The organism is Streptomyces sp. NPDC028711 (genome assembly GCF_055565415.1).
This window is the reverse complement of record NZ_JBVHUJ010000001.1, coordinates 1022142-1079812: the sequence shown is the minus strand read 5'-3', so window position 1 is coordinate 1079812 and position 57671 is coordinate 1022142. Positions and strand designations below refer to the sequence as shown.

The following is a 57671-nucleotide window of genomic DNA, read 5'->3' as shown; positions in this document are numbered from 1 at the left end:
GGCGGCGAAGACCTACGCGTCTTCCTGCGTCTCGTCCGGGACCTCGCGCAGCGCGTCCTCGGAGAGCCCCTTGCGCCAGTAGCCGACGAACGTCACCCGGCGCCGGTCGAGTCCGCGCTCCCGCACGAAGTGCCGGCGCAGTGCCTTCACCGCACCGGACTCGCCCGCGATCCAGACGTACGGGGCCTCGCCGGGCAGCTCGGCGCCGCGCACCGCGTCGACGGCGGACGGCGCCCCCTCCTCCCGTACGAGCCAGGTGACCGTCGCGTCGGCCTGCGTCGCGAGCTCCATGCGGTCGCCCGCGTACGGCACTTCGAGGAACACCTGCGCGCGGGTCTCGGCCGGCAGCCACTCCAGGATCGCGGAGGCGGCCGGAAGGGCCGTCTCGTCCGCCCAGATGAGGACGGAGTCGGCGTCCTCGGGCAGCTGGAAGCGGACACCGGTGTTCTCGGCGACGGCGGGACCGAGCACGACCACCCGGTCACCGGGCTTGGCCTGGGCGGCCCAGCGGCAGGCCGGGCCGCCGTCCGCGTGGAGCGCGAAGTCGATGTCGACCTCGTTCACCGGCTCCGTGCGCTGCTCGCGGACCGTGTACGAGCGCATCACGGCCCGCTCGTCGTCGGGCATCGCGCGCCAGGCACCCAGGATGGCGTACATGTCCGGGTTGTCCAACGGCGGCAGGACGGGCGCCTCCTGGCCGGGGTGCGGCAGGAAGAGGGAGAGCGACTGGTCGCGGCCGCCGGCGGCGAAGTTCTTCAGGTCGTCCCCGGTGAAGGTGACCCGGACCAGGGACGGGCCGAGCCGCCGGGTCCGGTCGACCTGGAGGCGGAAGAACTGGAAGGGGGCGGTCTCGGCGTTCGTCATGAGAACGTAGGTTAGCCTAACCTCATCAAACTCTGTAGGGGTGGGGGAGCGTGACGGACCCCACCTGGACAGGCCTGACAGACCCCGCCTGAGCAGGCATGACAGACCCGCCTTGGCAGGCGCACGGATCCGCCTGGGCAGGCACACGGACCCCACCTGGGCAGGCGCGACGGAGCCCACCACCCCAGGGGCGGCGGGCTCCGCCGAGACGCGCGGACGGACTCAGGCCTGAAGGCCCAACTCCCGTGCGATCAGCATCCGCTGGACCTCGCTGGTGCCCTCGCCGATCTCCAGGATCTTCGAGTCGCGCCACATCCGGGCCACCGGGTACTCGTTCATGAAGCCGTAGCCGCCGTGGATCTGCGTGGCGTCACGGGCGTTGTCCACCGCCACGGTGGAGGAGTACAGCTTCGCGATCGCCGCCTCCTTCTTGAACGGCTCGCCGAGGACCAGCCGCGAGGCCGCGTCCCGCCAGCCGATCCGGGCCATGTGCGCCCGCGTCTCCATGTCGGCGATCTTGAACTGGATGGCCTGGTTGTCGCCGATCGGCCGGCCGAAGGCGTGACGTTCCTTCGCGTACTTCACCGACTCGTCCACACAGCCCTGCGCGAGCCCCGTCGCGAGCGCCGCGATCGCGACCCGGCCCTCGTCCAGGATCCGCAGGAACTGCGCGTACCCACGGCCCTCCTCGCCGAGGAGGTTCTCCACCGGGACCCGGACGTCGTCGAAGGACAGCTCACGGGTGTCCGAGGCGTTCCAGCCGACCTTCGAGTAGGGGGCGGCGACCGTGAAACCGGGAGTGCCGGAGGGGACGATGATCGAGGAGATCAGCGGACGGCCGTCCGGCTTGCGGCCGGTGACCGCCGTGACCGTCACCAGGCCCGTGATGTCCGTACCGGAGTTGGTGATGAAGCACTTCGAGCCGTTGATCACCCAGTGGTCGCCGTCGCGGACGGCCGTCGTGCGGGTGCCGCCGGCGTCCGAGCCGGCGCCCGGCTCCGTCAGGCCGAACGCGCCGAGCATCTCGCCCGCCGTCAGCCGCGGCAGCCACGCGCGCTTCTGCTCCTCCGTACCGAAGAGGAACACCGGCATCGCGCCGAGCGAGACACCCGCCTCCAGGGTGATCGCCACGGAGGAGTCGACCCGGGCCAGCTCCTCGAGGGCGATGCCGAGCGCCAGGTAGTCGCCGCCCATGCCGCCGTACTCCTCGGGGAACGGCAGCCCGAACAGGCCCATGCGGCCCATCTCGCGGACGATCTCGTACGGGAACTCGTGCCGCTCGTAGTAGTCGCCGATCTTCGGCGCCACGACGTCGTGGGCGAACGCCTCGACGGTACGGCGGAGTTCCTCGTGCTCTGCGGTGAGCCGGTGGTCGAGGGACATGGGAATCGTCACTCCTGGTGGGAGAGGGCACGGACGGTACGGGAAGGGCTGGGTCGGCCCAGTTGCTCGGCCATCCACACGCTCGTGGCGGTGAGGGCGGCCAGATCGACTCCGGTCTCGATGCCGAGACCGTCGAGCATCCACACGAGATCCTCGGTGGCGAGATTGCCGGTCGCGCTCTTCGCGTACGGGCAGCCGCCGAGGCCGCCGGCGGAGGCGTCGACGGTGGTCACCCCGTGGCGCAGGGCGGCCAGGGTGTTGGAGAGCGCCTGCCCGTACGTGTCGTGGAAGTGCACGGCGATACGGGAGGTGGGGACGCCGGCCTCGTTCAGCTCCCCGAGCAGCCGGGTGACGTGGCCGGGGGTCGCGACGCCGATGGTGTCCCCGAGGCTCAGCTCGTCGCAGCCCATCTCGGCGAGCGCCTTGGTGACGCGGACGACCTGCTCGACGGGGACGGCGCCCTCCCAGGGGTCGCCGAAGCACATCGAGAGGTAGCCGCGCACCCTGAGGCCGGCCTCTATGGCCCGCGTGACGGTCGGCGCGAACATCGCGAGCGCCTCGTCGACGGTCCGGTTCAGATTGGCCTTCGCGAAGGACTCGGTCGCCGAGGCGAACACGGCGACCTCGCGGGCGCCGAGCGCGAGGGCCCGGTCGAGACCGCGCTCGTTCGGCACGAGGACGGGCAGGCGGACGGGCAGGTCCCGCACGCGCGGGAAAAGCTCCTCGGCGTCGGCCAGTTGGGGCACCCACTTCGGGTGCACGAAGCTGGTCGCCTCGATCGTGCCGAGCCCGGCGGCGGCGAGCCGCCGCACGAACTCGGCCTTCACATCGGTCGGGACGGCCGTCTTCTCGTTCTGCAGCCCGTCCCGGGCGCCGACCTCGTGGATCCGGACCCGGGCGGGCAGCCCGGGATCCCTCACGGTCATGGGCAGGCCCGTGGTCATGACTCCTCCCGGGGTGCGACGACGGCCAGGATCTGGTCCATGGCGACGGTGCTGCCGGGCGTCACGTCCAGCTCGGTGACGGTGCCGGCGTGCGGGGCGGAGATGACGTGCTCCATCTTCATCGCCTCGACGACGAGCAGACTCTGCCCCGCCTCGACCTCGTCCCCGACGGCCACCTTGACGACGGTGACGGTGCCGGGCATCGGCGCGGCAAGCGTGTCGGCCCCGCCGTGCCTCGCCCCGCTGAGCGCGGCCTCGACCGGATCGTGGTCGAGCACGTGCCAGGAGTCGCCGTCCCTGCCGAGCCAGTTCCCGGCGCGGTGGAAGCGGTGGACGACGCCGTCCACGGTCACGGCCACCGAGTCGTCGGCGACCCGGGCACCGGCCGGCGCCTGCGCTGTCACGGGTTCATGTCCCGCCACACGTACGGGGAAGGGGAGCGGAGCCGGACGGCCGCCGAGACGCCAGCCGCTCGGCACCGAGAACGGGTCCGTCCAGCCGCCCCGGGGCGCCGGGGCGAGATCCGCGAACCGGACGGCCGCCGCCGCCGCGTACACCTCGTCCGGTACGCCCTCCGGGACGAGGCTCTCCGCGTCCCGCTCCACCAGACCCGTGTCCAGGGCGCCGGAGACGACGTCCGGGTGGGCGAGCAGCCTGCGCAGGAAACCCGCGTTCGTCGGGACGCCCAGGGTGACCGTGTCCGCCAGGGCCGCCCGCAGCTTGCGGAGGGCCGTGGGGCGGTCCTTCGCGTGGACGATGACCTTCGCGAGCATCGGGTCGTACAGGCTGCCGACCTCCGTGCCCTCGCTCAGACCCGAGTCCGTACGGACCCCGTCCCCCTGCGGCTCGTTCAGGGCGAGGACCGTACCGCCCGAGGGCAGGAACCCGCGCGAGGGATCCTCCGCGCACAACCGGGCCTCGATCGCCCAGCCGTCGAGCCGGATGTCCTCCTGCGCGAACGGCAGCGGCTCGCCCGCCGCCACCCGCAGCTGCCACTCCACCAGATCGACACCCGTGATCAGCTCGGTCACCGGGTGCTCGACCTGGAGCCGGGTGTTCATCTCCATGAAGTAGTACGAGGCCGGATCGCCGCCCGGCACGATGAACTCGACCGTGCCCGCGCCCACATACCCGCAGGACCGCGCAGCCTCGACCGCCGCCGCGCCCATCGCCGCCCGGATCTCCGGGGTCAGCAGGACGCTCGGCGCCTCCTCGATGATCTTCTGGTGGCGGCGCTGGAGCGAGCACTCGCGCTCGCCGAGGTGGACCACGTTCCCATGGGCGTCGGCGAGGACCTGGATCTCGATGTGCCGGGGCCGGTCGATCCACCGCTCCACGAGGAGGGTGTCGTCGCCGAACGAGGAGCGGGCCTCACGGCGCGCCGCCGCGATCTCGTCGTCCAGGACCGCCAGGTCCCGGACGAGCCGCATGCCCTTGCCGCCGCCGCCCGCGCTCGGCTTGAGCAGCACGGGCGCGCCGAGCGCGCGGGCCGCCTCGGCCAGTTCGGGATCGGCCGCGCCGGGGACGACCGGGACGCCCGCCGCCTTGACCGTCTCCTTCGCCCTGATCTTGTCGCCCATCAGGGAGATCGCGGAGGACGGCGGACCGATGAAGACGAGCCCCGCGTCCGCGCACGCCTGCGCGAAGCCGGCGTTCTCGGCGAGGAACCCGTAGCCCGGGTGGACGGCCTGCGCGCCGGTGCGGGCGGCGGCCTCGAGCAGCGCGGGGACGGACAGATACGACTCGGAGGCCGGCGGCGGACCGATCCGTACCGCCGTGTCCGCCTCCCGTACGTGCCGGGCGTCGGCGTCCGCGTCGCTGTACACGGCCACCGAGCGCACGCCGAGTGCCCGCAGCGTGCGGATGACCCGGACCGCGATCTCGCCGCGATTGGCGACGAGCACTGTGTCGAACATGGACTTCCTCACATCCGGAAGACGCCGAACTGGGGGTCACCCAGGGGCGCGTTGGCACAGGCGGTCAGGGCGAGGCCGAGGACCTGCCGGGTCTCCAGCGGGTCGATGACCCCGTCGTCCCAGAGCCGGGCCGTCGCGTAGTAGGCGTTGCCCTGGGACTCGTACTGCTCACGGATCGGGGCCTTGAAGGCCTCTTCCTCCTCCGCGCTCCAACCGTCGCCGAGCTGGTCGCGCTTGACGGTCGCGAGGACGGACGCGGCCTGCTCGCCGCCCATGACGGAGATCTTGGCGTTGGGCCACATCCACAGGAAGCGGGGGGAGTACGCCCGGCCGCACATCGAGTAGTTGCCCGCGCCGTACGAACCGCCGACGACGACCGTCAGCTTCGGCACCCGGGTGGTGGCCACGGCCGTGACCATCTTCGCGCCGTGCTTGGCGATGCCGCCGTGCTCGTACGCCTTGCCGACCATGAAACCGGTGATGTTCTGCAGGAAGACGAGCGGGATCCCGCGCTGGTCGCACAGCTCGATGAAGTGCGCGCCCTTCTGCGCGGACTCGGCGAACAGGATGCCGTTGTTGGCGACGATGCCGACCGGGTGGCCGTGGATCCGGGCGAAGCCGGTGACCAGCGTCTGCCCGTACTCGGACTTGAACTCCTGGAAACGCGAGCCGTCCACGACCCGGGCGATGACCTCGCGCACGTCGTAGGGAGTGCGGGAGTCCACGGGCACGGCCCCGTACAGCCCGTACGGGTCGACCTTCGGCTCCTCGACCGGCTCCACCGACCACGGCAGCGCACCGCGCTCCGGGAGCGTGGCCACGATGTTCCGCACGATCCGCAGCGCGTGGGCGTCGTCCTCGGCCAGATGGTCCGTGACGCCGGAGATCCGGGAGTGGACCTCACCGCCGCCCAGCTCCTCGGCGGTGACGACCTCGCCGGTGGCCGCCTTCACGAGCGGCGGACCGCCCAGGAAGATCGTCCCCTGGTTCCGTACGATCACGGCCTCGTCGCTCATCGCCGGGACGTACGCGCCGCCCGCCGTGCACGAGCCGAGGACCGCCGCGATCTGCGGGATGCCCGCGCCGGACATCCGGGCCTGGTTGTAGAAGATCCGGCCGAAGTGCTCCCGGTCGGGGAAGACCTCGTCCTGCATCGGCAGGAAGGCGCCGCCCGAGTCCACCAGGTAGAGGCAGGGGAGACGATTCTCCAGCGCCACCTCCTGCGCCCGCAGGTGCTTCTTCACCGTCATCGGGTAGTACGTGCCGCCCTTGACGGTCGCGTCGTTCGCCACGATCACGCACTCGCGGCCCGAGACCCGGCCGACACCGGCGATGACGCCGGCCGCCGGGGCCTGGTCGCCGTACATGCCGTGCGCCGCGAGCGGGGCCAGCTCCAGGAAGGGCGAACCCGGGTCGAGAAGGGTGTCCACCCGGTCCCTGGGCAGCAGCTTGCCGCGCGCGGTGTGCCGGGCCCGGGACTTCTCACCCCCGCCCAACGCGGCCGCCGCGAGCGTGGCGCGCAGGTTCGCGGCCAGCTCGTGGTGCGCCGCCTCGTTCGCCTGCCAGGCCGGCGATGCGGGATCCGCCGCACTCGTCAGCACAGGTGCCTGCTGCATCCCTCGAGCTCCCTTGCTCGGTTAATGAGCGTTAACGTATTGCGCTCAGGTTAACGACCGCTAACGGGGTTGTCTAGAATCGAATCCATGACCACGAGCCCGACCCGCACGGACGCCCCGACGCGACGCGAGCAGATCCTCAAAGAGGCCGCGCGCCTCTTCGCCGAGCGCGGCTTCCACGGCGTCGGCGTCGACGAGATAGGAGCCGCCGTCGGCATCAGCGGGCCCGGTCTCTACCGTCACTTCCCCGGAAAGGACGCGATGCTCGCCGAGCTCCTCGTGGGCATCAGCGAGCGGCTCCTCGACGGCGGGCGGGTGCGGGCCGGTGCGACCACCGGCGACCCCGAGGCCCTCCTCGGCTCCCTCATCGACGGGCACATCGACTTCGCCCTCGACGACCGGCCGCTCATCACCCTCCACGACCGGGAGCTCGACCGGCTCAAGGACGAGGACCGCAAGCGGGTACGGCAGCTCCAGCGGCAGTACGTCGAACTGTGGGTGGCGGTGGTGCGCGAGCTCCACCCGGAGGCGGCCGAGAGCGAGGTACGGACGGCGGTCCACGCCGTGTTCGGCCTCCTGAACTCGACCCCGCACCTGGCCACGGTCGGCCGCCGGTCCATGGAGGACCTGCTGCGCAGGCTGGCCCACGGGGCGTTCGGGGCGCTGGCCGGTCCGGGCCTCCCGTAAGGTCCACGGGGCGAAACGTGTGCCCAAGGCGTCCGCCGCTCGGCCAGAATGTGCTCCATGCCGATAATCAGCCGTGCCGCCCTCGTCGAGCACCTCGTCCGTACCCGGATCGCGGGAGACGTCGCCACCCCGCGCGACAACAACCTCTCCCACTACCGCAAGCTCGCCAACGGCGACCGGCACTACTGGCTCGGCCTCGAACTCGGCGACCGCTGGGCCGACGAGCAGGACGTGCTCGCCGTGATGGCCGAGCGCTGCGGAGTCATCGACGACCCGGCCCACCGCGCCGGCCAGGACACCATCGACCCCGAGCTCACCGTCGACGGCCTCGACCGGATGGCCGCCCGGCTTCGCAAGGCCGCCGCGGGTCGCGAGCGGGTCCTCTTCGCGACCGGCCACCCCGGCGCCCTGATCGACGTCCACAGCAGGGTCGCGGCCGCGCTGCGCGCCCAGGGCTGCGACATCGTCCGCATCCCAGGGGGGCTCGTCGCCGACGAGGGGTACGTCGTGCAGTTCGCCGACGTCGCCGTCTTCGAGCGTGGGGCGAGCCTCTGGCACACCCACTCGCCGGAGCCGATGAACGCGATCCTCGACGCGCTCGGGGAGGACGGGCGGCCGGACCTGGTGATCGCGGACCACGGGTGGGCGGGGCGGGCCGGACAGCGGGGGATCGACTCGGTCGGCTACGCGGACTCCAACGACCCGGCGCTGTTCATCGGCGAGGCGGAGGGCACGATGCAGGTCACGATCCCCCTGGACGACCACGTCCTGGACCCCCGCTTCTACGAGCCCCTGACGACGTACACCCTGAACGCGGCGGGCCTGACGAGCTGAGCGGGTCGCTGGGGGGGGCGATGCGCCGACTGGGCGGCGCCCCGCACCCGCTGAGCGGAGCCCCACCCAGGGGCTGCGCCCACGCGCGCCCGGGGGCGGCGCGCACCCGCCGCCCAACCCCACCCCCGTGTGGGCAATCGTCCCGCTGGGCGGGACGGGTGGGCACACGGGACGGCGCCCTTTGGCGGGCGCCTCCGCCCCTTGTGCCTGGACCCGCACCGATTGTGCGCCGTACATCGGGTGCGGGTTCGGGCGCGGAAGCCTGGGCCCGGCAAGGGGCGCCGTCCGGTCGTCAGCGCGGAACGCGAACGACACCCTCCTGGATGACGGTGATGGCCAGCTTCCCGTCCCGCGTCCAGATCCTGGCCTGGCCGAGCCCGCGCCCGGCGGAGGCGGACGGCGACTCCTGGTCGTACAGGAGCCATTCGTCGGCCCGGAACGGCCGGTGGAACCACATCGCGTGGTCGAGGGAGGCCCCGACCACGTCCCCGAGGGCCCAGCCGCCGCGCCCGTGCGCGAGCAGGACGGAGTCGAGCAGCGTCATGTCCGAGACGTACGTCGCCAGGCAGACGTGCAGCAGATGGTCGTCGGCCAGCTTGCCGTTCGTACGGAACCACACCTGCGAGCGCGGTTCGCGCGGCTCCCCGACGGAGCCCCAGGGCGGGGTGTCGGCGTACCGCAGGTCCACCGCGGCGCGCGCCTCGACGAGCCGGGTCGCGATCTCCTCCGGAAGGTGCCGGGGGAGCATCTCGGCGGCCGTCGGCAGCGACTCCGGGGCGGGCGCGGCCGGCATGCCGGCCTGGTGGTCGAGCCCCTCCTCGTACGCCTGGAAGGAGGCGGAGAGGTGGAATATCGGCTGCCCGTGCTGGACGGCGACGACCCGGCGGGTGGTGAAGGACCGGCCGTCGCGGATCCGGTCGACCGTGTAGACGATCGGCGCGCCGGGGTCCCCGGGGCGCAGGAAGTACGCGTGCAGGGAGTGCGCGAGGCGGTCTTCCGGCACGGTCCTGCCCGCCGCCACCAGCGCCTGGGCGGCCACCTGGCCGCCGAAGACGCGGGGGACGAGCGCGGAGCGGGACTCGCCCCGGAAGATGTCCCGCTCGATCCGCTCGAGGTCGAGCAGATCGAGCAGGCCATCCAGGGCGTTGTGTGTGTCGGGCACCAGGACTTACAGGCCCATCGACTTGGCGATGATCGACTTCATGATCTCGCTGGTGCCGCCGTAGATGCGGTTGACGCGGTTGTCGGCGTACAGGCGGGCGATCGGGTACTCGTTCATGTAGCCGTAGCCGCCGTGCAGCTGGAGGCAGCGGTCGATGACGCGGTGCGCGACCTCGGTGCAGAAGAGCTTGGCGCTGGCGGCCTCGGCCGGGGACAGCTCGCCCGCGTCGAGGGCCTCGAGGGCGCGGTCGGCGACCGCCTCGGCGGCGTCGACCTCGGCCTGGCAGGCGGCCAGCTCGAACTTGGTGTTCTGGAAGTGCGCGACCGGCTTGCCGAAGACGGTGCGGTCGGTCACGTACTCCTTGGCGAACCGGACGGCGGCCTTGGCCTGCGCGTACGCGCCGAAGGCGATGCCCCAGCGCTCGGAGGCCAGGTTGTGGCCGAGATAGGAGAAGCCCTTGCCCTCCTCGCCGAGGAGGTCCTCGACGGGCACCTTGACGTCGACGAACGCGAGCTCGGCGGTGTCGGAGGTGCGCAGGCCCAGCTTGTCCAGCTTGCGGCCGATGGAGTAGCCCTCGGACTTGGTGTCCACGGCGAAGAGGGAGATGCCGAAGCGGCGGTCCTCGGCCGTCGGGGCGGAGGTGCGGGCGCAGACGATCACGCGGTCGGCGTGGACGCCGCCCGTGATGAAGGTCTTGGAGCCGTTGAGGACGTAGTGGGTGCCGTCCTCGGAGAGCTTGGCGGTGGTCTTCATGCCCGCGACGTCGGAGCCGGTGCCCGGCTCGGTCATCGCGAGGGCCCACATCTCCTCGCCGGTGACGAACTTCGGCAGGTAGCGCTTCTTCTGGTCGCCGGTGGCGAGCATCTTGATGTACGGCAGGGCCAGCAGCACGTGGACGCCGGAGCCGCCGAACTGCACGCCGGCGCGCGAGGTCTCCTCGTAGAGGACGGCCTCGAACTTGTGGGTGTCCAGGCCCGCGCCGCCGAACTCCTCGGGCACGTTGATGCCGAAGATCCCCAGCTCCCCGAGCTTGGCGTAGAAGTCGCGGGGCGCCTGGCCCGCCGCGAACCACTCGTCGTAGACGGGAACGACCTCGGCCTCGATGAAGGCGCGGATGGTCTCCCGGAACGCCTCGTGGTCCTCGTTGAATACGGTACGGCGCACGAGCCGCCTCCTCGGAGTCCTGGGCGCCTGGCCCACTATGCCTAAGCGCTTGCTCAGTCAAGTTACCCATCAGTTCGCGCCGCTGTCCAGATCTGGGCGCCCATGGTTGTCCACGTCACGTCCCTCAGGACGCGGGCGCCGTCTCCCCGACCCAGCGGCGGCCCACCGTGTCGTACGCGAACGAGGGCCTGCCCGTGACCGAGGCGGTACGGAAGGGGCGGCCGCCGTCGGTGATCCGCACCGTCCCCGAACGGCCCTCGCTGCTCCACACCAGCTCCAGGTACCAGCGGCAGTCGCACCCCGCCGTCGCCGCCGAGACCAGCAGCTCCTCCGGCTCGGCGGCGCTGACCGCGTAGGGGAAGGAGACCGCCGGGAGCGTACGGCCTTCCTGCCCGGAGGCGTCGTACCCGTCCAGCGCCCGCGCCACCGGGCGCGGCCGGTCCAGGTCCACCTCGAAACGGCGCGGCGTCACCGCCCCGCCGCACCCGTCGTCCATCCGGTACGCCGCCCAGGGCAGCGGCGCGCCCCGCTCCACCACCCGCACGTGCAGCGCCTGGAGCACCACCGCCGCCGAGCTCTTCCCCTGCACCGACACCCGTACCAGCGTCTCCCCGCCGTCCACGGCCCCCTGCGCCGCCGCCCAGCTCCGCGCGTCGGCCGCCTCCGGCGGGGGAGGGGGTGTCCGCTCCACGAGATAGGTGTGCCCGCACCCGTTCTTCCAGATGTGCGAGGCGACCGTCCACGTCAGCGGCGCCGGTGGTTCGGCGGCCCGCTCCCGGGCCTTCCCGGGCAGGAGTACGGCTCCGAGCGTCACCGTCCCCACGACCGCCGGCGCTCCGACGACCACGCCCACCCACCCCCACCGGCGCCTCCGCCGCGCGGACGGGAGGCCCGGCACGCGCGCGTGCACGGGTTCCAGCTCGGGCTCCGGCTCCGGGCCGGGCTCCGGCTCCGGCTCCGGGCCGGGCTCGGGCTTCGGCTTCGGGCCGGGTTCCGGCTTCGGCTCCGGGCTGGGCTCGGGCGCCGGCTCCGCGCCGGGTCCCGGTGCCGGAGGGCGGCGGGCGCCGTCCGCGCGGGTCCAGGCCCCCTCCAGGGCCCGCCGCTCCTCCTCGTCCGCCCCGCACAGCAGGGCGAGGCGGTCGACTACGGCGAACTCCTCCGGGACGGTCGCGCCGGAGCAGTAGCGGTGGAGGGTGGACGCGCTGACGCTCAGGCGCCGGCCCAGCGCCTCGTAACTCCTCCCGTCCCGTGCCTTCAGCCCGCGCACGAGCCGCGCGAACTCCTCGACGGCGGCGTCCTTCGGCATTCCATCCCCCTCGACCCTGCGTCCCACCCTTCACGTCCTTGCACGTCAGCGGGGGTGGAATGGTTCCGGGACGGACGGTGGGCGCGTCACTGTTGCAGGCGGCGGGCGGCGGCCCGACGCTGGTCGAGCACTGACCGAACGACCCGACGGGGGATCCACCACCATGCACAAGCTCCGTACCGCACTCGCCACCGCCGCCGCTGCCGCCCTGGGCCTCGCGGCCCTCGCCACGGCCCCGGCGCAGGCCGCCGCCCAGCCCGCCTTCCTCGCCGCCTCCCAGATGCCGCCGTCGTCGACGCCGTGGACCGCCACCCAGGTCTTCACCGGCGTCCCGGAGAACGGCGGCGCCCTCTGCGCCCCGTACAAGATCCCTGCGCAGAACACCCGCTACCGCGAGTTCAGCACCGAGCTCGACACCAACGGCGTCCAGATCACCACCGTCGCCCGCACCGAGGCCGACGCCGTGAAGCTGGTCGACACCCTCCGCAAGGCCCTCGCCGGCTGCGGCCCCCTGCTTGAGCGGCAGAACCCGGGCCTGCGGGCCGTCAGCGCCTCCCACGGCAAGCTCGCCGTCGAGGAGGGCGCCTGGGTCTACAGCCTGGACACCGCCGACCCGCAGATCGGCATCACCGACATCCACCTCTTCTCCGTCGGCCGCGACGGCCGCACCGTCACCCTCGTCCGCTGGGGTCAGATGGGCGACTTCAAGGACGCCCCGCTGACCGCCTTCCGCACGACGACGAAGACCGCCGTCAACAAGCTCTGGCTCTGATGCGCCGTCAACTCGATGAATGCTGAACTACCCAGAGCGACAGTAACGTCGCAGAACAGCTCCATTCGGGTGATACTGGGACGTGAGCTTCCTGTGTCGGCACGCTCGTGCGTCGAGCAGAGCAGCCCATCCGTCGTGAGACCTGTACTGGTCGGGGGACCGTTTCGAACGTGATGCGAAAGGGTGCGTCATGGAACCCGTCATGGAACTCGAATCCCTCCCTGACGAGATCGTCGCGGAGATCGAAGTACGGGATCGCTGGAGGCGCGCGTCGGCCGGTGCCCTGGAGTTCCTCATCACCGACATCGGGAGGTGGCCACTGGGTTCGACGGTGCGGGTCGCGTTCCTCGACGGGAACGACCAGTTGCACGCGGACATCGCGGGAGCGACGAAGCAGATCACCGACGCCTGCAACCTGACACTCGACTTCGGGCAGAGCGGCGGGGGCGGAACGTTCCGGCGCTGGACCACGGCCGACACCGCCCTCGCCGCCGAGATCCGGGTCAGCTTCGACCTGCCGGGCTTCTTCTCCCTGGTGGGCACCGACAGCACGGACCCCACCATCGGTGCGGGAGGCGGTCAGGTCGGGGGCAACGCCGGCCAGCGCAGCCTGAACCTCGGGCGGTTCGCGGTGAACAGGCCCGCCCAGTGGGAGGGCACCGTGCGGCACGAGTTCCTGCACGCGCTGGGATTCCACCACTCCCACCAGAACATGCGCGGCACCTGCGAGGGCGAGTTCCGCTGGGAGGACGAAGTCGGGTACGTCCCCACGCAGGACCCGGGCGGTGTCTTCGTGGCGGACGCCCAGGGCCGGCGCCCCGGCATCTACACGTTCCTCGCGGGGAAGCCGAACCAGTGGCCGCGCGCGAAGGTGGATCACAACCTGCGCACCGCGGACGACCCGGATCTCGTCGCCGGACCCTTCGACCCGAAGTCCGTGATGCTGTACCGGTTCCCGGCGTTCTTCTACAAGTCCACCCCCAGCAGCTGCGCGCCGACCGGTAACGGGCAGAACCTGTCGGACGGCGACAAGCGGGGGCTCGAGCTGATGTATCCGCACACCACGGACGCGTTGGCGGACCGTCAGGCCCGTGCGGACGCGGTCCTGCAATCGCTCGGGGCCGGTCCGGAGGGACTTCCCGGTGCGGACGGCGGCGACCTGGCCGAGGCGTACCGCAGCCGGGTCGAGGAACTGGCCGTCGCCCAGGCGGCGGGCGTCCGCTGAGCCGATCCGAGCCGATCCGAGCCGATCCGGCGGTGCCGGAGCGGCTGACGCGCGGCGCAGAGCACGCGCGGTGAGAGGCCGGCCTCCCCTTTCAGAGGGACTTGAGCGCGAACCACAGCTCCATGCGGACGTCCGGATCGTCCAGGTCCCGTCCCAGGAGCCCGGCGCAGCGGGCGATCCGCTGGCGGACGGTGTTGCGGTGGAGGTCCATCGCGACGGCCGTCCGGTCCCAGCCGCCGTGCAGCGAGAGCCAGACGCGCAGAGTCTCGGCGAGTGGTTCGGTCAGCGGGGCGAGGAGGGCGCGCGCGTGGGCGGTGGCCTCGTCCGGGTCCACCAGGGCGGTGATCCCGCCCGCGCGGTGCCGCACCAGCTCCGCCCCCGTCGCCTCCGCCCGCCGCAGGGCGCGCGCCGCCTGAGCGTCCGCCGCCGCGAGTTCGCCCGCCTCGACGGGGGCGCTCACGCCCAGCGTCCAGCCGGACTGAGCGGTGACGGGGGAGGAGGCGGTCAGGAGCAGGCGTACGGCTCCGAGCGCACCCCCCGGCGCCGTACGGCCCGAGCCCGCCGCCCCGGGAGCCGTACGGCCCGAGCCCGCCGCCCTGGGAGCCGTACGGCCCCCGTCCACCAGCGGTGTCCCCAGCGCCGCCGCCAGTGAGGCCGCCGCGAACGGGGTGCCGTCGCCGCCCGAGGCGTGGACCACCGTCCAGGGGCCGGGGCCCAGCGCTGCCGCGACCTCCGCCGGGGGTGCGCCGAGGAGCAGCCGGACCAGGGCCCCGTCCCGTACCGTCACGTCCGCGCCCCGGTGCGGGGCCGTCAGGAGCGAGAGCAGGACGACGGCGACCCCCGCGATCGTGTGGTCGCCGGGGCCGCGACGCTCCGTCGCCACGCCGAGGGTCAGACCGTCACCGCCCCCGAGGGCGTACGCGGCGAGCCGGAACCCGCCGCCCTCCCCGCTCGCCGAGGCCGGGCCGCCCGGGCGCGGGCCGAGCACCCCGGCGAGTTCCCGCAGCGCGCGCGCCGCCTCCGCCGGTACCTCCCGGCCCGCCGCGAGCGACTCCGTACCGTCCGCCCCGAAGAGCACCGCCCGCCCCGCGAGCCGCGAGGCCAGCGCGCCGAGGACCGCCGGGACCGGAGCGGGTCTCGCCGCCGCCGTCGCCAGGGACTGCTGCGCCTCCGTCACCCGGCGCAGCTCGTGCAGCCGCGCTTCGGCCATCAGCCGCCACAGCGCCCGCGCCACCGCCGTGAAGGGGGTCTCGGGCGGCACCTCGATCAGCGCCAGACCGTGCCGGGCGCACGCCTCGACGAGGGCCGCCGGCACCGTGTCGTACACCGGGGTGACGCCGAAGCCGAGCGCCGCGGCGCCGGCCTCCACGAGCCGCTCCACGTACCGGGCAGGGTCGGTGAGCTGTACGCCCGCCGTCATGAGCAGTTCGCCGCCGAGGAGGTACGGGTAGGGGTCGGCCATCTCCGAGGTGTGCACCCAGTGGATCGAGACGTCCTCGGGCCCCGTGAGCAGCCGGAGCCCGAGGTCCCGGCGGGCGAGCAGCGCGGTGAGCGAGACGGGTGGTGCGGGGGGAGTGGAGAGGGCCTCCGAGCGGGACGACGACATGGATCCTTCGTACACCATCGGCTCGTACAGTGGAGGGAACATACACTTCTGTGCTGCTTTCCGGCCGCTTACCGTCGTGGCATCAAGCGGGCCGGAGCCCCACAACCCGCCACACCCCAGGAGGACCCGACCATGAGCAGCGACCAGAACGCCTTCCGCGGCCCGATCGACTCGTCCCGCGTCCCGCGGTACGCCGGTCCCGCGACGTTCGCGCGGCTGCCGCGGCTCGACGAGGTCGGCACCGCCGACGTCGCCGTGGTCGGCGTCCCCTTCGACAGCGGCGTCTCCTACCGGCCCGGCGCCCGCTTCGGCGGCAACGCCATCCGCGAGGCGTCCCGCCTGCTCCGCCCGTACAACCCGGCGCAGGACGCCTCCCCGTTCGCCCTCGCCCAGGTCGCGGACGCCGGTGACATCGCCGCCAACCCGTTCAACATCAACGAGGCCGTCGAGACCGTCGAGGCCGCCGCCGACGAGCTGATCGGCACCGGCGCCCGCCTGATGACCCTCGGCGGCGACCACACCATCGCGCTGCCGCTGCTCCGCTCCGTCGCCAAGAAGCACGGCCCCGTCGCCCTGCTCCACTTCGACGCGCACCTCGACACCTGGGACACCTACTTCGGCGCCGAGTACACCCACGGCACCCCGTTCCGCCGGGCCGTCGAGGAGGGCATCCTCGACACCGAGGCGCTCTCCCACGTCGGCATCCGCGGCCCGCTGTACGGCAAGCAGGACCTCACCGACGACGAGAAGATGGGCTTCGGCATCGTCACCTCGGCCGACGTCTACCGCCGCGGCGCCGACGAGGTCGCCGACCAGCTCCGCCAGCGCATCGGCAACCGCCCGCTGTACATCTCCATCGACATCGACTGCCTCGACCCGGCCCACGCGCCCGGCACCGGCACCCCGGAGGCGGGCGGCATGACCTCCCGCGAGCTCCTGGAGATCCTCCGCGGCCTCTCCTCCTGCAACCTGGTCTCCGCCGACGTCGTCGAGGTCGCCCCGGCGTACGACCACGCCGAGATCACGGCGGTCGCCGCGTCGCACACGGCGTACGAACTGACGACGATCATGTCCCGCCAGATCGCGGCGGGCCGCGCCGACGCCGCGAAGTAACCTCCTGGTGGTCCGTGCCCGGCCGGCCCGCGGGGCCGAAGAGGCGGGCACGGACCACCCGACCGTCCGAGCCACGCCCAGAGGGACCTCATGACCCACGACCACGACCTGGTCCTGCGCCCCACCGAGGCCCAGACGACCGCCGCCCTGAACCCGCCCCCCGGGCGCAACGGCGGCGACCTCGTCGTCGAGACCCTCACCGGTCTCGGCGCCACCACCGTCTTCGGCCTCCCCGGTCAGCACGCCCTGGGCATGTTCGACGCGCTGCGCCGCTCCCCCCTCCGGTACGTCGGCCTCCGCGTCGAGAACAACGCGGGCTTCGCCGCCGACGCGTACGGCCGGATCACCGGCGAGGCCGCTCCGCTGCTGCTCTCCACCGGCCCCGGCGCGCTCATGTCGCTCGCCGCGCTGCAGGAGGCCGCCGCCGCCTCCGCGCCCGTCCTCGCGATCGGCAGCCAGATCCCGGCGGCCGGCCTCGGCGGCGGGCGGCACGGCTACCTCCACGAGCTGCGCGACCAGCAGGCGTCCTTCCGCGACATCGTGAAGTCCGTCCACACCGTCCGTACGCAGTCCCAGATCCCCTCCGCCCTCGCGGCGGCCTGGGAGTCGGCGCTCACCGCCCCGCACGGGCCGGTCTGGGTCGAGATCCCGCAGGACGTGCTCCTCGCGGAGACCGCCCTGCCGGTGGTCACGGCCATGGACGCGACGCCCGAGGAGGTCGTCCCGCGACCCGAGCTGACGGCGGTCGCCGCCCACCTCCTGGCGAACGCCGAGCGGCCCGCGATCATCGCGGGCGGCGGTGTCGTCCGCTCGGACGCCTCCGGCAAGCTCCTGGCGCTCGCGGAACGCCTGGACATCCCCGTGGTCACCACCTTCGGCGGCAAGGGCGCCTTTCCCTGGGAGCACCCGCTGTCGCTCCAGTCCTGGCTGGAGGACCGGCACACCACCGACTTCCTGGAGGACGCGGACGTCCTCCTCGTCGTCGGCTCCGGCCTCGGCGAGCTGTCCTCGAACTACCACACGTTCGCCCCGCGCGGCCGGGTGATCCAGATCGAGGCCGACGCGGGCAAGCTGGAGTCCAACCACCCGGCGCTCGGCATCCACGCGGACGCCCGCCTCGCGCTCCAGGCGCTCCTGGAGACGGCCCCCGAGCGGCGGGACCCGACGGCCCCCGAGCGGGTCGCGGCCGTCCTCGGCAAGGTCCGGGACCGGATCGCCGCGCAGGACCTGGGCCTGGAGCAGCGGATCGTGGCGGCCGTACGGGAGGCGCTGCCGGGCCGCTCCCCGAGCTTCTGGGACATGACGATCCTCGCGTACTGGGCGTGGTCGGCCTTCGACGCGAGGCACCCGAACACGATGCACTCCGCGCAGGGCGCGGGCGGCCTGGGCTACGCCTTCCCCGCCGCTCTCGGCGCGGCCGTCGCGGACCCGTCCCAGCCGGTCCTCGCGGTCTCCGGCGACGGCGGCGCGATGTACTCGATCGCCGAGCTGGCGACGGCGAAGCAGTACGGCCTCGACGTGACCTGGCTGATCGTCGACGACGGCGGCTACGGCATCCTGCGCGAGTACATGACGGACGCCTTCGGCGAGCCCACGGCCACCGAACTCACCCGCCCGGACTTCGTCGCCCTGGCGGAGTCCTTCGGCGTCCCGGCGACCCTGACGACCCCGGAGACGCTGACAACCGACCTGACGAAGTCCCTGGCGACCCCGGGCCCGTCGGTGGTGGTCCTCCCGGCCCTCCTGAGAATGTTCGAACCGACGCACCTGTGAGCCGAGGGGCCCGGGCCCGCCGCCCCCGCGGGGCCCCGGGGCCCTCGCGTGCCGGGCCTGATCGGCGGGACGCCCCTGGGTCAGACGACCAGCGACTCCCACCTCTCGCGGTACCGGGCGAGCTGCTCCTCGTACCCCCGATGGAACTCGGCGCTCTCGTCGGGACCCAGGTTCTTGTCGTGCATCTGCCCCGGCGGTACCAGCTTCATGACGTCTCCGACGAGGGCCTCGGCGATCTCGGCGTGCGGACCGCCCTTCTCCAGGGCGAACAGCACGTGCGGCCCCGCTTCCTGTAACAGCCGCACGAAGTGGCTGCGCGGGGTGTCCGTCGTCCTCTTCAGCCGGGACGGGGCTCCCAGACCGGTCTTCCCGACCGCCACCCCCTCCAGTACGTACAGCGCCGCGTGCAGCTGCCCCCACATGTAGGCCCTGCCCTGCCTCCGCGCCACAAGCACCCCTTCCGGTCCGTCCACGGCACCGCCCGCCCGGCGGCCCCAGGACGTTACCTACCCGTGGCGACCACCCGGCCACTCCCCGCCGGTTTGTTGCGGCGGGATGAAATCCCAGCCCAGCGGCGTTGGGCCTTCCGGCAGAGCAGGACGAACGGGAGGCCATTCGTGGCGGCGGTGGGGCAGCGACAGGCGGCGGACGGACAACCGGCGGACGACGGGCGGCCGGCGGTGGGCCGGCAGCAGGGCTGGGCCCGGCGGCTTGCCGGGTACGCCTGGCGGTACCGGGCGAACGTGGTCCTCGCGCTCGGGTCCTCCCTGCTCGGTATGGCCGTCCTCGCCCTCGTGCCGCTCGTCACCAAGGTGATCATCGACGACGTCATCGGGACGAAGACCCGCGACCTCGGCGTCTGGACCGGCCTCCTCATCGGCGCCGCCGTCCTCGTCTACGTCCTCACCTACGTCCGCCGCTACTACGGCGGCCGGCTCGCCCTCGACGTCCAGCACGACCTGCGCACCGACATGTACGCCACCATCACCCGGCTCGACGGGCGGCGGCAGGACGAGCTGTCCACCGGGCAGGTCGTCGGGCGGGCCACCAGTGACCTCCAGCTGATCCAGGGCCTGCTGTTCATGCTCCCGATGACCATCGGGAACATCCTGCTCTTCCTCATCTCGCTCGCCGTCATGGCCTGGCTGTCCATCCCCCTGACCCTCGTCGCCCTCGCCGTCGCCCCCGCGCTCTGGTTCATCGCCAAGCGCAGCCGCACCCGTCTCCACCCCGCCACCTGGTACGCGCAGCAGCAGGCCGGCGTCGTCGCCGGAGTCGTCGACGGGGCCGTGACCGGCGTCCGGGTCGTCAAGGGGTTCGGCCAGGAGGACCAGGAGACCGGCAAGATCCGCGAGGCGGGGCGGAAGCTGTTCGCCGGCCGGATGCGGACGGTCCGGCTGAACTCGCGGTACACCCCCGCCCTCCAGGCCGTGCCCGCCCTCGGCCAGGTCGCCGTCCTCGCCCTCGGCGGCTGGCTCGCCTACCGCGGCCAGATCACCCTCGGCACCTTCGTCGCCTTCTCCGCCTATCTGGCCTCCCTCGTCGGCCCGGTCCGCATGCTCGCCATGGTCCTCACCGTCGGCCAGCAGGCCCGCGCCGGCGTCGACCGGGTCCTCGACCTCATCGACACCGAGCCGGTCATCCAGGACGGCACGAAGGAACTCCCGACCGACGCGCCCGCCACCGTCGAGTTCGACGACGTGAGCTTCGCGTACGAGGACGGGCGTCCGGTCCTGGACGGCTTCTCCCTGGAGATCCGCCCCGGCGAGACCGTCGCCGTCGTCGGCGCCTCCGGCTCCGGCAAGTCGACCGTCTCCCTCCTCCTGCCCCGCTTCTACGACGTCTCCCACGGCGCCGTCCTCGTCGGCGGCCACGACGTCCGCGAGCTCACCCTCGACTCCCTGCGCGCCGCCGTCGGGCTCGTCCCCGAGGACTCCTTCCTCTTCTCCGACACCGTCCGCGCCAACATCGCGTACGGCCTCCCGGAGGCCACCCAGGAGCAGATCGAGACCGCCGCCCGCGCCGCCCAGGCCGACCGGTTCATCGCCGAGCTGCCCGAGGGCTACGACACCAAGGTCGGCGAGCACGGCCTCACCCTCTCCGGCGGCCAGCGCCAGCGCGTCGCGCTCGCCCGCGCGATCCTCACCGACCCCCGGCTCCTCCTCCTCGACGACGCCACCTCCGCCGTCGACGCGAGGGTCGAGCACGAGATCCACGAGGCCCTGAAGTCGGTGATGGCGGGCCGTACGACCCTGCTCATCGCGCACCGCCGCTCCACCCTCAACCTCGCCGACCGCATCGCCGTCCTGGAGGACGGCCGCCTCGCCGACATCGGCACCCACGCGGAACTGGAGGAGCGCTCCCCGCTCTACCGCCGGCTGCTCACCGACCCCGAGGAGCTGGGCGCCGTCTCGCCCGGCCACGTCACCCCGCCCGAGGTCCCCGAGGACCGCACGCTGAGGGCCGAGCTGGACGCGGAGTTCGACGCCGAGCGGGGCATCACCCCGACCCTCTGGGTACGGGACGAGGCCGCCGGCGAGGAGAGCGCCGCACCCGGGGCCACCCCCGAACTGCTCGCCGCCGTCGAGGCCCTGCCGCCCGCCGCCGACACCCCCGACGTCGACGAGGCCCGCGCGGTGTCGCCCGAGGACACGTACGGCCTGCGCAGGCTGCTCCGCGGCTTCGGCGTCCCGCTGCTCATCAGCCTCGGCCTTGTCGCCCTCGACGCCGGCGCGGGCCTGCTGCTTCCCGTCCTCATCCGGCACGGCATCGACGAGGGCGTGAACCGGCTCGCGATCGGCGCGGTCTGGGCGGCCTCCGCGCTCGCCCTGGTCACGGTGCTCGTGCAGTGGGTCGCGCAGACCGCGGAGACCCGGATGACCGGCCGCACCGGCGAACGGGTGCTCTACGCGCTCCGTCTGAAGATCTTCGCCCAGCTCCAGCGGCTCGGCCTCGACTACTACGAGCGCGAGCTCACCGGCCGGATCATGACCCGGATGACGACGGACGTGGACGCCCTGTCCACCTTCCTCCAGACCGGCCTCGTCACCGCCTTCGTCTCCGTCGTGGCCTTCTTCGGGATCATGGTCGCGCTGCTCGTGCTCGACCTCCAGCTCGCCCTGGTCGTCTTCGCGACCCTGCCGGTCCTCGCCGTCGCCACGTACTTCTTCCGCCGCTCCAGCGTGAAGGCGTACGAGCTGGCGCGCGAGCGGATCAGCGTCGTCAACGGCGACCTCCAGGAGTCGGTCTCCGGTCTGCGGATCGTGCAGGCCTTCCGCCGCGAGCGCTCGGGCGCGGCCCGGTTCGCCGAGCGCAGCGACTCCTACCGAGAGGCGCGCGTCCGGGGCCAGTGGCTGATCTCGATCTACTTCCCGTTCGTGACGCTGCTGTCCTCGGCCGCGGCCGCCGCCGTCATGATCGTCGGCGCGAACCGGATCGAGGCCGGCACGCTCACCACCGGCGCGCTCGTCGCCTACCTCCTCTACATCGACCTGTTCTTCGCCCCCGTGCAGCAGCTCTCGCAGGTCTTCGACGGCTACCAGCAGGCCACCGTCTCGCTGAAGCGGATGCAGGAGCTCCTCCAGGAGCCGACGTCGACGGCCGCCGCCGACGCGCCCCTGGACGTCCGCTCGCTGCGCGGCGAGATCGCCTTCGAGGACGTCTCCTTCGCGTACGGCGGAGAGGACGGCACCGCGAAGAAGGAGACCGCCCTCACCGGCATCGACCTGCGCATCCCGGCCGGGCAGACCGTCGCGTTCGTCGGTGAGACCGGCGCGGGCAAGTCCACCCTGGTCAAGCTGGTCGCCCGGTTCTACGACCCGACGGGCGGCCGCGTCACCGCCGACGGCACCGACCTGCGGGACCTCGACCTCACCGCGTACCGCCACCGCCTCGGCGTCGTCCCCCAGGAGGCGTACCTCTTCGCGGGGACGGTCCGCGACGCCATCGCGTACGGCCGTCCCGAGGCGACCGACGCCGAGGTGGAGGCGGCGGCCCGCGCGGTCGGCGCCCACGACATGATCGCCACCCTGGACGGCGGCTACCTCCACGAGGTCGCCGAGCGCGGCCGGAACCTCTCCGCCGGGCAGCGCCAGCTGATCGCCCTCGCCCGCGCCGAGCTCGTCGACCCGGACGTGCTGCTCCTCGACGAGGCCACGGCGGCGCTCGACCTGGCCACGGAGGCCCAGGTCAACCAGGCGACCGACCGTCTCGCGGGCCGCCGTACGACCCTGGTCGTCGCCCACCGGCTGACCACGGCCGCCCGCGCGGACCGGGTGGTGGTCATGGACCACGGCCGGGTCGCGGAGGACGGCACCCACGAGGAACTCCTCGCTCTCGGCGGCCGGTACGCGGCGCTGTGGAGCACCTTCATCGGGGAGCCCGTGGACGAGGAGGAGTCGGAGCGGGTGTGAGTACGGGGCGTCCGCCCGGACGCCGGGCGGCGTTCCTGACCCAGCTCGGCGCCGAGGCTCTCTTCCTGCTGCTCCTCCTCACCGCGCTCTCGTAGGAGCCCGGGCCGGAGGCAACCATTCCGGGGCCTGGCGCGTCGTACGCCCGTACGCCGATTCACTCGGGAGGGGACCGCATGCCCACGGACACGCAGAAGCCACGACGTGGCCGACGGCTGCTCACCCGTGTCCTCGTCCCGCTCCTCGCCGCCCTCAGCCTGCTCGTGCTCCCAGGACCCGGCGCCGGGACCGCCGACGCCGCCTCCGTCTGCCACGGCCGGCCGACCAAGACCTACCGCTTCGCCACCGGCGAGCTGCGCCTCTACAAGACCCGCCACTACGCCTGCGCCGTCACCGTCGCCAAGCGCCCGGGAGCCGCCCGGCCGATGAGTGTCTCGCTCCAGCCGCGCGGCGGCCGCCCCGCCGTCAAGGCCGGACGGTACGGCCGGCAGACCGGGCCCGTCACCGTCCACGCCCTCAACCGCTGTGTCCGTGCGGTCGCTTCGGTGTCCGGGCGGGGGACGTCCACGGGCTGGATCCTGTGCTGATCCGAAGGAAAGTCCAAGGGTAAGGACCAACTGGGTCTGGCGGTCCACACGTTGCCCCCGCTAGGTTCGCGACACCGTTGTGAACCAAGGGGAGGACGAATGCGCAAGTCGCTCAGATGGCTGGTGTCGCTCTCGGTGCTCATAGGCACCGTCGGCTCCACGGGCGTGGCCACCGCCGCGAACACGGAGGCCGACAGCAGCACGGCTGTCGCCGACTCGCCGAGCACGGACATCAAGGACCGCATCCTGGCGATCCCCGGGATGAGCCTGATCGAGGAGAAGCCGTACGCCGGCTACCGCTACCTCGTGCTGAACTACGAACAGCCGATCGACCACCGACGCCCGTGGGCGGGCACCTTCCAGCAGCGGATCTCCGTCCTCCACAAGGGCACGGACCGTCCCACCGTCTTCCGCACCAGCGGCTACGGCCTGAGCACCACCCCGAGCCGTGCCGAGCCGACCCGGATCGTCGACGGCAACCAGATCTCCATGGAGTACCGCTTCTTCACGCCGTCCCGCCCGCAGCCGGCCGACTGGTCGAAGCTCGACATCTGGCAGGCGGCCAGCGACCAGCACCGGATCTTCACCGCGCTGAAGAAGATCTACAGCGAGAACTGGCTCTCCACCGGCGGCTCGAAGGGCGGCATGACCGCCACCTACTACGAGCGCTTCTACCCGCGTGACATGGATGGCGTCGTCGCCTACGTCGCCCCGAACGACGTGGTGAACAACGAGGACTCGGCCTACGACCGGTTCTTCGCGAACGTCGGCACCCAGGAGTGCCGCGACCGCCTGAACGGCATGCAGCGCGAGGCCCTCGTCCGCCGCGAGCCGCTGCAGAAGAAGTACAAGGAGTGGGCCGAGACCGAGGGCGCCACCTTCAACACGGTCGGCACGCTCGACAAGGCCTACGAGGCCGTCGTCCTCGACTTCGTGTGGGGCTTCTGGCAGTACTACGGCGAGGACGTCTGCGACCAGATCCCGGACGCGAAGACCGCGAGCGACGACACCGTCTACGAGACGATCGACGCGTACTCCGGCTGGGCCGCCTACACCGACCAGGGCCTGGAGTACTACACGCCGTACTACTACCAGGCGGCGACCCAGCTCGGCTCGCCGACCATCAAGCAGCCGCACCTGGACGGACTCAGCCGCTACGGCTACCAGCCGGCCCGCAACTTCGTCCCGAGCTCGATCCCGATGAAGTTCCAGCCGCAGGTGATGCGGGACGTCGACAACTGGGTCCGCAGGAACGCGAACCAGATGCTCTTCGTCTACGGCGGCAACGACCCGTGGGGCGCCGAGCCGTTCCACCTCGGCAAGACCGCGCGCGACAGCTACGTCTACACCGCGCCGGGCGCGAACCACGGCGCGAACGTGGCCGGGCTCGTCGACGCCGAGCGGGAGAACGCCACCGCCCGCATCCTGGCCTGGGCCGGCGTCCCCGCCCCGGCCGTCCAGGCGGCGCAGCCGCTGGCCCGCTTCGACGCCCGCCTCGACAAGCCGGTCGACGAGGACGTGACCCGGGAACACGGCCTGCGGCCGTAACCGCCTTGCGCGGTGAGGGGGGTGCGCCCGACCGGGCGCACCCCCCTCGTCCGTCCGTCAGCCGTACGACAGGCCGTGGCCCACCGGATACAGCACCTTCGCCGGGTCGTCCGTGCTCTGCACGGGCACCGGAAGGCGGCCCTGCGGCCGGGCCCGGCCCGCCAGGACCCGTACGGCCGCCCGGAGTTCGACATCGGTCCAGGAGTAGGAGGCGAGCGTCGCCCGCTGGCCGGCGATCCGGGCGATGTCGTACGGGTTGCGGATCGCGATCGTCACCACGGGCACCCCGGTCGCGACGAGCCGCGCCACGAGCGTGCGCTGCGGGCTGGTCGCCGTGACGTTGTACGTACCGACGACGACCACGTCCCTGCCGGCCGCGGCCGCCACCGCCTCCTCGATCCGCGCGCCCGTCGGGGTGATCCCGGTGGAGAGCGCGGTCGCGGTGAACCCGAGCTCCTTCAGCGCCGTCGCGAGGGTGGTGGTGGGCGGCCCGGTGGTCCCGGACGGCGAGGCCGGATCCGCGCCGACGACGAGGACCGAGCCGTGCGTGGCCGGGCTCAGCGGCAGGAAGCCGTCCTCATTGAGCAGCAGCGTCGTGGTGGCCTCGGCGATCCGGTCGGCCTGCGCGAGATGGGCGGCGGTGCCGACCACCCGCTCGACGCCGGCCCGGGACACGTACGCGTTACGGAACAGACCGAGCTTCGACTTCAGCCGCAGGATCCGCAGGATCGATTCGTCGAGCCGTTCCTCCGTCAGCTCACCGTCCCGGACCGCCTTCAGGACCGCGTTCCACGCCACATCGAGCTTCGGCGGGTTGAGCAGCTGGTCCACGCCCGCCTTCAGCGCGAGCACCGCCACGCGGTCGTCCCCGTACTTGGTGCGCACCCCCTCCATGCCGAGCGAGTCGGTGACCACCACGCCGTCGTAGCCGAGCTGTTCGCGCAGGATGCCGGTGAGGATGGGCCGCGAGAGGGTCGCCGGGTCCTCGCTGGGGTCGAGCGCCGGGACCACGATGTGCGCCGTCATGATCGAGTCGATCCCGGCGGCGATCGCGGACCGGAAGGGCGGCGCGTCGAGCTCCGCCCACTGCGCCCGGGTGTGGGTGATCGTCGGCAGCCCGTAGTGGCTGTCGACGGCCGTGTCGCCGTGCCCCGGGAAGTGCTTGGACGTGGCCGCGACGCCGGCCCGCTGGTACCCCTTGACCTGCGCGGCGACCAGACCGGCGACCGCCGTGGGGTCGGAGCCGAAGGAGCGGACGCCGATCACGGGGTTGGCCGGGTTGACGTTGACGTCCGCGACCGGCGCGTAGTTCTGCCGGATGCCGACGGCCGCGAGCTCGGTGCCCGCGATCTGCGCCGCCTTACGGGCGTCCGCGAGCGAGCCCCCGGCGCCGAGGGCCATCGCCCCGGGCACCAGGGTGGCGGGCTCGCCCACCCGGCAGACGATGCCGTGCTCCTGGTCCGTCGAGATGAGCACCGGGACCGGGGTGTCCTGCGCGAGGGCGGCCTGCTGGATGCCGTTGGACAGCTCGGCGATCTGCTGCGGGTCGCGGGTGTTGTGGGCCCAGGCGAAGTAGATGACCCCGCCCACGTGATAGCGCTCGACCAGCTCGGCGGCCGTACGGACGCCGATCTCCTGGAGGTTGGCGTCGATGTCGGCCTGGTCCGGTGCGGTCGCGGAGTGGCCGTACACCCGCATCACGAAGAGCTGGCCGACCTTCTCCTCGAGCGACATGCGGTCGATGATCCGCCGGAGCCTGTGGTCCTGGTCGGCGTGGGCGGGCGTACTCACTCCGGTGACGGCCGCCGCGGCGGCTGCGGCGGTCACCGTGAGGAGGGTGCGTCGGGAGGGGGCGGGGGCGCGGTGGTGCACTGATGCTCCTTCCGGCCGTGCGAGGTTGGGGGAAACCGCGGAAGCCTCCCGCTGAAGGAAACTTCCAAGGAGTCACGGATAGCCCGAAAGTAACTGCCAGGTCAAGGACCCGCGCACGAATCGCCCACGGCGGCGATCCCGGGCCGGGGTTCCTGGAGCGTACGGACCGGCACCCCGATCGGCGGGCGCCGCGCCGCTCCCGTCCGCCACATGGTCGCCCGCCCGGCCCGCCCGGAATCCCCTGGCGGCCCCGCCGCCCACGGCCGTATCGTCGACCGGTCGCGCACGCGAGATCCCGCCGCCCACGGTCGTGTCGTCGGACCGGTCGCGCACGCGAGATACCGCCGTCCACGGTCGTGTCGTCGACCGGCCCACCCGCGAGAAAGGCCCGTATGACCTTCGAGCACATCGCCGTCGACGCGCCCGAACCCGGCCCCGGCGCCGTCCTCCTCGCCGGCATCCCCGGCAGCGGCAAGTCGACCGTCGCCAAGGCCCTCGCGGCCCGCTTCGCCCGCTCGGCGCACATCGAGGTCGACCACCTCCAGGAGCTCATCGTCCGGGGCTGCCACTGGCCCACCCCGGACGGCGACCCGGAGGCGGACCGCCAGATCCTGCTGCGCGCCCGCAACGCCTGCCTGCTCGCCGGCAGTTTCACCGCGGCCGGCTTCCTCCCGGTGATCGACGACGTGGTCGTACGCCGCTCCCACCTGGACTTCTACCGCGCCCACGCGAAGGCGGGCCCGCTCCATGTGGTGGTCCTGGCCCCGGGCCCGGACAAGGCCTGGGAACGCAACAACGCCCGCCACAAGAGGCTCACGACGAACTGGGCGTTCCTGGACGAGGCGATGCGCGCCGAACTGGCCGGCGAGGGCACCTGGATCGACAACGCGGACCAGACGGTGGAGGAGACGGTGGAGGCGGTCCTGAGGGCGACGGGCCTGGCCGCCGAGGCGAACTGACGCCCCGGGGCCCCCGCCCCACGGGCCGCCCACGGCCCGCGCGGTCCGGCTCGGCCCCGCCGTCACCCGCGCGGTCCGGCTCGGCCCGGCGTCACCCGCGCGGTCCGGCTCCGGCCCAGGCCCGCCGCCGCCCCCGGCGGTCCGGCTCGGGCCCGCCGCCGCCCCGGCGCCCCGCCTACCCCCGCGGCCGCCCCGTGGACCCCCGTACCACCAGCTCGCCCGGGACCGTCTCCAGGCCTCCCGCCGGAGGCTCCTCCGTGCCCATCGCCAGGCGGCCCGCGCGGACCCCCGCCTCGTGGAGCGGGAGGCGTACGGTAGTCAGGGCCGGGACCGCGTCCACCGAGAACGGCAGGTCGTCGAAGCCCGCCACGGACACGTCGCCCGGGATGTCCAGGCCCCGTTCCCGCAGGGCCGCGCAGACGCCGAGTGCCACCGTGTCGTTGGCGGCGACGACCGCCGTGAGGTCGGGGTCGCGGGCGAGGAGTTCGGCCGTCGCCTCGTAGCCGGCCTGCCGGTCGTACGCGCCGTGGACCGTCGGGCCCTCCGCGATGCCCGCCGCCGCGAGCGCCGCCCGGTGGCCTTCGAGGCGGTGCCGGGTCGTCGTCCGGTCGGCGGGCCCCGCCGCGTACCCGATGCGCCGGTGGCCGAGGCCGAGCAGGTGCTCGGTGAGCTGCCGCGCGCCGGTCCGGTTGTCGAAGACGAGCGCGGCCGCGTTCGCGTCGCCCGGCACCGGCGGGCGTCCGCACAGCACGACCCGGGTCCCCGCCTCCGCCAGCTTGCTGAGCTTGCCGGCGGTCGCCGCCAGGTGCTCGGGGTCTTCCAGGGAGCCGCCCATGAGGATCACGGCGGCGGCGCGCTGCCGCTGGAGCAGGGTGAGGTAGGTCAGCTCGCGCGCGGGGGAGCCGCCCGTGTTGCAGACGACGGCGAGCTTCTCGCCTCCGCCGCGCCCCGAGGCGCCTTCCCCGATCGCGCTCTGCGCCGCGCTCGCCATGATCCCGAAGAAGGGGTCGGCGATGTCGTTGACGAGGACGCCGACCAGGTCGGACGTGGCGGCGGCGAGGGAGCTCGCGGGGCCGTTGAGGACGTAGTCCAGCTCGTCCACGGCCCGCAGGACCCGTTCCCGGGTCGACTCGGCGACGGGGTAGTTGCCGTTGAGGACGCGGGAGACGGTGGCGGGGGAGACCCGTGCGCGGGCGGCCACGTCCGCCAGGGTGACGGTCATCGTGTGCGTACCTCCGGGGGCCTTGTCGACGGCGATGTCGGCAGGCTAGCGTCATCCCCGATAGAAAGCGCTTTCTTCCGAGAGGGTGCCGCACACCGGGGAGAGGAACCCTTCGTGACACGCAGGACAGTCCGCATCGCCATGAACGGCGTCACCGGACGCATGGGATACCGCCAGCACCTCGTCCGTTCGATCCTCGCCCTGCGCGAACAGGGCGGCCTCGACCTCGGCAACGGTGAGACCCTCTGGCCCGAGCCGGTCCTCGTCGGCCGCCGCGAGCACGCCCTGCGCGCGCTCGCCGAGCGCCACGGCCTCACCGAGTGGTCCACCGACCTCGACGCCGTCCTCGCCGACGACAGCATCGACATCTACTTCGACGCCCAGGTCACCTCCGCCCGCGTGGACGCGCTCACCAAGGCCATCGGCGCCGGGAAGCACATCTACACCGAGAAGCCGACGGCGGCGGACCTCGCGGGCGCGCTGGAACTGGCCAGGCTCGCCACGGAGAAGGGCATCAGGCACGGCGTCGTCCAGGACAAGCTGTTCCTGCCGGGCCTGCTCAAGCTGAAGCGCCTCATCGACGGCGGCTTCTTCGGCGAGATCCTCTCCGTGCGCGGAGAGTTCGGCTACTGGGTCTTCGAGGGCGACTGGCAGGACGCCCAGCGCCCCAGCTGGAACTACCGCTCGGAGGACGGCGGCGGCATCGTCGTCGACATGTTCCCGCACTGGGAGTACGTGCTCCACGAGCTGTTCGGCCGGGTCACCTCCGTCACCGCCCAGGTCGCCACGCACATCCCGCGCCGCTGGGACGAGCAGGGCAAGCCGTACGAGGCCACCGCCGACGACGCCGCGTACGGCATCTTCCAGCTGGAGGGCGGCGCCATCGCCCAGATCAACTCCTCCTGGACCGTCCGCGTCAACCGCGACGAGCTCGTCGAGTTCCAGGTCGACGGCACCCACGGCTCCGCCGTCGCCGGACTGCGCGGCTGCCGCGTCCAGCACCGCTCGGCCACCCCGAAGCCCGTCTGGAACCCCGACATCCCGGTCACCGAGTCCTTCCGCGACCAGTGGCAGGAGGTGCCCGACAACGCCGAGTTCGACAACGGCTTCAAGGCCCAGTGGGAGCTGTTCCTGCGGCACGTCACCCTCGGCGAGCCGTACCACTGGGACCTCCTCGCGGGCGCCCGGGGCGTGCAGCTCGCCGAGCTGGGCCTGCGGTCCGCCGCCGAGGGCCGCCGCTTCGACGTCCCGGAGGTCAGCCTGTGATCCGCCTGCCCGCACCGGACGGCACCGTACGGGAGTACACCCCCCGCACCGAGCCCCTCGCGCTCACCACGAGCGGCCCGCTGAGCTCTCGTACGGTCTTCTCCGCCGCCCACGTCGTCGCCGACCCCTACGCCGACACCAGCCCCGACTCGCCGGCCGCCGTCGACTGGGACGCCACCCTCGCCTTCCGCCGCCACCTCTGGTCCCAGGGCCTCGGGGTCGCGGAGGCCATGGACACCGCCCAGCGCGGGATGGGCCTCGACTGGACCGGCGCCGCCGAACTGATCCGCCGCAGCGCGGCGGAGGCCCGAAGCCTGGGCGGCCTGGTCGCCTGCGGCGTCGGCACCGACCAGCTCACGGGCCCTGCCGATCTGGCCGCCGTCCGCAAGGCGTACGAGGAGCAGCTCGCCCTCGTCGAGGAGACCGGCTCCCAGGCCATCCTGATGGCCTCCCGCGCGCTCGCCGCCGCCGCTTCAGGACCCGAGGACTACCTCGACCTGTACGGTCATCTCCTCCGCCAGGCGAGCGAGCCGGTCATCCTGCACTGGCTCGGCCCGATGTTCGACCCGGCGCTTGAGGGCTACTGGGGCTCCGCCGACCTCGACGCCGCCACCGAGACCTTCCTCGACGTCATCAAGGCGCACCCCGACAAGATCGACGGCATCAAGGTCTCCCTCCTCGACGCCCGGCGCGAGGTCGAACTCCGCCGCCGCCTCCCGGAGGGCGTCCGCTGCTACACGGGCGACGACTTCCACTACCCGGAGCTCATCGCGGGCGACGAACAGGGCTTCAGCCACGCCCTGCTCGGCATCTTCGACCCGCTGGCCCCGCTCGCCGCGGAGGCGGTCAGGACCCTGGACACGGGTGACGTCGACGGCTTCCGCGCGACCCTCGACCCGACGGTCGCCCTCTCCCGGCACCTCTTCCAGACCCCGACCCGCTTCTACAAGACGGGCGTCGTCCTCCTCGCCTGGCTGGCCGGCCACCAGGACCACTTCACGATGGTCGGCGGCCTCCAGTCCGCCCGCTCGCTCCCGCACCTCGCGCGCGCGTACGAACTCGCCGACGGCCTGGGCCTGTTCCCCGACCCGGCGCTCGCCGAGGCCCGGATGCGATCCCTCCTCACGGTGTACGGAGTGCCCCGGTGAACCTCGACCGCTTCAGCGTCAACCAGATGACGGTCAAGCAGCTGGCCCTGCCGGAGCTGGTCGCCGAGTGCGTCCGGCTCGGCGTCCCCGGCGTGGGCCTGTGGCGCGCGCCGGTCCAGGAGTACGGGGTGGAGGCGGCGGCCGCGCTCGTCCGCGACGCGGGCCTCACCGTCACCACCCTCTGCCGGGGCGGGTTCTTCACCTCGGACGGGTGGGAGGAGGACAACCGCGCGGCGATCGACGAGGCGGTGACGCTCGGCACCGACACCCTCGTCCTGGTCTCGGGCGGCCTCACCGCCGCCTGCCCCGACCTGCCGTCGGCCCGCGCCCGCATCGCCGAGGCGATCGGGGCGCTCGCCCCGTACGCGGGGGAGCGGGGCGTCCGGCTCGCCATCGAGCCGCTGCACCCGATGTACGCCTCCGACCGGTGCGCGGTCTCCACCCTGGACCAGGCCCTGGAGATCGCGGAGCGGTTCCCCGCCTCCCAGGTGGGCGTCACGGTCGACACGTACCACCTGTGGTGGGACGACCGCGCCCCGGCGGCGGTGGAACGGGCGGGCGCCGAGGGCCGGATCCACAGCTTCCAGCTCGCCGACTGGACCACCCCCCTGCCGGAGGGAGTCCTCAACGGCCGGGGCCAGCTGGGCGACGGCTGCGTCGACCTCAGGGCCTGGGCGGACCTGGTGGAGAAGACCGGCTACACGGGCCCGGTCGAGGTGGAACTCTTCAACGACGAACTGTGGGCGAGGGACGGCGTGGAGGTCCTGGAGGAGACGCTGGAACGCTTCCTGAGGGTGTGAAACGGGGGGCTCGGGAGACGTCGGGGTCTGAACGCCCCGGCGGCCCGGCCGCCCGACCCACCCGCTGACCCACCCGCTGGGCGACTCGCGGACCGGCCGTGTGCGGCGGTCGGGCCGTGTCCCGCGGTCGGGCTGTGTGCGGCAGCTCGGCCGTGTCCCGCACCACCGGCGTGTCCGGTGGTGCGGGGTTATTTCTTCGGGCTCCCGCGCAGGATGTCGCCGAGGCCGCCGGCCGCCGGGGCGCCGCTCTTCCTCGCCGCCGCGCGCTTCGTCATGACCGTGAGGACCACGGGGATCAGGATGTCGACCGCCCGGGTCACCGTGGCAGCGGGGATCCCGGTCCTCTTCGCGATCGCGTGCGCCGCCGGGCGGGCCAGTTGGCCCAGGACGCCGGCCATGAGGCCGCCGGCCGCCAGGCCGCCGAAGCCGGCGACGCCCTGGAGCGGGGGATCCGCCGCGCTCACCTCGTCGACGGCGGCGCGTACCTCGTCGGCGCTGGACGGCTCGGCCGCGGCCTGGCGCAGCCCGCCGGAGAGCTCGGCCACCGAACTGCCCACGAGCTCCTGGGCCCCCGCGGCGTCCGTGCCGAGCAGCCCGGCGATCTCCTGGAGCCGGTCGTCGCCGAGCTCGGACAGGACCTCGTCCTGGAAGGAGGGTTCACTCATGTCCGCAACGCTAGGACCCGTCCTTCACGTCGGCATGTCGAGATTCACGCCGGAGCCGTCACCCCGGCCGCAAGCGCCGCGACCACGCGCCGGACCAGCTCCCGGTCGTCGCCCGGCCGCGCGCCGCCCGTCATCAGCAGGTGGTGCACGGTGCCGGTGATCGCAAGGGCGAGCATCGGGCAGTCCGCGGACGGCGCGACCCGCCCCCTCCGCTGTTCCTCCTCCAGGTAGGCGGCGAGGGCGTTCTCCACCGTGGCCGGGCCCGGCGCTCCGCCCGCCCATGCCGCCTTGACCCGCTCGGAGACGCCCTGCCGTGACACGGCGACGGCCGCGATCACCTGGCCGTGCGAGCCGAGCAGGGCGAGCGCCGCCTCGGTCAGGTTCTCCACCACCGTGGACTCGCCCGCGCGTGCGGGGAGCGGGGCCACCTCCTCCGCCACGCGCCGGAACCGGTCGAGGACGAGCTGGGTGACGAAGTCGTCGAGATCGGTGAAGTGGTTGTAGAGCAGGCCCTTGGCGCAGCCGGCCTGGTCGGTGACGGACCGGTTCGTCAGTCCGGCGGGGCCCTCCCGTCCCAGGACCACCTCGGCGGCCTCGAAGAGCCTTTCCCGGACGTTGGGCGTGGCGACTCCACGTGGGGACAACGGACTCCTCCAGGAAGGGGCTTGCGAGTATGGGCACTTGCCCATACCTTGATGGGCGTACGCCCATACTAGCTCTGTCACGACAGGAGACGCGTGATGCGCCCGCTCGTCAACACCGCTCAGTCCGAGGCCTGGAACGGCTACGAAGGCCACCACTGGAGCGACCACCACGACCGCTGGAACGCGGTGAACGAGGGCTTCAACGCGCCGCTGCTCGCCGCCGCGGCCATCCGCCCGGAGGACAGGGTCCTCGACATCGGCTGCGGCGCGGGGCAGGCGACCCGGCTCGCGGCGCGGGCGGCGCACCGGGGCTCCGCCCTGGGCCTCGACCTCTCCGAGCCGATGCTGGCCCGCGCGAAGGAGCTCGCCGCGGCGGAGGGGCTGCCCCACGTCGACTTCCAGCAGGGCGACGCCCAGGTGCACCCGCTGCCGCCCGCCGCCTTCGACGTGGCCGTCAGCCGCTTCGGCGTCATGTTCTTCCAGGACCCGGTCGCCGCCTTCACCAACATCGCCTCCGCGCTGCGCCCCGGCGGCCGGATCGCCTTCGCCTGCATGGCGGACCCGTCCCGTACGGACTGGGTCCAGGTGTTCGAAGCGCTCGGTGACCTGATGCCGCCGCCCGAGGCCCAGGAGGCCCCCGACGCCCCCGAGGCCGAGGTCCGGGAGGACCCCGGCCCCGGCATGTTCTCGCTCGCCGACCCGGACCGGATCCGTCGCGTCCTCACGGCGGCGGGTTTCGACGCCGTGTCCGTCGCGCCCTGCGACGCCGACGGCCTCTGGGGCCGGGACGCCGAGGACGCCGCCGCCTTCGTCCTCGCCTCAGGGCCGGCACGCCACTTCCTCGCCCGCCTCGACCCGGACACCGCCGAGCGGGCCCGCGTGGAGGTGACGCGGTCCCTGCGGAGCTTCGAGCGCCCCTCCGGAGTCCATCTGCGCACCGCCGGATGGCTCGTCACGGCGACCCGTCCGTAACGGCCGCCGCTCCCCTCCGCCCACTGGATGAAACGGCGTTCCTCCACAGTCCCGGCGCGGTGTCCGAGCCCTTCGCTACCTTCGGAGCATGTCCAACCAGGGTCAGGCTCCGGCTCAGGCGGTGCTCGAAGGCGTGCTCGAGCGCATCACGTACGCCAACGAGGAGAGCGGCTACACCGTCGCCCGCGTCGACACCGGCCGCGGCGCCGGTGACCTGCTCACGGTCGTCGGCTCGCTGCTCGGCGCGCAGCCGGGGGAGTCGCTGCGGATGGAGGGCCGCTGGGGCTCCCACCCGCAGTACGGCAAGCAGTTCACCGTCGAGAACTACACGACCGTGCTGCCCGCCACGATCCAGGGCATCCGCCGCTATCTCGGCTCCGGTCTCGTCAAGGGCATCGGGCCCGTCTTCGCCGACCGCATCACCCAGCACTTCGGCCTCGACACCCTCGACATCCTCGAAGAGGCACCCGCGCGCCTGATCGAGGTTCCGGGCCTCGGCCCCAAGCGCACCAAGAACATCACCGCCGCCTGGGAGGAGCAGAAGGCGATCAAGGAGGTGATGGTCTTCCTCCAGGGCGTCGGCGTCTCCACCTCCATCGCGGTCCGGATCTACAAGAAGTACGGGGACGCCTCGATCTCCGTCGTGAAGAACCAGCCCTACCGCCTCGCGGCCGACGTCTGGGGCATCGGCTTCCTCACCGCCGACCGCATCGCGCAGGCCGTGGGCATACCGCACGACAGCCCGGACCGGGTGAAGGCGGGCCTGCAGTACGCGCTCTCGCAGTCCAGCGACCAGGGCCACTGCTTCCTGCCGGAGGAACGGCTGATCGCCGACGCGGTGAAGCTGCTCCAGGTCGACACGGGCCTCGTCATCGAGTGCCTGGCCGAGCTCGCCGAGGACCCCGAGGGGGTCGTACGGGAGGTGGTTCCGGGCCCCGAGGGGACGCCCGTCACCGCCGTGTACCTGATCCCGTTCCACCGGGCCGAGCTGTCGCTCGCCGGGCAGCTCCGCCGGCTCCTCGGCACCGGGGAGGACCGGATGCCCGCCTTCCGGGACGTGCCCTGGGACAAGGCCCTCGCCTGGCTCGCGGACCGGACCGGGGCCTCGCTCGCGCCCGAGCAGGAGGAGGCCGTGCGGCTCGCCCTCACCCGTAAGGTCGCCGTCCTCACCGGCGGGCCCGGCTGCGGCAAGTCCTTCACGGTCCGCTCCATCGTGGAGCTCGCCCGCGCCAAGAAGGCCAAGGTCGTCCTCGCCGCGCCCACCGGCCGGGCCGCCAAGCGGCTCGCCGAACTGACCGGCGCCGAGGCCTCCACCGTGCACCGGCTCCTGGAGCTCAAGCCCGGCGGCGACGCGGCCTACGACCGGGACCGGCCCCTCGACGCCGATCTGATCGTGGTCGACGAGGCCTCCATGCTCGACCTGCTCCTGGCGAACAAGCTGGTCAAGGCGGTGGCACCGGGCGCCCATCTGCTGCTCGTGGGCGATGTGGACCAGCTACCCTCGGTGGGCGCGGGCGAGGTCCTCGGCGATCTGCTCGCCCCGGGAAGCCCCGTACCGGCGGTCCGGCTGACCCGGATCTTCCGCCAGGCCCAGGAGTCGGGCGTGGTCACCAACGCGCACCGGATCAACGCGGGCGTCCCCCCGCAGACCCAGGGCCTGCCCGACTTCTTCCTCTTCGTGGAGGAGGAGACCGAGGATGCCGCCCGGGTCGCCGTGGACGTCGCGGCCCGCCGGATTCCGGCCAAGTTCGGCCTCGACCCGCGCACGGACGTCCAGGTCCTCGCCCCCATGCACCGGGGCCCCGCGGGCGCCGGCTCGCTCAACGGGCTGCTCCAGCAGGCGATCACCCCGGCCCGCCCGGACCTGCCGGAGAAGCGGTTCGGCGGCCGGGTCTTCCGGGTCGGCGACAAGGTCACCCAGATCAGGAACAATTACGACAAGGGGGCCAACGGCGTCTTCAACGGCACGGTCGGCGTCGTCACGGCCCTCGACGTCGTCGAGCAGCGGCTGACCGTGCGGACGGACGAGGACGAGGAGGTGCCGTACGACTTCGACGAGCTGGACGAGCTCGCCCACGCGTACGCGGTCACCATCCACCGTTCGCAGGGCAGCGAGTATCCGGCGGTCGTGATCCCGGTCACGATGAGCGCGTGGATGATGCTCCAGCGGAACCTGCTCTACACGGCCGTGACCCGCGCCCGGAAGCTCGTCGTCCTGGTGGGCTCCCGCCGGGCGATCGCCCAGGCGGTCCGTACGGTCTCCGCGGGCAGACGCTTTACCGCACTCGCCTTCCGGCTCACAGGCGGCGCCCCCGTGTGAAAGATCACGGAGGACTACCGGAACCGGGGCGAAGGGGGCAGGATATGAAGGTTGGCGGCACTGAGTGCCGCCGATTGGCCCAATGGTCGACCCCGAGTGCACTCTCCTGAGCCAAATGGGGGATGGTAGAGACAGTCAGGGCACCTCGAAGAAGAGGCACTACGTCGGTGAGGGATGACGTGAGCGACAACTCTGTAGTACTGCGGTACGCGGACGGTGAATACACCTACCCGGTGGTCGAGAGCACCGTCGGCGACAAGGGCTTCGACATCGGGAAACTCCGAGCCCAGACCGGTCTGGTCACCCTGGACAGCGGATACGGCAACACCGCCGCCTATAAATCCGCGATCACCTATCTCGATGGTGAGCAGGGGATTCTGCGGTACCGCGGCTACCCCATCGAGCAGCTGGCCGAGCGCTCCACCTTCCTTGAGGTGGCGTACCTGCTGATCAACGGTGAGCTTCCCAAGGTCGACGAGCTCGCGACCTTCAAGAACGAGATCACGCAGCACACGCTGGTCCACGAGGACGTCAAGAACTTCTTCCGCGGCTTCCCGCGGGACGCCCACCCGATGGCGATGCTGTCGTCGGTGGTCTCCGCGCTGTCCACGTTCTACCAGGACAGCCACAACCCGTTCGACGAGGAGCAGCGTCACCTCTCCACGATCCGGCTGCTCGCCAAGCTGCCGACGATCGCGGCGTACGCGTACAAGAAGTCGATCGGTCACCCGTTCGTCTACCCGCGCAACGACCTCGGGTACGTCGAGAACTTCCTGCGCATGACCTTCTCGGTCCCGGCGCAGGAGTACGACCTGGACCCGGTCGTCGTCTCGGCGCTCGACAAGCTCCTCATCCTGCACGCGGACCACGAGCAGAACTGCTCGACCTCCACCGTGCGTCTGGTCGGCTCCTCGCAGGCGAACATGTTCGCCTCGATCTCCGCCGGCATCTCGGCCCTCTGGGGCCCCCTGCACGGTGGCGCCAACCAGTCGGTCCTGGAGATGCTGGAAGGCATCAAGGCCAACGGTGGCGATGTCGACTCCTTCATCCGCAAGGTAAAGAACAAGGAGGACGGCGTCCGCCTGATGGGCTTCGGCCACCGGGTGTACAAGTCCTTCGACCCGCGCGCCAAGATCATCAAGGCGGCGGCGCACGATGTCCTCTCGGCCCTCGGCAAGTCCGACGAGCTGCTCGACATCGCGCTGAAGCTCGAGGAGCACGCGCTCTCCGACGAGTACTTCGTCTCGCGCAACCTCTACCCGAACGTGGACTTCTACACGGGTCTGATCTACCGCGCGATGGGCTTCCCGACCGAGATGTTCACGGTGCTCTTCGCGCTCGGCCGTCTCCCCGGCTGGATCGCCCAGTGGCACGAGATGATCAAGGAGCCGGGCTCCCGCATCGGCCGCCCGCGCCAGATCTACACGGGCGAGATCCTCCGCGACTTCGTCCCGGTCGAGGCCCGCTAGTCGCTGTGACTGATGGCGCGCCCGGCGAGTGAGCCGAAGGGGCGCGTCGGTGTCGAGGTGACGAACGCGCGGAGGCCCGACGAAGGAGGGTCGAGCACGATCGTCACCTCGACACCGGCTTGAGCGCCCCGGTGGGGGTCCCCCCGGCGAAGCCAGGGGGAGAACCGAGCCCGAAAAAAAGAGGAAGCGCCCCGCGCTACCGATCCCCCCACGGGTCGGTAGGCGGGGCGCTTCCCATGTCCCCGGTGCGGATTCCCCCCACGGGATCCGGGCCGGGCGTCTGCCGCGTCAGCGGAGGCGACGCGGGTCGGGCCGCTGCGCGGTCTGCCGGGGTACGTACGGGAGGGCCGCTCAAAGCTCCCCGGTGCACGTCCCCCGGCCAACGCTTGCCAATGTCGGGATGTCCCCCAAGACCTCCCGATGAACGTCCCCCAAGACGTTCTCTGGCATCGCCCACTTAGACTCGCGAACAGCCCAGATGGTTACCCCCCAATATCTGTGATCTAGATCTCCTTGTGAAGGTCCTGTGCGTCACGTGTGGGTGAATTCACGCGAAGCGCCGCAGCCGCAGGCTGTTGGAAACGACGAACACGGACGAAAGGGCCATGGCCAGGCCCGCGATCATCGGGTTGAGCAGTCCGGCCGCCGCGAGGGGCAGCGCCGCCACGTTGTAGCCGAAGGCCCAGCCCAGGTTTCCCCTGATCGTCGCCAGGGTCCGGCGGGAGAGCCGGATGGCGTCCGCCGCGACCCGCAGGTCGCCCCGGACGAGGGTCAGATCGCTCGCCTCGATGGCCGCGTCCGTCCCCGTTCCCATGGCGAGGCCGAGGTCCGCGACGGCGAGCGCGGCGGCGTCGTTCACCCCGTCGCCCACCATCGCGACCGTCCGGCCCTCGGCCTGGAGCCGCCGGACCACCTCGGCCTTCTCCTCGGGGAGCACCTCGGCGATCACCTCGTCGATGCCGACCTCGGCCGCCACGGCCTCCGCGACCGCCCGGTGGTCCCCGGTGAGCAGCACGGGCCGCAGGCCCAGGGCGCGCAGCCGGGCGACCGCCTCGGCGCTGGTGTCCTTGACGGTGTCGGCGACGGTCAGGGTGCCCCGGGCGACCCCGTCCCAGGCGACATGGACGGCGCCGGGGTCGGGCGCGCCGGCCGGGACCTCGACGCCTTCCGCCGTGAGCAGGGCGGCGCGGCCGACGAGGACGAGGTGGCCGTCGACCGAGCCGCGCACGCCGAGCCCGGGGACGTTCTCGAAGGTCTTGGGTACGGGGAGCGCGCCGCAGCGTTCGGCGGCGCCGGCGGCGATCGCGCGGGCCACGGGGTGCTCGGAGGAGTGTTCGAGGGCGCCCGCGAGCCGCAGCAGCCGGAGTTCGTCGGTGGCGTCGGTGCCGTACTTCCCGCCGTACACGCGGACGCCCGTCAGCCGCATACGGCCGGTGGTGACCGTCCCCGTCTTGTCGAGGACGACGGTGTCGACGCGGCGGGTGGACTCCAGGACCTCGGGTCCCTTGATGAGGATGCCGAGCTGCGCGCCGCGCCCGGTGCCGACGAGGAGGGCGGTCGGAGTGGCGAGGCCCAGGGCGCAGGGGCAGGCGATGATCAGGACGGCGACGGCGGCGGTGAACGCGGCGGTCGGGTCGTCCGTCATGAGTAGCCAGGTGACGAGGGTGCCGAGGGCGATGAGGAGCACCACGGGGACGAACACGGCGGAGATCCGGTCGGCGAGCCGCTGCACCTCCGCCTTGCCGTTCTGGGCGTCCTCGACGAGTTTCGCCATCCGGGCGAGCTGGGTGTCGGCGCCGACGCGGGTGGCCCGGACGAGCAGTCGGCCGGAGACGTTGACGCAGCCGCCGGTGACGGTGTCGCCCTCGGTGACGTCGAGCGGCAGGGATTCGCCGGTGAGCAGGGAGGCGTCGACCGCCGACGCGCCCTCGGTGACGGTGCCGTCGGTGGCGATCTTCTCTCCGGGGCGTACGACGAAGAGGTCGCCGGACCGCAGGTCGCCGACGGGGATCCGTACCTCTCCGCTGTCCCGGAGGACGGCCACGTCCTTGGCGCCGAGCTCCATCAGGGCCCGGAGCGCCGCGCCGGCCTTCCGTTTGGCGCGGGCCTCCAGGTAGCGGCCGAGCAGGATGAAGGTGACGACCCCGGCCGCGACCTCCAGATAGATCGCGGAGGTGCCGTCGGCGCGGTCGACGGTCAGGTCGAAGCCGTGCCGCATGCCGGGCATGCCCGCGTCGCCGAGGAAGAGGGCCTGGAGCGACCAGCCGAAGGCGGCGAGGGTGCCGACGGAGACGAGGGTGTCCATGGTGGCGGCGCCGTGCCGGAGGTTGGTCCAGGCGGCCCGGTGGAAGGGCAGTCCGCCCCAGACGACGACGGGGGCGGCGAGGGTGAGCGAGAGCCACTGCCAGGTGTCGAACTGGAGCGCGGGGACCATGGCGAGCAGGACGACGGGCGCGGCGAGGAGCGCGGAGACGGTGAGCCGCTGCCGGAGGGAGGCGAGCTCGGGGTCCTCGGGCTCTTCGGCGGGCCGGGGCTCGTCCCCGGGCTCCTTCGCGGGCTCGGGCTCCGGCGGCGGGGGTTCCTCGGCGGTGTAGCCGGTTCTGACGACGGTGGCGATCAGGTCGTCGACCGTCAGTTCCGGCGGGTGTGCGACCCGTGCCTTCTCGGTGGCGTAGTTGACCGTCGCGGTCACCCCGTCCATCCGGTTGAGCTTCTTCTCGACGCGGGCGGCGCAGGAGGCACAGGTCATGCCACCGATCGTCAGCTCGGTGATGGTGGACGTCATGAGCGGTTCCAAAGGGGAGCAGGGCCGTACCAGGTAAACGGTACGGCCCTGCGGGGTGTCGGCGGGGTGCCGGTCAGACCAGCTCGTATCCGGCCTCGTCGACGGCGGCGCGTACGGCCTCCACGTCGAGCGGGGACTCGGAGACGACGGTGACCTCGCCGGTCTTGGCGACGGCCGTGACCGAGGAGACACCGGGAAGCTCGGAGATCTCGCTGGAGACGGCGCCTTCGCAGTGGCCGCAGGTCATGCCCTTGACCTGGTAGACGGTGGTGAGTTCGGTCTTCGTCTCTGCGGACATGGCGTGCTCCTCCGGGTGCGGATCCTTACAGGAACAGATGATACCCCTAGGGGGTATGGATTGCACGTACGTCCGACGTGTGCGGCGGGTCACGGTCGACGGCGGCGAGCCGGAGCCGCGGAGCCTCAGGTGGGAGCCTATGGTAAATACCCGATATGTCGCATTCGGGGATCACGCTCATCCTGATCATGGCGATCGCCGTCCTGGCGCCGCTGCTCGCCTACGCGGTCGGGCGGAAGCTCCCCGTCCCCCTCGTCATCTTCGAGATCCTGCTCGGCATCGTCATCGGCCCCGACGTCCTCGGCTGGGCCCGTCCGAGCGAGCTGATCGACGGCCTCTCCGAGCTCGGCCTCACCATGCTGATCTTCCTCGCGGGGTACGAGATCGAGTTCGGCAAGGTCCGCGGCGACACCCTCCGGCGCTCGATCCGGGCCTGGCTGATCGCCCTCGTGCTCGGACTCGCCGCCGGCGTCCTGCTCGGCGGCGGCTACACCAAGGGCGTCTTCATCGGGGTGGCGCTCACGAGCACCGCGCTCGGAACCGTCCTGCCGGTGCTCCGGGACGCGGGCGACCTCCACGGACGGTTCGGCTCCGTCGTCATGGCCTTCGGCGCGGTCGGCGAGTTCGGCCCGATCATCGCGATGGCGCTGCTGCTCAGCGGGCGCGGCGCGGGCGAGTCGACCGCGCTCCTCGCCGTCTTCGCCGCGCTCACCGCCGGAGCCGTGTACTGGGCGCTGCGGCCGCGCCCCCCGTGGTTCTCCGCGATCATCGCCAGGACCCTGGACACCAGCGGCCAGTTCGCGGTCCGGTTCGTCTTCCTGCTGCTCGCCCTGATGCTCGGGGCGTCGACGGCCCTCGGCCTCGACGTGCTGCTCGGCGCCTTCGCGGCGGGACTCGTCACCCGGCTCGTACTGACGGGGGCCGCGCCCGAGTCCGGCCCGCGCGTCCTGGAGAAGGTCGAGGGTGTTGGTTTCGGCTTCCTCGTGCCCGTCTTCTTCGTCGTCACCGGGATCGAGTTCGACCTGGACTCGCTCCTCGGCGGCGGCAGGACCCTGCTGCTGCTCCCGCTCTTCCTGCTGCTCTTCCTCCTTGTGCGCGGCGGGCCGATCTGGCTCCTCGCACCGCGCGACCTCGACCGGAGGGACAGGACGGGGCTCGTGCTGTACGGCTCCACCGCGCTGCCGCTCGTCGTCGCGATCACCACCATCGGCGTGGACGACAAGGTGCTCGGGGCGGGGGAGGCGGCGGCGCTCGTCGGGGCCGCCATGGTCTCCGTCCTCGTCTTCCCGCTGCTCGCGCTGAAGCTGCGGGCGGGGGCGGGAGCCGCTCCCGGGGCCGGCGCTTCTCCGGGCGCCGGGGCCGATGGTGCGGCCAGTCCCGGGGGGTCCGTCAGCGGGTCCGAGTCGTGGTGACCGGCGCCGCCGGGGGAGAGCCCTCGGTCAGCGGGGTGAGGTAGCGGAGGAGCAGGGTCTTCAGCTCGGCGATCACGGCGTCCCGCTCGGGCCCCTCGGGCGCGGCGAGCACGAGGTCGAGGCCGCCCTTGAAGGTCGCGAAGGTCATGTCGGCGATGCGGGCACGGTCCTGCGCCGGTATGCCGGGGGCGTAGTGCGCGATCACCTCCTGCACCCGGGCGAGCAGCGAGACGTGCAGGGCGTCGTGCTCCTCGGCGATCCGGCCGGGGGCGTCGGAGCCGTGCATCAGGGCGAGGAAGGCCGGGTTCGCGCAGTTGAACTCGATCATCGGGTCGACCACGGCGTCGAGCAGCTCGGGCAGCGGCAGGGCGAGGTTCTCCGGGGTGAACGCCTGGCCGTGGGCCTCCCGCATCTGGTGCAGGAGGCGCTCGCCGAGCTCGATCGCGATGGCTTCCTTGTTCGGGAAGTACTGGTAGAGCGTGCCCGGCGAGACATGGGCCTCGCGCGCGATGGCGTTGGTGCTCGCCGCCGTGTAGCCGTTCGTGCAGAAGACGTTCGCGGCGGCCTGGAGCAACTGCGCGATACGCCGCTCGCCGCGCGCCTGACGGCGGCGCGGCTTCGGCTCCTCGGAGGCGCCTCCGGAGCCGTCTCCGGACGCGGCGCCGGACATGTCCCCGGAGCCGTCTCCGGGCACGCCGTCGGGCATGTCTTCGGACATGACTGTCCCCAGCTTTCCTCAACACGTTTGACAAATGCGAGAGGTCGCTCGCATTCTTGAGAAACGCGAGTGATCACTCGTGTTTGCCAGTCTATGGCAATGGGTGACCCATGTGACCTGCCGGGAAGCGAGCACACGGGTCAGGTGAAGGGGACACCTCGTCATGGCCGAAGTCAAGAAAGCAGCGCCCGAGGGGGTCGCGCGCGGGGGTGGGAGCCCGGGCGGATCCGGGGGATGGACGCGGTTCGTGACCGCACGGCCGCGCCTCACGCTCCTCGTGGCCCTCGTCCTCACCGCCCTCGCCGTCCTCGCGGGCGGCGGGGTCGCCGACCGCATGGGCAGCGGCGGCTGGGAGGACCCGGCCGCCGAGTCCACGTACGCGACGGAGGCCCTGGAGCGCCACTTCCCCGGCTCCCAGCCCAATCTGCTGCTGCTCGTCGACGCGGGACCGGCCGGCGTCGACGCCCCGGCGGTCGCCGCCGAGGCCCGGCGGCTCGCCGAGCGGCTCGACGCCGAGCCGGGCGTCGACGGCGTCGGCTCCTACTGGTCCACCGGCTCGCCCGCCCTCCGCTCCGAGGACGGCGGGCAGGCCGTGATCGCCGCCCGCATCGCCGGCGAGGAGAAGGACGCCGCCGTCGTCCTCGACCGGATCGCCCCCGAGTACCGGGGCACGCACGGCCCCGTCGAGGTCACCCTCGGCGGCGGACTCGCCGTCCGCCACGAGATGCAGGTGGTCATCCAGGAGGACCTGCTGCGGGCCGAGCTCATCGCCCTGCCCCTCACCCTCGTCCTCCTCGTCATGGTCTTCGGCAGCGCCGTCGCCGCCCTGCTGCCGCTCGGCGTCGGCATCGTCGCCATCCTCGGGACCAACGCGGCCCTGCGCGGCATCACCGAGTTCACCGACGTCTCCGTCTTCGCGCAGAACCTGACGACGGCCCTGGGACTCGGACTCGCCATCGACTACGCCCTGTTCGTCGTCCGCCGCTACCGCGAGGAGCTCGCCGCCGGGGCCGACACGTACACCGCCGTGCGCACCACCCTGCGCACCGCCGGACGGACCGTGCTCTTCTCCGCCCTGACCGTCGCCGTCTCGCTCGCCGCGATGCTGGTCTTCCCGCAGTACTTCCTGCGCTCCTTCGCGTACGCGGGGATCGCCGTGGTCCTGCTCGCGGCGACCGCCGCACTCACCCTGCTCCCCGCGGCCCTCGTCCTGCTCGGTGACCGGGTCAACGCGCTCGACCTGCGGCGCCTCCTCCGGCGCGGCCGCGCCGCCCGGGACACTGCCACCGGCGCGGGCGACGCGAGCGCGCGCGAAGGGGGCGACGGGGCGGGCTGGGCGCGGGCCGCCGGGCTCGTCATGCGCAGGGCGCCCGTCTTCGCCGTCCTCACCACCGCCGGACTCGTCCTCCTCGGACTGCCCTTCCTCGGCGTCGAGTTCGGTACCGCCGACGACCGCCAGCTCCCCGCCACCGCCTCCTCCCGGGTCGTCCAGGACCAGCTGAGGGACGGCTTCCCCGGCGACCCCGGGGGCGGGATCACCATCCTCGCCGAGGGCCCGGCCACCCCCGCCGAGTACGCCGCCTACCGCGAGCGGATCACCATCCTCGACGGCGTCGCACGGGCCGACGGGCCGGTGACCGCCGGCGGCGGCCACGCCTACTTCACCGTCGTGCCCGAGGGTGAGACCGTCGGCGCGGAGGCCCAGCGGACCGTGGCCGAACTGCGGGCGGCGCCCGCCCCGTTCGAGACCTCCGTCACCGGACAGGCCGCCGTCCTCGTCGACTCCAAGGACGCCCTCGCGGAGCGGCTGCCCTGGGCGGCGGGGATCATCGTCCTCGTCACGCTGCTCCTCGTCTTCCTGCTCACCGGCAGCGTCCTCATCCCCGTCCAGGTCGTCCTCCTCAGCGGCCTCAGTCTCACCGCGATGTTCGGCGCGGTCGTCTGGGTCTTCCAGGACGGCCACCTCTCCGGCCTCCTCGGCTTCACCCCCACCGGAGACATCGAGACGACCCTGCCGGTCCTGATGTTCTGTGTGGCCTTCGGACTCTCCATGGACTACGGGGTGTTCCTGCTCTCCCGCATCAAGGAGGAGTACGACGCCACCGGCGACCACGAGCACTCCGTCCGCTTCGGCCTGCGGCGCACCGGCGGCCTCATCACCGCCGCCGCCGTGATCCTCGCCGTCGTCATGGTGGCCATCGGCACCTCCCGCGTCACCAACACCAAGATGCTCGGCCTCGGCGTCGCCCTCGCCGTCCTCATGGACGCCATGGTGGTCCGCAGCCTCCTCGTCCCCTCCGTGATGAAACTGACCGGCCGGCTCACCTGGTGGGCACCGGGGCCCCTGCGGCGCTTCCACGACCGCTTCGGCATCAGCGAGTCGGACGGAGCCACCCCCGGCCGGCCCTCGGAGGCCGGAAGATCACCCGAGGTGCCGGAGGCCGATGCGCCCGAGGTGTCGGACGCGCCCGAGGACGGGGCATCCGGCGGGCGGCGGCGTGAGGCCGCACCCCTGAGCGGATGAGACGGCGGGACGCCGGGCCCCGGAGCGTTCCGAGGCCCGGCGATCCCCGCCGCGGCCGGCGCCGTGACGGGCCCGGCGCTTCCCCCCCGACCGGCGCCGTGACGGGCCGACGGTCCCCCCGAACGGTGCTGTGAGAGGCACCGGCGGTCCCCCCGGCCGGTGCCTCTCGTCATTCGCGGCGGCCCCGGTTGCCGGGGCGGCTGGCGACCCAGGCGCGGATCGTGTCCGCGTACCAGTAGGGCTTGCCCGATTCCACCTGGTCGGGAGCCGGCAGCAGTCCGTGCTTCCGGTAGGAGCGGACCGTGTCGGGCTGCACCCGGATGTGTGCGGCGATGTCCTTGTACGACCAGAGCCTCTTGTCCGTCATGCCTGGTACCTCCCTGCTCACCGCGCAGCGGCGGCGGGGGTGCCGTTCGGGGGCGCTGCGGGTGGGCGTGTGGCGATCACTGAGCCTGTGCCCCCTGCAACGGCCGCTCCAGACCGGAGGAGAACGCCTGTCGAGCGCCTGTGACGGAAAGCCCGCGTAACGGAGATATATGTGACGCCGGAGGGACGTACGTGACGAAAGAGATGTATCCGAAGGGCGGTGTGGCCGCGTGCGTCACCCCTGGCCATACAGGTATGCGCCGGTCACACGCCGCAGGAACGAAGAAAGCGCCGGGTGCGCAGCGCGATGGGGTACGGGACGTCCGGCTCGCATGGGTACATGTCCTGCTCGACGATCGCGAACAGGTCCACGTCCAGGGCCTCCGCGGCGGCCAGGACGGGCTCGAGCGCGGGTACTCCCGACGGCGGCTCGCACATCACACCCCGCGCCACCGCGGGACCGAACGGCACCTCCTCGGCCATCACCCCGGCCAGGACCTCCGGGTCGACCTGCTTGAGATGGAGGTAGCCGATCCGCTCGCCGTACGTCTCGATCAGCTTGACGCTGTCCCCGCCCGCGTACGCGTAGTGCCCGGTGTCCAGGCAGAGCGAGACCGCCTCCGCGTCGGTGGCGTCGAGGAACCGGGTGACGCTCTCCTCGCCGTCCAGATGGGTGTCGGCGTGCGGATGGACCACGATCCGCAGCCCGTACCGCTCCCGCACCTCCCGGCCCAGACGCTCGGTGAGCCGTGTCAGGTCCCGCCACTGCCCGGACGTCAGGGTCCGCTCCTCCAGGACCTCGCCCGTGCGGTCGTCCCGCCAGAAGGACGGGATGACGACGAGATGGTCCGCGCCCATGGCCTGCGCGAGGGCCGCGTTCTCGGCGACGTGCGCCCAGGTGCGGTCCCAGACCTCGGGGCCGCGGTGGAGACCGGTGAAGACCGTCCCCGCCGAGACCCTGAGGCCACGCCGGGAGGTCTCCTCCGTGAGGACGCCCGGATCGGTGGGCAGATAGCCGTACGGACCGAGCTCGATCCACTCGTAACCCGCGCCGGACACCTCGTCGAGGAAGCGCTGCCAGGGCACCTGCCGGGGATCGTCGGGGAACCACACCCCCCAGGAGTCCGGGGCGGAGCCCACCCGGATCCGGGACGGGCGGGGGGACGGCGACGGCTGCGGCGACGGCTTCGTCATGCCTGCCACCTTGGCCGGGGTCCGCGAGCAGCGTCAAGCAGGCCGCTCCGCCAGGACCGATCGTCCGAATGTCCGGACATATCGTTGACACGCCTCCGGACGGACGGCTAGACCTGGGTGCGGGCAGACCCGGGGCGGGGCCGAGCCGAGAGGTGGCGCGTGGAGACGGAGCCGTACGACCTGATCACCATGGGGCGCCTCGGCGTGGACCTGTACCCACTCCAGACCGGCGTCGGGCTCGACCGGGTCGAGACCTTCGGCAAGTTCCTCGGCGGCTCCCCGGCCAACGTGGCCGTCGCCGCCGCCCGGCTCGGCCGCCGCACCGCCCTCGTCTCGCGTACCGGCGCCGATCCCTTCGGCACCTATCTGCGCCGCGAGCTCAAGGGCTTCGGGGTGGACGACCGCTGGGTGGCCGAGGTCGAGGAGTACCCGACGCCCCTCACCTTCTGCGCCCTCTTCCCGCCCGACGACTTCCCGCTCACCTTCTACCGCCGGCCCAAGGCCCCCGACCTGGAGATCCATCCGCACGAGCTCGACCTCGACGCGATCCGAGCCGCCCGCGTCTTCTGGGCGACCGGCACCGGCCTGAGCGCCGAGCCGAGCCGCTCCGCGACCCTGGCGGCGCTTCGGGCCAGGTCCGGCCGGGAGGTGACGGTCCTCGACCTGGACTGGCGGCCCATGTTCTGGACGGATCCGGCGGCGGCCCGCCCGTACTACGCCGAGGCGCTGCGGTACGCGACCGTCGCCGTCGGCAACCTCGACGAGGTCGAGGTGGGGACGGGGGAGCGCGAGCCGTACGCGGCGGCCCGCGCGCTCCTCGCCGCCGGCCGCGACAGCGAGGGTGGCGGGCTGCGGCTCGCCGTGGTCAAGCAGGGCCCCCGGGGTGTCCTCGCGCTCGCCGCCGACGGCACGTCCGCCGAGGTGCCGCCGCTGCCGGTGGAGGTCGTCAACGGCCTCGGGGCGGGTGACGCGTTCGGCGGGGCGCTCGTCCACGGACTGCTCGCCGGCTGGGACCTCGACACGGTCCTGCGCCACGCCAACGCCGCCGGCGCGATCGTCGCCGGCCGCCTCGCCTGCTCGTCCGCCATGCCGTACGCCCGGGAGATCACCGAGGCCCTCGCCACGGGCAGCGGAACCCTCCCGGAGAGCACGGGCAGCGGAACCCCGCCCGAGAAGGGGTAGGGATGGCCGTCATGAGTCCTGACCGATCCCCGTCCCTCCATCTGCCCGCCGGGACCGCCGCCCGAGGCCCGTACGCGGTCGACATCGACCCCCGCCGGGCCGGATGGACGTACTCCGCCCTACGGGTCCTCACCCTCGGACCCGGGGAGGTCCACTCCTTCGGGAGCGGGGATTCCGAATGGGTCGTGCTTCCCCTCTCCGGTGCCTGTAGCGTGCGCGTCGACGGTGAGATCCTCGAACTCCTGGGCCGCGCGAGCGTGTTCGAAGGGGTGACCGACTTCGCCTATGTACCGCGCGACGCCCACGCCCAGATCGCCTCCGGTGCGGGAGGCCGCTTCGCTTTGGCAGGAGCGAAGTGCGAGCGACGACTCCCCGCCCGCTACGGCCCCGCGCCGGAGGTTCCCGTCGAGACGCGGGGCAGCGGCAACCGCGCCCGCCAGGTCCGCAACTTCGCCTCGGCGGACGCCTTCGACTGCGACCGGCTCATCGCCGTCGAGGTCGTCACACCCGGCGGCAACTGGTCCTCCTACCCGCCGCACAAGCACGACGAGCACCGTCCCGGGGCCGAGTCCGTCCTGGAGGAGATCTACTACTACGAGATCGAGGGCCCGAACGGCCTCGCGTACCAGCGGATCTCGCCCTCACGGCCCGGCGGCGCCGAGCTCCTCGCCGAGGTCCGCGACGGCGACGCCGTCCTCGTGCCCGACGGCTGGCACGGCCCCTCGATCGCCCAGCCGGGTCACGCCCTCCACTACCTCAACGTCATGGCGGGCCCCGGCCCCGGCCGGGAGTGGAAGATCTGCTTCCACCCGGACCACACGGAGGGATACGCATGAGCATCCGGCTGACCGTCGCCCAGGCGCTCGTGCGCTTCCTCGTCGCGCAGCACACCGAGCGCGACGGGGCCAGGCACCGGCTGATCGCCGCCACCTGGGGCATCTTCGGCCACGGGAACGTCGCCGGGATCGGCCAGGCGCTCCTCGAAGAGCCCCGCATGCCCTTCCACCAGGGCCGCAACGAGCAGGCCATGGTCCATGCCGCCGTCGGCTACGCCCGCCAGCGGAACCGGCTCTCCGCGCACGCCGTCACCACCTCCATCGGCCCCGGCGCCACCAACCTCGTCACCGGCGCCGCCCTCGCCACCGTCAACCACCTGCCGGTCCTGCTCCTCCCCGGCGACACCTTCGCGGGCCGCCCCGCCGACCCCGTGCTCCAGCAGCTCCAGGTCCCGTACGCGGGCGACGTGTCCGTCAACGACTGCCTGCGTCCCGTCTCGCGCTACTTCGACCGGGTCACCCGGCCCGAGGCCCTGATCCCGGCCGCCCTCGAAGCCGCGCGGGTCCTCGCCGACCCCGCCGGGACCGGCGCCGTCACCCTCGCCCTGCCGCAGGACGTCCAGGCGGAGGCGTACGACTGGCCCGAGGAGTTCTTCGCCGAGCGGGTCTGGCGGATCCGCCGCCCCCGCCCCGACACGGCCGAACTCGACGCGGCCGTACGGGCCGTGAGGAGCGCCGCGCGCCCGCTGGTCATCGCGGGCGGCGGGGTGCGGTACAGCGGCGCCGAGGACGCCCTGCGCACCCTCGCCGAGCGCGTCGGTCTGCCCGTCGTCACGACCCAGGCCGGCAAGGGCGTCCTGCCGTACGACCACCCCTGCGAAGCCGGTGGCATCGGCCACACCGGCAGCTCCACCGGCAACGCCCTGGCCCGCACCAGCGATCTGGTCATCGGTGTCGGCACCCGCTACACCGACTTCACCACCGCCTCCGGCACCCTCTTCCCCGAGGGCACCCGCTTCCTCAACCTCAACATCACCGGCTTCGACGCCCACAAGCAGGGCGCGCTGCCGCTCGTCGCCGACGCGCGCGAGGGGCTCACCGCCCTCACCGAGGCGCTCGGCGACCACCGCCAGTCCATGGCGCAGTGGCTGTTCTCCAAGCGGGACTGGCAGGAACGGATCGACGCGGCCTACGCCGTCCACGACGAGGACGCCCGCCCCACCCAGGCACAGGTCCTCGGCGTACTCGACACCCTGGTCGACGGCAGCGACATCCTGATCAACGCCGCGGGATCGCTCCCCGGCGACCTCCACAAGCTCTGGCGGACCCGCTCGCCCGACCAGTACCACGTCGAGTACGGCTATTCCTGCATGGGCTACGAGATCCCGGCGGCCATCGGCGTCCTGCTCGCCACTCCCGGCCGGCCCGTCTGGGCGCTCGTCGGCGACGGTACGTATCTGATGAACCCCACCGAAATCGTCACCGCCGTGCAGGAGCGCCTGCCGCTGCGGCTGATCGTCCTGCAGAACCACGGCTACGCCTCCATCGGCGGTCTCTCGGAGGCGGTCGGCGCCGAGCGGTACGGCACCGACTACCGCCACCGGGACGAGGACGGCGGCTTCACCGGACCCCCGCTCCCCGTCGACCTCGGGGCCAACGCCGCCTCCCTCGGGATACGGGTGCTGCGCCCCCGCACCATCCGTGACCTGCGGGAAGCTCTCGCGGACGCGCGTGCCGCGACGGTTCCCACATGTGTCTACGTCGAGACCGAAACGGCAGACACAGTGTCGGGCCCGCCCCCGGCCCAGGCGTGGTGGGATGTGCCCGTGGCCGAGACCTCGACCCGCCCGTCGGCGGTCAAGGCCCGCGAGGAGTACGACCGGCACGTCACCGCCCGACGCCGCCATCTCTGAAGGAGTAACTCGTCATGACGAAGACCGTCCACCACTGGATCGGTGGCAAGACCGTCGAGGGCACGTCGGGGAACTGGGGCCCGGTCACCGACCCGGCCACCGGCGCCGTCACCACCCGGGTCGCGCTCGCCTCCGTCGACGAGGTCGACGCCGCCGTCGCCGCCGCGAAGGACGCCTTCGCGACCTGGGGCACCTCCTCGCTCGCCCAGCGCACCACCATCCTGTTCAAGTTCCGCGCGCTGCTCGACGCCAACCGCGACGCCATCGCCGAGCTGATCGTCGCCGAGCACGGCAAGGTCCACTCCGACGCGCTCGGCGAGGTCGCCCGCGGCCTGGAGATCGTCGACCTGGCCTGCGGCATCACCACCCAGCTCAAGGGCGAGCTCTCCACCCAGGTCTCGAACCGCGTGGACGTGGCGTCGATCCGCCAGCCCGTCGGCGTCGTCGCCGGCATCACGCCCTTCAACTTCCCGGCCATGGTGCCGATGTGGATGTTCCCGATCGCCATCGCGACCGGCAACACCTTCATCCTCAAGCCCAGCGAGAAGGACCCGTCGCCGTCCCTGAAGATCGCCGAGCTGCTCGCCGAGGCGGGCCTCCCGGACGGTGTCTTCAACGTCCTGCACGGCGACAAGGTGGCCGTCGACCGTCTCCTGGAGCACCCGGACGTCTCCGCGATCTCCTTCGTCGGCTCGACGCCGATCGCCCGCCACATCCACACCACCGCCTCCGCCCACGGCAAGCGCGTCCAGGCGCTCGGCGGCGCCAAGAACCACATGCTGGTCCTCCCGGACGCCGACCTCGACGCGGCGGCCGACGCGGCCGTGTCGGCGGCGTACGGCTCCGCCGGCGAGCGCTGCATGGCGATCTCGGCGGTCGTGGCCGTCGGCGCCATCGGCGACGAGCTGGTGCAGCGGATCCGCGAGCGCGCCGAGAAGATCAAGATCGGTCCCGGCACCGACCCCACCTCCGAGATGGGCCCGCTCATCACGGCCGTCCACCGCGACAAGGTCGCCTCCTACGTCCACGGCGCGGCGGACGAGGGCTGCGAGGTCGTCCTCGACGGCACCGGATACACGGTCGAGGGCCACGAGAACGGCCACTGGATCGGCCTCTCCCTCCTGGACCACGTGCCGACCACGGCCAAGGCGTACCAGGACGAGATCTTCGGCCCGGTGCTCTGCGTGCTGCGCGCCGACACGTACGAGGAGGGCCTCGCCCTCATCAACGCCTCGCCGTTCGGCAACGGCACCGCGATCTTCACCCGCGACGGCGGCGCCGCCCGCCGCTTCCAGCTGGAGGTCGAGGCCGGCATGGTCGGCGTGAACGTGCCGATCCCGGTGCCGGTGGGCTACCACTCCTTCGGCGGCTGGAAGGACTCGCTCTTCGGCGACCACCACATCTACGGCAACGACGGCGTGCACTTCTACACCCGCGGCAAGGTCGTCACCACCCGCTGGCCGGACCCGTCCGAGGCCCCGGCGGGCGTGGACCTGGGCTTCCCGCGCAACCACTGATCCCATGACGTCGGCCGGGCCCCCGGGGTGTGTGTCCCCGGGGGCCCGGCCGTCCGCCGTGGGTGCGCCTACCAGCGCGCGTACAGGAGCCTGTTCGGGGAGCCGGTCCTCGGGTCCTGGACCTTGCCGCTCGTGGCATTGGTCGCGAGCGCGGTGCTCACCTGGGCCGGGGTGGCCGTGGGGTGGGCCGCGAGGTAGAGGGCGGCGACGCCCGCCGTGTGCGGGGCGGCCATCGAGGTGCCGGAGATGGTGTTCGTCGCGGTGTCGTTGTCCTTCCACGCCGAGGTGACGGAGACGCCCGGCGCGAAGAGGTCCACGCAGGTGCCGTAGTTGGAGAAGGAGGCCCGCTTGTCGGCGGAGTCCGTGGCGCCGACGGTGATCGCCTCGGGGACGCGGGCGGGGGAGTAGTTGCAGGCGTTGGCGGGCCAGCCGAGGATGTTGCCGTTGCCGGCGGCCACCGCGTAGGAGACGCCCGAGGCGATCGAGCGCTTCACCGCGTTGTCGAGGGAGGTGTTCGCGCCGCCGCCGAGGCTCATGTTGGCGACGGCGGGCTTGACCGCGTTGGCGGTCACCCAGTCGACGCCCGCGATGACACCGGCGGTGGTGCCGGAGCCGGCGCAGTCGAGGACCCGGACGGCGACCAGCTTCACGCCCTTGGCGACGCCGTACTTCGCGCCGCCGACGGTCCCGGCCACATGGGTGCCGTGCCCCTGGCAGTCCTGGCCGTTCTGCCCGCCGCCGACGGTGTCGGTGCCGACGGTGGCCCGCCCGCCGAACTCGCCGTGCGAGGTACGTATGCCGGTGTCGATGATGTAGGCGGTGACGTTCGACGCGCTCGTGTCGTACGTGTACGTCGTCGAGAGCGGCAGATCGCGCTGGTCGATCCGGTCCAGGCCCCAGGTGGCCCCGGGCTGGGTGTCGGCGATCCGTACGGTCGCGTTCTGCTCGACGTACGCCACCCGCGGGTCGGCGGCGAGCTCGGCGGCCCGGGCCTTCGACATCGTGGCGGAGAAGCCCTTGAGGGCGGAGCGGTAGACGTGCTGCGGGGTGGCGCCGAGGTCGGCGGCGCGTGTCGAGCCGTCCTTGAGGACGACGATCCAGCTGTTCTCGAGGGCGGTGGCGGCCGGGGCGAGCCGCAGATCACCGGGGGAGGGGGCGCTCTGGGCGGTGGGGGAGACGGCGAACTGGACGCCGGCGGCGAGCGCGAGGACGGGGACGAGTGCCGTGAGGCGGCGGGGGATGCGATGCATGTGGAGGGGCACCTGAACCCTTCGTGGAGCGGGTGGGGTGCCCCACAGGGTGACGGCTTGTCATGACCAACACAAGAGTTCGGTCCGGTCGTTCGCCGTTCCCCCACGCTCTCCTCACCGGACGGCGCGTACTGCGCCCGCTGTACGCCGGCCGTCCCGCGTACGACTCCAGGAGGCCGCCGAATCCCTCTGCGGGCAGCCGTGGTCCACAGGGAGCCCGCTTAGGCTCGAACCATGCGACTCCGACTTCCCCGGTGGGCCGCGGTCACCGCCGTCCTCGCCGTCCTCGCGGGTGCCGGCACCTGGACCGCCGTCGCCTCGGACGATCCGCCGCCCGTGCACCGCGCGGACCGGATGCTCGACCTCGACGGCGTCACGCTCGACACCTCGTACTTCACCGGCGACGGCGACGGGCGCAGGCCCGCCGTCCTCCTCGGCCACGGCTTCGGCGGCTCCAAGGACGACGTCCGCGCCCAGGCCGAGCAGCTCGCCCGTGACGGGTACGCCGTCCTCACCTGGTCCGCCCGGGGCTTCGGCGCCTCCACCGGGCAGATCGGCCTCAACGACCCCGACCACGAGGTCAGGGACGCCCGGAAGCTGATCGACTGGCTCGCCGCCCGGCCCGAGGTCCTCCTCGACAAGACCGGCGACCCGCGCGTCGGCGTCACCGGCGCCTCCTACGGCGGCGCGGTCTCCCTGCTCGCCGCGGGCCACGACCCGCGCGTCGACGCCATCGCCCCCCAGATCACCTACTGGAACCTCGCCGACGCGCTGTTCCCCGACGGCGTCTTCAAGAAGCTGTGGGCCGGCATCTTCTTCTCCGCCGGAAACCAGCCGGGGGCAGCGGGCGAGCGACCGGCGACCGCACCGGGGACGGGCACCGGGACCGGGACGGGCACCGGCACCGGCACCGGCACCGGCACCGCCACCGGCGCGGGCACCGCCACCGGCGCGGGCACCGCCACCGGCGCGGGCACCGCCACCGGCGCGGGCACCGCCACCGGCGCCGGAAAGGCCGTCGGCGCGCCCGACGCCTGCGGGCGCTTCACCCCCGAACTCTGCGCCCTCTACCAGCGCGTCGCCGTCTCGGGGAAGCCCGACGCCGCCGCCCGCGCCCTCCTCGAAGCCCGCAGCCCCTCCGCCGTCGGGGCCGGGATCAAGGTCCCCGCCCTCCTCGTCCAGGGCCAGTCCGACTCCCTCTTCACCCTCGCCCAGTCCGACGCCATGGCCCGGACCCTCACCGCCAACGGCGCCCCCGTCGCCGTCGACTGGATCTCCGGCGGCCACGACGGCGGCGACCGCGAGACCGAGCGCGTCGAGCGGCGCATCAGCACCTGGTTCGACCGCTGGCTGAAGCGCGACACCTCCGTCGACACCGGCCCCGCCTTCCGCGTCAGCCGCACCGGCGGCGTCGACTCCACCGACGGCCGGGCCACCCTGCGAGCCGCGACCGCCGACCGCTACCCGGGCCTCACCGCCGGCACCACCGACGTCCCGCTCGCCGGACGCCCCCAGTCCTTCACCAACCCCGCAGGCGCCGCCCCGCCCGCCGTCTCCGCCGTTCCCGGCCTCGGCGGCGGAGTCGCCGGACTCTCCTCGCTCGGCGTCGGCATCTCCCTCGACTTCCCCGGCCAGCACGCCCGGTTCGACGCCAAGCCGGTGACCGAACCGCTCCGCGTCACCGGCACCCCGACCGTCCGCGTCAGGGTCACCTCGACCGCCACCGACGGCTCCGCCGTCCTCTTCGCCAAGGTGTACGACGTCGGGCCCGACGGCCGGCAGCAGGTCCTGCCCGCGCAGCTCGTCACGCCCGTCCGCGTCGACGGCGCCGCGGCCGGGAAGAGCGTCACCCTCACCCTGCCCGCCATCGACCACGAGGTGGAGGCCGGGCACCGGCTCCGGCTCGTCGTCGCCGCCACCGACCTCGGCTACGCCTCCCCGGCCGTCCCCGCCGGCTACACCGTCGCCGTCGAGAGCCCGCTCACCGTCCCGACCGCCCCCGGCGTCGACACCCAGGCCGCCACCCTGCCCTGGTGGGTCTGGGGCCTGCCGCTCCTCGGCCTCGCCGTCGCCGCCGCGCTGCTGCTCACGGCCCGCCGCCGCACCGCGGCCCCCGCGCCCGACCCCGAACTGACCGACGTACCGCTCCAGATCACCGGCCTCTCCAAGAAGTACAAGGGCGGCGAACGGTACAGCGTCCGCGACGTCTCCTTCCGCGTCGAACAGGGCCAGGTCCTCGGTCTCCTCGGACCGAACGGCGCCGGCAAGACCACCACCCTGCGCATGCTGATGGGCCTCATCACCCCCGACGAGGGCGAGATCAGGGTCTTCGGCCAGGCCATCAGGCCCGGCGCCCCGGTCCTCTCCCGGGTCGGCTCCTTCGTCGAGGGCGCCGGCTTCCTGCCGCACCTCGACGGCCGGGAGAACCTCGACCTGTACTGGAAGGCCACCGGCCGCCCCGCCGAGGACGCGCACCTCGACGAGGCCCTGCGGATCGCGAACCTGGGCGGCGCCCTCGACCGCGCGGTGCGCACCTACTCGCAGGGCATGCGGCAGCGCCTCGCCCTCGCCCAGGCCATGCTCGGCCTGCCGGACCTGCTGATCCTGGACGAGCCCACCAACGGACTCGACCCGCCGCAGATCCGCGAGATGCGGGAGGTGATGATCCGGTACGCGGCCGGCGGCCGCACCGTCATCGTCTCCAGCCACCTCCTCGCGGAGGTCGAACAGTCCTGCACCCACCTCGTCGTCATGGACCGGGGACAGCTCGTGCAGGCCGGTCCCGTCGCCGAGATCACCGGTTCGGGCGACACCCTGCTCGTCACCCTCGCCGGGGACATCGACGACGCGCTCGTCGAGAAGGCCGCCGCCCTGCCCGGCGTCGGCTCCGCCACCCGCACCGACGGCGGACTCCTGGTCCGTCTCGACGGCACCGACGCCACCACCCTCATCGGCGAACTCGTACGCCTCGACGTCCCGCTCACCGGCGTCGGACCGCACCGGCGCCTCGAAGACGCGTTCCTGACCCTGATCGGAGGAGGATCCGCATGAGCCAGTCGCTCGACACCCCCACGGCCCCCGCGGAGTCCGCCCCCGGCTACCGCGCCGGACGCACCCTGCCGCTGCGCGTCGAGGCCCTCCGCCAGTGGAAGCGGCGCCGCACCCTGATCATGGGCGGCATCCTGGTCGCCCTGCCGTTCATCCTGATCATCGCCTTCGCGATCGGCGGCGAGGACGGCGACCGCAACGGCCGGATCACCCTGATGGACACGGCGACCGCGTCCGGCGCCAACTTCGCCGCGACCTGCCTCTTCGTCTCGGCCGGCTTCCTCCTCGTCATCCCGGTGGCGCTGTTCTGCGGGGACACCGTCGCCTCCGAGGCGAGCTGGTCCTCGCTGCGCTATCTCCTGGCCGCGCCCGTGCCCCGGTCCCGGCTCCTCGCCTCCAAGCTGGCGGTCGCCCTCGGCTACAGCGCGGCCGCGATGGTCCT

Annotated in this window: 44 protein-coding genes (1 of these 44 only partly in view); 24 read left to right on the top strand and 20 right to left on the bottom strand. The window is 72.7% G+C overall.

Going from position 1 to position 57671, the window contains the following annotated elements:
- Positions 1–12 precede the first annotated feature (12 nt).
- The 5 genes from ACZ4VK_RS04720 to ACZ4VK_RS04700 all read right to left on the bottom strand — a co-directional run bounded on the left by ACZ4VK_RS04720 (position 13) and on the right by ACZ4VK_RS04700 (position 6723).
- Positions 13–864: a siderophore-interacting protein gene (locus ACZ4VK_RS04720; protein WP_468348402.1), complete on the bottom strand. Its 852-nt coding sequence runs from the start codon at positions 862–864 to the stop codon at positions 13–15.
- Between the two features lie 222 nt (positions 865–1086).
- Positions 1087–2247: an acyl-CoA dehydrogenase family protein gene (locus ACZ4VK_RS04715; protein WP_468348400.1), complete on the bottom strand. Its 1161-nt coding sequence runs from the start codon at positions 2245–2247 to the stop codon at positions 1087–1089.
- A gap of 8 nt (positions 2248–2255) precedes the next feature.
- On the bottom strand, positions 2256–3191 hold the full coding sequence (locus ACZ4VK_RS04710; protein WP_468348398.1) for a hydroxymethylglutaryl-CoA lyase: 936 nt from the start codon (positions 3189–3191) through the stop codon (positions 2256–2258).
- A complete protein-coding gene (locus ACZ4VK_RS04705; RefSeq protein WP_468348396.1) occupies positions 3188–5107 on the bottom strand; it encodes an ATP-binding protein in 1920 nt (639 codons plus the stop codon). The genes ACZ4VK_RS04710 and ACZ4VK_RS04705 overlap by 4 nt, the downstream gene beginning before the upstream one ends.
- Positions 5108–5115: 8 nt before the next feature.
- Positions 5116–6723, bottom strand: a complete 1608-nt coding sequence (locus tag ACZ4VK_RS04700) for a carboxyl transferase domain-containing protein (RefSeq protein WP_468348394.1) — start codon at positions 6721–6723, stop codon at positions 5116–5118.
- Positions 6724–6810: 87 nt separating this feature from the next.
- Between ACZ4VK_RS04700 and ACZ4VK_RS04695 the strand changes: the two genes are divergently transcribed.
- Both ACZ4VK_RS04695 and ACZ4VK_RS04690 read left to right on the top strand, forming a co-directional pair.
- Complete coding sequence (locus tag ACZ4VK_RS04695; protein ID WP_468348392.1) at positions 6811–7410, top strand: SACE_7040 family transcriptional regulator; 600 nt, start codon at positions 6811–6813, stop codon at positions 7408–7410.
- Positions 7411–7467: 57 nt separating this feature from the next.
- The gene (locus tag ACZ4VK_RS04690) at positions 7468–8244 is read left to right on the top strand and encodes a phosphatase (RefSeq protein WP_468348390.1); all 777 of its coding nucleotides are present in this window, start codon (positions 7468–7470) and stop codon (positions 8242–8244) included.
- Positions 8245–8536: 292 nt separating this feature from the next.
- Here ACZ4VK_RS04690 and ACZ4VK_RS04685 read toward each other — a convergent pair whose 3' ends face one another.
- The 3 genes from ACZ4VK_RS04685 to ACZ4VK_RS04675 all read right to left on the bottom strand — a co-directional run bounded on the left by ACZ4VK_RS04685 (position 8537) and on the right by ACZ4VK_RS04675 (position 11876).
- A complete protein-coding gene (locus ACZ4VK_RS04685; protein WP_468348388.1) occupies positions 8537–9406 on the bottom strand; it encodes an acyl-CoA thioesterase in 870 nt (289 codons plus the stop codon).
- A 6-nt stretch (positions 9407–9412) separates the two neighbouring features.
- Positions 9413–10570, bottom strand: coding sequence for an acyl-CoA dehydrogenase family protein (locus ACZ4VK_RS04680; RefSeq protein ID WP_468348386.1), 1158 nt, complete (start codon positions 10568–10570; stop codon positions 9413–9415).
- A gap of 124 nt (positions 10571–10694) precedes the next feature.
- Positions 10695–11876 carry a helix-turn-helix domain-containing protein gene (locus tag ACZ4VK_RS04675; RefSeq protein ID WP_468348384.1) on the bottom strand — a complete coding sequence of 394 codons (1182 nt, stop codon included), beginning with the start codon at positions 11874–11876 and terminating at the stop codon, positions 10695–10697.
- Between the two features lie 163 nt (positions 11877–12039).
- Between ACZ4VK_RS04675 and ACZ4VK_RS04670 the strand changes: the two genes are divergently transcribed.
- Together ACZ4VK_RS04670 and ACZ4VK_RS04665 are read left to right on the top strand one after the other, a co-directional pair.
- A complete protein-coding gene (locus tag ACZ4VK_RS04670; RefSeq protein ID WP_468348382.1) occupies positions 12040–12648 on the top strand; it encodes a hypothetical protein in 609 nt (202 codons plus the stop codon).
- Positions 12649–12850: 202 nt separating this feature from the next.
- The gene (locus tag ACZ4VK_RS04665; protein WP_468348380.1) at positions 12851–13873 is read left to right on the top strand and encodes a zinc metalloprotease; all 1023 of its coding nucleotides are present in this window, start codon (positions 12851–12853) and stop codon (positions 13871–13873) included.
- A gap of 91 nt (positions 13874–13964) precedes the next feature.
- Here ACZ4VK_RS04665 and ACZ4VK_RS04660 read toward each other — a convergent pair whose 3' ends face one another.
- Positions 13965–15479, bottom strand: coding sequence for a PucR family transcriptional regulator (locus ACZ4VK_RS04660; RefSeq protein ID WP_468348378.1), 1515 nt, complete (start codon positions 15477–15479; stop codon positions 13965–13967).
- Positions 15480–15611: 132 nt separating this feature from the next.
- Between ACZ4VK_RS04660 and speB the strand changes: the two genes are divergently transcribed.
- Positions 15612–16592 carry an agmatinase gene (gene speB / locus ACZ4VK_RS04655; protein WP_468348376.1) on the top strand — a complete coding sequence of 327 codons (981 nt, stop codon included), beginning with the start codon at positions 15612–15614 and terminating at the stop codon, positions 16590–16592.
- 90 nt (positions 16593–16682) lie between these two features.
- A complete protein-coding gene (locus ACZ4VK_RS04650) occupies positions 16683–18365 on the top strand; it encodes a thiamine pyrophosphate-binding protein (RefSeq protein WP_468348374.1) in 1683 nt (560 codons plus the stop codon).
- An 80-nt stretch (positions 18366–18445) separates the two neighbouring features.
- On the opposite strand, the gene ACZ4VK_RS04645 is transcribed toward ACZ4VK_RS04650, so the two are convergent.
- Positions 18446–18814: a hypothetical protein gene (locus ACZ4VK_RS04645; RefSeq protein WP_468348372.1), complete on the bottom strand. Its 369-nt coding sequence runs from the start codon at positions 18812–18814 to the stop codon at positions 18446–18448.
- Between the two features lie 231 nt (positions 18815–19045).
- Here ACZ4VK_RS04645 and ACZ4VK_RS04640 point away from each other — a divergent pair, with 231 nt between their 5' ends.
- The 3 genes from ACZ4VK_RS04640 (at position 19046) to ACZ4VK_RS04630 (ending at position 24909) form a co-directional block, all read left to right on the top strand.
- Positions 19046–22777 carry an ABC transporter ATP-binding protein gene (locus tag ACZ4VK_RS04640; protein WP_468348864.1) on the top strand — a complete coding sequence of 1244 codons (3732 nt, stop codon included), beginning with the start codon at positions 19046–19048 and terminating at the stop codon, positions 22775–22777.
- Between the two features lie 173 nt (positions 22778–22950).
- Positions 22951–23361 (top strand): hypothetical protein, encoded by a 411-nt coding sequence (locus tag ACZ4VK_RS04635; RefSeq protein WP_468348370.1) that lies wholly within the window; start codon positions 22951–22953, stop codon positions 23359–23361.
- A 99-nt stretch (positions 23362–23460) separates the two neighbouring features.
- On the top strand, positions 23461–24909 hold the full coding sequence (locus ACZ4VK_RS04630; protein ID WP_468348368.1) for an aminopeptidase: 1449 nt from the start codon (positions 23461–23463) through the stop codon (positions 24907–24909).
- Between the two features lie 57 nt (positions 24910–24966).
- Here ACZ4VK_RS04630 and ACZ4VK_RS04625 read toward each other — a convergent pair whose 3' ends face one another.
- A complete protein-coding gene (locus ACZ4VK_RS04625) occupies positions 24967–26781 on the bottom strand; it encodes a glycoside hydrolase family 3 protein (protein WP_468348366.1) in 1815 nt (604 codons plus the stop codon).
- A gap of 392 nt (positions 26782–27173) precedes the next feature.
- Here ACZ4VK_RS04625 and ACZ4VK_RS04620 point away from each other — a divergent pair, with 392 nt between their 5' ends.
- Complete coding sequence (locus ACZ4VK_RS04620) at positions 27174–27740, top strand: AAA family ATPase (RefSeq protein WP_468348364.1); 567 nt, start codon at positions 27174–27176, stop codon at positions 27738–27740.
- Between the two features lie 175 nt (positions 27741–27915).
- On the opposite strand, the gene ACZ4VK_RS04615 is transcribed toward ACZ4VK_RS04620, so the two are convergent.
- Positions 27916–28962, bottom strand: a complete 1047-nt coding sequence (locus ACZ4VK_RS04615; protein WP_468348362.1) for a LacI family DNA-binding transcriptional regulator — start codon at positions 28960–28962, stop codon at positions 27916–27918.
- Between the two features lie 114 nt (positions 28963–29076).
- Here ACZ4VK_RS04615 and ACZ4VK_RS04610 point away from each other — a divergent pair, with 114 nt between their 5' ends.
- From ACZ4VK_RS04610 to ACZ4VK_RS04600, 3 genes are read left to right on the top strand one after another with little or no spacing between them, the layout of a single operon-like run.
- On the top strand, positions 29077–30228 hold the full coding sequence (locus tag ACZ4VK_RS04610; protein ID WP_468348360.1) for a Gfo/Idh/MocA family protein: 1152 nt from the start codon (positions 29077–29079) through the stop codon (positions 30226–30228).
- A complete protein-coding gene (locus tag ACZ4VK_RS04605; RefSeq protein WP_468348358.1) occupies positions 30225–31376 on the top strand; it encodes a dihydrodipicolinate synthase family protein in 1152 nt (383 codons plus the stop codon). Before ACZ4VK_RS04610 ends, ACZ4VK_RS04605 begins: the two co-directional genes overlap by 4 nt.
- Positions 31377–31402: 26 nt before the next feature.
- Positions 31403–32176: a sugar phosphate isomerase/epimerase family protein gene (locus tag ACZ4VK_RS04600; protein ID WP_468348862.1), complete on the top strand. Its 774-nt coding sequence runs from the start codon at positions 31403–31405 to the stop codon at positions 32174–32176.
- A 188-nt stretch (positions 32177–32364) separates the two neighbouring features.
- Here ACZ4VK_RS04600 and ACZ4VK_RS04595 read toward each other — a convergent pair whose 3' ends face one another.
- Positions 32365–32841: a DUF937 domain-containing protein gene (locus tag ACZ4VK_RS04595; protein ID WP_468348356.1), complete on the bottom strand. Its 477-nt coding sequence runs from the start codon at positions 32839–32841 to the stop codon at positions 32365–32367.
- A gap of 44 nt (positions 32842–32885) precedes the next feature.
- Complete coding sequence (locus tag ACZ4VK_RS04590; RefSeq protein ID WP_468348354.1) at positions 32886–33485, bottom strand: TetR/AcrR family transcriptional regulator; 600 nt, start codon at positions 33483–33485, stop codon at positions 32886–32888.
- A 96-nt stretch (positions 33486–33581) separates the two neighbouring features.
- Between ACZ4VK_RS04590 and ACZ4VK_RS04585 the strand changes: the two genes are divergently transcribed.
- The 3 genes from ACZ4VK_RS04585 (at position 33582) to ACZ4VK_RS04575 (ending at position 38246) form a co-directional block, all read left to right on the top strand.
- Entirely contained in the window at positions 33582–34457 is an 876-nt protein-coding gene (locus tag ACZ4VK_RS04585) for a class I SAM-dependent methyltransferase (protein ID WP_468348352.1), read from the top strand.
- An 88-nt stretch (positions 34458–34545) separates the two neighbouring features.
- Positions 34546–36777 carry an SF1B family DNA helicase RecD2 gene (gene recD2, locus ACZ4VK_RS04580; RefSeq protein WP_468348350.1) on the top strand — a complete coding sequence of 744 codons (2232 nt, stop codon included), beginning with the start codon at positions 34546–34548 and terminating at the stop codon, positions 36775–36777.
- A gap of 179 nt (positions 36778–36956) precedes the next feature.
- On the top strand, positions 36957–38246 hold the full coding sequence (locus tag ACZ4VK_RS04575) for a citrate synthase (RefSeq protein WP_468348348.1): 1290 nt from the start codon (positions 36957–36959) through the stop codon (positions 38244–38246).
- Positions 38247–38793: 547 nt separating this feature from the next.
- Here ACZ4VK_RS04575 and ACZ4VK_RS04570 read toward each other — a convergent pair.
- Positions 38794–41031, bottom strand: coding sequence for a heavy metal translocating P-type ATPase (locus ACZ4VK_RS04570; protein WP_468348346.1), 2238 nt, complete (start codon positions 41029–41031; stop codon positions 38794–38796).
- A gap of 73 nt (positions 41032–41104) precedes the next feature.
- Positions 41105–41329: a heavy-metal-associated domain-containing protein gene (locus tag ACZ4VK_RS04565; RefSeq protein WP_468348344.1), complete on the bottom strand. Its 225-nt coding sequence runs from the start codon at positions 41327–41329 to the stop codon at positions 41105–41107.
- Between the two features lie 155 nt (positions 41330–41484).
- On the opposite strand from ACZ4VK_RS04565, the gene ACZ4VK_RS04560 reads away from it, so the two are divergent.
- A complete protein-coding gene (locus tag ACZ4VK_RS04560) occupies positions 41485–42741 on the top strand; it encodes a cation:proton antiporter (protein WP_468348342.1) in 1257 nt (418 codons plus the stop codon).
- Here ACZ4VK_RS04560 and ACZ4VK_RS04555 read toward each other — a convergent pair.
- Positions 42719–43459, bottom strand: a complete 741-nt coding sequence (locus ACZ4VK_RS04555; protein ID WP_468348340.1) for a TetR/AcrR family transcriptional regulator — start codon at positions 43457–43459, stop codon at positions 42719–42721. The genes ACZ4VK_RS04560 and ACZ4VK_RS04555 overlap by 23 nt on opposite strands.
- A gap of 163 nt (positions 43460–43622) precedes the next feature.
- On the opposite strand from ACZ4VK_RS04555, the gene ACZ4VK_RS04550 reads away from it, so the two are divergent.
- Positions 43623–45983 (top strand): MMPL family transporter, encoded by a 2361-nt coding sequence (locus ACZ4VK_RS04550; RefSeq protein ID WP_468348338.1) that lies wholly within the window; start codon positions 43623–43625, stop codon positions 45981–45983.
- A gap of 169 nt (positions 45984–46152) precedes the next feature.
- Here the strand turns inward: ACZ4VK_RS04550 and ACZ4VK_RS04545 are convergent, their stop codons facing one another.
- Complete coding sequence (locus tag ACZ4VK_RS04545) at positions 46153–46350, bottom strand: helix-turn-helix transcriptional regulator (protein ID WP_468348336.1); 198 nt, start codon at positions 46348–46350, stop codon at positions 46153–46155.
- Positions 46351–46613: 263 nt separating this feature from the next.
- Positions 46614–47543, bottom strand: coding sequence for a sugar phosphate isomerase/epimerase family protein (locus tag ACZ4VK_RS04540; protein WP_468348334.1), 930 nt, complete (start codon positions 47541–47543; stop codon positions 46614–46616).
- Positions 47544–47732: 189 nt separating this feature from the next.
- Here ACZ4VK_RS04540 and iolC point away from each other — a divergent pair, with 189 nt between their 5' ends.
- From iolC to mmsA, 4 genes are read left to right on the top strand one after another with little or no spacing between them, the layout of a single operon-like run.
- Positions 47733–48725 (top strand): 5-dehydro-2-deoxygluconokinase, encoded by a 993-nt coding sequence (gene iolC / locus ACZ4VK_RS04535; RefSeq protein ID WP_468348860.1) that lies wholly within the window; start codon positions 47733–47735, stop codon positions 48723–48725.
- Between the two features lie 11 nt (positions 48726–48736).
- On the top strand, positions 48737–49561 hold the full coding sequence (iolB, locus tag ACZ4VK_RS04530; RefSeq protein ID WP_468348858.1) for a 5-deoxy-glucuronate isomerase: 825 nt from the start codon (positions 48737–48739) through the stop codon (positions 49559–49561).
- A complete protein-coding gene (gene iolD, locus ACZ4VK_RS04525; protein WP_468348332.1) occupies positions 49558–51414 on the top strand; it encodes a 3D-(3,5/4)-trihydroxycyclohexane-1,2-dione acylhydrolase (decyclizing) in 1857 nt (618 codons plus the stop codon). The genes iolB and iolD overlap by 4 nt, the downstream gene beginning before the upstream one ends.
- 14 nt (positions 51415–51428) lie before the next feature.
- On the top strand, positions 51429–52931 hold the full coding sequence (gene mmsA, locus ACZ4VK_RS04520; RefSeq protein WP_468348330.1) for a CoA-acylating methylmalonate-semialdehyde dehydrogenase: 1503 nt from the start codon (positions 51429–51431) through the stop codon (positions 52929–52931).
- Positions 52932–52999: 68 nt separating this feature from the next.
- On the opposite strand, the gene ACZ4VK_RS04515 is transcribed toward mmsA, so the two are convergent.
- Complete coding sequence (locus ACZ4VK_RS04515; RefSeq protein WP_468348328.1) at positions 53000–54181, bottom strand: S8 family peptidase; 1182 nt, start codon at positions 54179–54181, stop codon at positions 53000–53002.
- Positions 54182–54415: 234 nt separating this feature from the next.
- Between ACZ4VK_RS04515 and ACZ4VK_RS04510 the strand changes: the two genes are divergently transcribed.
- Complete coding sequence (locus ACZ4VK_RS04510) at positions 54416–57232, top strand: alpha/beta fold hydrolase (protein WP_468348326.1); 2817 nt, start codon at positions 54416–54418, stop codon at positions 57230–57232.
- Positions 57229–57671, top strand: partial view of an ABC transporter permease gene (locus ACZ4VK_RS04505; RefSeq protein WP_389679267.1) — the 5' portion only. 433 nt of this gene lie beyond the right edge of the window; the window shows 443 of its 876 coding nt (coding positions 1–443); its start codon is at positions 57229–57231; its stop codon lies off the right edge, out of view. The genes ACZ4VK_RS04510 and ACZ4VK_RS04505 overlap by 4 nt, the downstream gene beginning before the upstream one ends.

Coding starts and splice junctions, on each gene's coding strand:
- iolB (WP_468348858.1), top strand. CDS start 48,737: ATGAGTCCTGACCGATCCCCGTCCCTCCATCTGCCCGCCGGGACCGCC.
- ACZ4VK_RS04710 (WP_468348398.1), bottom strand. CDS start 3,191: ATGACCACGGGCCTGCCCATGACCGTGAGGGATCCCGGGCTGCCCGCC.
- ACZ4VK_RS04560 (WP_468348342.1), top strand. CDS start 41,485: ATGTCGCATTCGGGGATCACGCTCATCCTGATCATGGCGATCGCCGTC.
- ACZ4VK_RS04695 (WP_468348392.1), top strand. CDS start 6,811: ATGACCACGAGCCCGACCCGCACGGACGCCCCGACGCGACGCGAGCAG.
- speB (WP_468348376.1), top strand. CDS start 15,612: ATGAGCAGCGACCAGAACGCCTTCCGCGGCCCGATCGACTCGTCCCGC.
- ACZ4VK_RS04510 (WP_468348326.1), top strand. CDS start 54,416: ATGCGACTCCGACTTCCCCGGTGGGCCGCGGTCACCGCCGTCCTCGCC.
- ACZ4VK_RS04715 (WP_468348400.1), bottom strand. CDS start 2,247: ATGTCCCTCGACCACCGGCTCACCGCAGAGCACGAGGAACTCCGCCGT.
- ACZ4VK_RS04705 (WP_468348396.1), bottom strand. CDS start 5,107: ATGTTCGACACAGTGCTCGTCGCCAATCGCGGCGAGATCGCGGTCCGG.
- iolD (WP_468348332.1), top strand. CDS start 49,558: ATGAGCATCCGGCTGACCGTCGCCCAGGCGCTCGTGCGCTTCCTCGTC.
- ACZ4VK_RS04515 (WP_468348328.1), bottom strand. CDS start 54,181: ATGCATCGCATCCCCCGCCGCCTCACGGCACTCGTCCCCGTCCTCGCG.
- ACZ4VK_RS04670 (WP_468348382.1), top strand. CDS start 12,040: ATGCACAAGCTCCGTACCGCACTCGCCACCGCCGCCGCTGCCGCCCTG.
- ACZ4VK_RS04620 (WP_468348364.1), top strand. CDS start 27,174: ATGACCTTCGAGCACATCGCCGTCGACGCGCCCGAACCCGGCCCCGGC.
- ACZ4VK_RS04665 (WP_468348380.1), top strand. CDS start 12,851: ATGGAACTCGAATCCCTCCCTGACGAGATCGTCGCGGAGATCGAAGTA.
- ACZ4VK_RS04550 (WP_468348338.1), top strand. CDS start 43,623: ATGGCCGAAGTCAAGAAAGCAGCGCCCGAGGGGGTCGCGCGCGGGGGT.
- ACZ4VK_RS04600 (WP_468348862.1), top strand. CDS start 31,403: ATGACGGTCAAGCAGCTGGCCCTGCCGGAGCTGGTCGCCGAGTGCGTC.
- ACZ4VK_RS04615 (WP_468348362.1), bottom strand. CDS start 28,962: ATGACCGTCACCCTGGCGGACGTGGCCGCCCGCGCACGGGTCTCCCCC.
- ACZ4VK_RS04650 (WP_468348374.1), top strand. CDS start 16,683: ATGACCCACGACCACGACCTGGTCCTGCGCCCCACCGAGGCCCAGACG.
- recD2 (WP_468348350.1), top strand. CDS start 34,546: ATGTCCAACCAGGGTCAGGCTCCGGCTCAGGCGGTGCTCGAAGGCGTG.
- ACZ4VK_RS04690 (WP_468348390.1), top strand. CDS start 7,468: ATGCCGATAATCAGCCGTGCCGCCCTCGTCGAGCACCTCGTCCGTACC.
- ACZ4VK_RS04700 (WP_468348394.1), bottom strand. CDS start 6,723: ATGCAGCAGGCACCTGTGCTGACGAGTGCGGCGGATCCCGCATCGCCG.
- ACZ4VK_RS04675 (WP_468348384.1), bottom strand. CDS start 11,876: ATGCCGAAGGACGCCGCCGTCGAGGAGTTCGCGCGGCTCGTGCGCGGG.
- ACZ4VK_RS04595 (WP_468348356.1), bottom strand. CDS start 32,841: ATGAGTGAACCCTCCTTCCAGGACGAGGTCCTGTCCGAGCTCGGCGAC.
- ACZ4VK_RS04545 (WP_468348336.1), bottom strand. CDS start 46,350: ATGACGGACAAGAGGCTCTGGTCGTACAAGGACATCGCCGCACACATC.
- ACZ4VK_RS04570 (WP_468348346.1), bottom strand. CDS start 41,031: ATGACGTCCACCATCACCGAGCTGACGATCGGTGGCATGACCTGTGCC.
- ACZ4VK_RS04565 (WP_468348344.1), bottom strand. CDS start 41,329: ATGTCCGCAGAGACGAAGACCGAACTCACCACCGTCTACCAGGTCAAG.
- iolC (WP_468348860.1), top strand. CDS start 47,733: ATGGGGCGCCTCGGCGTGGACCTGTACCCACTCCAGACCGGCGTCGGG.
- ACZ4VK_RS04720 (WP_468348402.1), bottom strand. CDS start 864: ATGACGAACGCCGAGACCGCCCCCTTCCAGTTCTTCCGCCTCCAGGTC.
- ACZ4VK_RS04635 (WP_468348370.1), top strand. CDS start 22,951: ATGCCCACGGACACGCAGAAGCCACGACGTGGCCGACGGCTGCTCACC.
- mmsA (WP_468348330.1), top strand. CDS start 51,429: ATGACGAAGACCGTCCACCACTGGATCGGTGGCAAGACCGTCGAGGGC.
- ACZ4VK_RS04540 (WP_468348334.1), bottom strand. CDS start 47,543: ATGACGAAGCCGTCGCCGCAGCCGTCGCCGTCCCCCCGCCCGTCCCGG.
- ACZ4VK_RS04585 (WP_468348352.1), top strand. CDS start 33,582: ATGCGCCCGCTCGTCAACACCGCTCAGTCCGAGGCCTGGAACGGCTAC.
- ACZ4VK_RS04660 (WP_468348378.1), bottom strand. CDS start 15,479: ATGTCGTCGTCCCGCTCGGAGGCCCTCTCCACTCCCCCCGCACCACCC.
- ACZ4VK_RS04630 (WP_468348368.1), top strand. CDS start 23,461: ATGCGCAAGTCGCTCAGATGGCTGGTGTCGCTCTCGGTGCTCATAGGC.
- ACZ4VK_RS04555 (WP_468348340.1), bottom strand. CDS start 43,459: ATGTCCGAAGACATGCCCGACGGCGTGCCCGGAGACGGCTCCGGGGAC.